This is a genomic window from Paenarthrobacter sp. NPDC056912, from assembly GCF_042786555.1.
In the GTDB taxonomy this organism is placed as follows: domain Bacteria; phylum Actinomycetota; class Actinomycetes; order Actinomycetales; family Micrococcaceae; genus Arthrobacter.
In genome coordinates, this window is sequence record NZ_JBHUCD010000003.1 from 114,079 (window position 1) to 171,749 (window position 57,671).

General features: G+C 63.0%; 50 protein-coding genes (2 of these 50 only partly in view). 9 read left to right on the forward strand and 41 right to left on the reverse strand.

All coding sequences use genetic code 11. From position 1 onward, the window contains the following. From holA to ACFRJ9_RS04595, 8 genes are all read right to left on the reverse strand, one after another. Positions 1-173 carry the 5' end (the start) of a DNA polymerase III subunit delta gene (holA, locus tag ACFRJ9_RS04560; RefSeq protein WP_377664892.1) on the reverse strand. 844 nt of this gene lie to the left of the window's left edge, so the window shows 173 of its 1,017 coding nt (coding positions 1-173); its start codon is at positions 171-173; its stop codon lies beyond the left edge, outside the window. Continuing rightward, a complete protein-coding gene (locus ACFRJ9_RS04565) occupies positions 127-1,824 on the reverse strand; it encodes a ComEC/Rec2 family competence protein (RefSeq protein WP_377664894.1) in 1,698 nt (565 codons plus the stop codon). Before ACFRJ9_RS04565 ends, holA begins: the two co-directional genes overlap by 47 nt. A 46-nt stretch (positions 1,825-1,870) precedes the next feature. Continuing rightward, positions 1,871-2,776 (reverse strand): ComEA family DNA-binding protein, encoded by a 906-nt coding sequence (locus tag ACFRJ9_RS04570; RefSeq protein ID WP_377664897.1) that lies wholly within the window; start codon positions 2,774-2,776, stop codon positions 1,871-1,873. Between the two features lie 75 nt (positions 2,777-2,851). Then, positions 2,852-3,835: a DegV family protein gene (locus ACFRJ9_RS04575; RefSeq protein ID WP_377664899.1), complete on the reverse strand. Its 984-nt coding sequence runs from the start codon at positions 3,833-3,835 to the stop codon at positions 2,852-2,854. 59 nt (positions 3,836-3,894) lie between these two features. Continuing rightward, complete coding sequence (gene leuS / locus ACFRJ9_RS04580) at positions 3,895-6,423, reverse strand: leucine--tRNA ligase (RefSeq protein ID WP_377664902.1); 2,529 nt, start codon at positions 6,421-6,423, stop codon at positions 3,895-3,897. 292 nt (positions 6,424-6,715) lie between these two features. Then, a complete protein-coding gene (gene glpK, locus ACFRJ9_RS04585; protein WP_377664904.1) occupies positions 6,716-8,230 on the reverse strand; it encodes a glycerol kinase GlpK in 1,515 nt (504 codons plus the stop codon). A gap of 64 nt (positions 8,231-8,294) precedes the next feature. Then, complete coding sequence (locus ACFRJ9_RS04590) at positions 8,295-9,047, reverse strand: MIP/aquaporin family protein (RefSeq protein ID WP_377664906.1); 753 nt, start codon at positions 9,045-9,047, stop codon at positions 8,295-8,297. 170 nt (positions 9,048-9,217) lie between these two features. Next, positions 9,218-11,002: a glycerol-3-phosphate dehydrogenase/oxidase gene (locus ACFRJ9_RS04595; protein WP_377664908.1), complete on the reverse strand. Its 1,785-nt coding sequence runs from the start codon at positions 11,000-11,002 to the stop codon at positions 9,218-9,220. Between the two features lie 122 nt (positions 11,003-11,124). Between ACFRJ9_RS04595 and ACFRJ9_RS04600 the strand changes: the two genes are divergently transcribed. From ACFRJ9_RS04600 to ACFRJ9_RS04615, 4 genes are read left to right on the forward strand one after another with little or no spacing between them, the layout of a single operon-like run. Further along, positions 11,125-12,087 (forward strand): sugar-binding transcriptional regulator, encoded by a 963-nt coding sequence (locus ACFRJ9_RS04600; RefSeq protein WP_377664910.1) that lies wholly within the window; start codon positions 11,125-11,127, stop codon positions 12,085-12,087. 34 nt (positions 12,088-12,121) lie between these two features. Further along, positions 12,122-13,009: an aldo/keto reductase gene (locus tag ACFRJ9_RS04605; RefSeq protein ID WP_377664912.1), complete on the forward strand. Its 888-nt coding sequence runs from the start codon at positions 12,122-12,124 to the stop codon at positions 13,007-13,009. 10 nt (positions 13,010-13,019) lie between these two features. Beyond that, positions 13,020-13,964, forward strand: coding sequence for an alpha/beta fold hydrolase (locus ACFRJ9_RS04610; protein WP_377664914.1), 945 nt, complete (start codon positions 13,020-13,022; stop codon positions 13,962-13,964). Then, positions 13,961-15,037, forward strand: a complete 1,077-nt coding sequence (locus ACFRJ9_RS04615) for a glycosyltransferase family 4 protein (RefSeq protein WP_377664916.1) — start codon at positions 13,961-13,963, stop codon at positions 15,035-15,037. The genes ACFRJ9_RS04610 and ACFRJ9_RS04615 overlap by 4 nt, the downstream gene beginning before the upstream one ends. Here the strand turns inward: ACFRJ9_RS04615 and ACFRJ9_RS04620 are convergent. The 13 genes from ACFRJ9_RS04620 to pyrR all read right to left on the reverse strand — a co-directional run bounded on the left by ACFRJ9_RS04620 (position 15,034) and on the right by pyrR (position 30,094). Next, entirely contained in the window at positions 15,034-17,133 is a 2,100-nt protein-coding gene (locus ACFRJ9_RS04620; protein ID WP_377664918.1) for a primosomal protein N', read from the reverse strand. The two genes, ACFRJ9_RS04615 and ACFRJ9_RS04620, sit on opposite strands and share 4 nt — an antisense overlap. Before the next feature lie 161 nt (positions 17,134-17,294). Next, positions 17,295-18,524 carry a methionine adenosyltransferase gene (metK, locus tag ACFRJ9_RS04625; protein WP_377664920.1) on the reverse strand — a complete coding sequence of 410 codons (1,230 nt, stop codon included), beginning with the start codon at positions 18,522-18,524 and terminating at the stop codon, positions 17,295-17,297. A 76-nt stretch (positions 18,525-18,600) separates the two neighbouring features. Beyond that, positions 18,601-19,857 carry a bifunctional phosphopantothenoylcysteine decarboxylase/phosphopantothenate--cysteine ligase CoaBC gene (gene coaBC, locus ACFRJ9_RS04630; RefSeq protein WP_377664922.1) on the reverse strand — a complete coding sequence of 419 codons (1,257 nt, stop codon included), beginning with the start codon at positions 19,855-19,857 and terminating at the stop codon, positions 18,601-18,603. Positions 19,858-19,884: 27 nt separating this feature from the next. Beyond that, positions 19,885-20,145 (reverse strand): DNA-directed RNA polymerase subunit omega, encoded by a 261-nt coding sequence (gene rpoZ / locus ACFRJ9_RS04635; protein WP_017197559.1) that lies wholly within the window; start codon positions 20,143-20,145, stop codon positions 19,885-19,887. 40 nt (positions 20,146-20,185) lie between these two features. Next, positions 20,186-20,758, reverse strand: a complete 573-nt coding sequence (gmk, locus tag ACFRJ9_RS04640; RefSeq protein WP_377664924.1) for a guanylate kinase — start codon at positions 20,756-20,758, stop codon at positions 20,186-20,188. 21 nt (positions 20,759-20,779) lie between these two features. After that, entirely contained in the window at positions 20,780-21,106 is a 327-nt protein-coding gene (gene mihF, locus ACFRJ9_RS04645) for an integration host factor, actinobacterial type (protein ID WP_377664926.1), read from the reverse strand. Between the two features lie 161 nt (positions 21,107-21,267). Next, the gene (gene pyrF, locus ACFRJ9_RS04650; RefSeq protein WP_377664928.1) at positions 21,268-22,131 is read right to left on the reverse strand and encodes an orotidine-5'-phosphate decarboxylase; all 864 of its coding nucleotides are present in this window, start codon (positions 22,129-22,131) and stop codon (positions 21,268-21,270) included. Then, positions 22,124-25,432 (reverse strand): carbamoyl-phosphate synthase large subunit, encoded by a 3,309-nt coding sequence (gene carB, locus ACFRJ9_RS04655; RefSeq protein WP_377664930.1) that lies wholly within the window; start codon positions 25,430-25,432, stop codon positions 22,124-22,126. The genes pyrF and carB overlap by 8 nt, the downstream gene beginning before the upstream one ends. After that, on the reverse strand, positions 25,432-26,673 hold the full coding sequence (gene carA, locus ACFRJ9_RS04660; protein WP_377664932.1) for a glutamine-hydrolyzing carbamoyl-phosphate synthase small subunit: 1,242 nt from the start codon (positions 26,671-26,673) through the stop codon (positions 25,432-25,434). Before carA ends, carB begins: the two co-directional genes overlap by 1 nt. Continuing rightward, complete coding sequence (locus ACFRJ9_RS04665) at positions 26,654-27,175, reverse strand: hypothetical protein (RefSeq protein ID WP_377664934.1); 522 nt, start codon at positions 27,173-27,175, stop codon at positions 26,654-26,656. Before ACFRJ9_RS04665 ends, carA begins: the two co-directional genes overlap by 20 nt. Further along, on the reverse strand, positions 27,175-28,500 hold the full coding sequence (locus tag ACFRJ9_RS04670; RefSeq protein ID WP_377664936.1) for a dihydroorotase: 1,326 nt from the start codon (positions 28,498-28,500) through the stop codon (positions 27,175-27,177). The genes ACFRJ9_RS04665 and ACFRJ9_RS04670 overlap by 1 nt, the downstream gene beginning before the upstream one ends. Next, a complete protein-coding gene (locus ACFRJ9_RS04675) occupies positions 28,500-29,513 on the reverse strand; it encodes an aspartate carbamoyltransferase catalytic subunit (RefSeq protein WP_377664938.1) in 1,014 nt (337 codons plus the stop codon). Before ACFRJ9_RS04675 ends, ACFRJ9_RS04670 begins: the two co-directional genes overlap by 1 nt. Continuing rightward, on the reverse strand, positions 29,510-30,094 hold the full coding sequence (pyrR, locus tag ACFRJ9_RS04680; protein WP_377664940.1) for a bifunctional pyr operon transcriptional regulator/uracil phosphoribosyltransferase PyrR: 585 nt from the start codon (positions 30,092-30,094) through the stop codon (positions 29,510-29,512). Before pyrR ends, ACFRJ9_RS04675 begins: the two co-directional genes overlap by 4 nt. Positions 30,095-30,250: 156 nt before the next feature. On the opposite strand from pyrR, the gene ACFRJ9_RS04685 reads away from it, so the two are divergent. Next, entirely contained in the window at positions 30,251-31,504 is a 1,254-nt protein-coding gene (locus ACFRJ9_RS04685) for a PrsW family glutamic-type intramembrane protease (protein WP_377664942.1), read from the forward strand. A gap of 84 nt (positions 31,505-31,588) precedes the next feature. On the opposite strand, the gene nusB is transcribed toward ACFRJ9_RS04685, so the two are convergent. The 14 genes from nusB to ACFRJ9_RS04755 form a co-directional block, all read right to left on the reverse strand. Further along, the gene (nusB, locus tag ACFRJ9_RS04690; RefSeq protein ID WP_377664944.1) at positions 31,589-31,999 is read right to left on the reverse strand and encodes a transcription antitermination factor NusB; all 411 of its coding nucleotides are present in this window, start codon (positions 31,997-31,999) and stop codon (positions 31,589-31,591) included. After that, complete coding sequence (efp, locus tag ACFRJ9_RS04695; RefSeq protein ID WP_377664946.1) at positions 31,999-32,562, reverse strand: elongation factor P; 564 nt, start codon at positions 32,560-32,562, stop codon at positions 31,999-32,001. Before efp ends, nusB begins: the two co-directional genes overlap by 1 nt. A gap of 155 nt (positions 32,563-32,717) precedes the next feature. Continuing rightward, entirely contained in the window at positions 32,718-33,239 is a 522-nt protein-coding gene (locus ACFRJ9_RS04700; protein WP_377664948.1) for a tetratricopeptide repeat protein, read from the reverse strand. Next, complete coding sequence (gene aroB, locus ACFRJ9_RS04705; RefSeq protein ID WP_377664950.1) at positions 33,236-34,327, reverse strand: 3-dehydroquinate synthase; 1,092 nt, start codon at positions 34,325-34,327, stop codon at positions 33,236-33,238. The genes ACFRJ9_RS04700 and aroB overlap by 4 nt, the downstream gene beginning before the upstream one ends. Next, entirely contained in the window at positions 34,324-34,890 is a 567-nt protein-coding gene (locus tag ACFRJ9_RS04710; protein WP_377664952.1) for a shikimate kinase, read from the reverse strand. Before ACFRJ9_RS04710 ends, aroB begins: the two co-directional genes overlap by 4 nt. Further along, positions 34,890-36,089, reverse strand: a complete 1,200-nt coding sequence (gene aroC / locus ACFRJ9_RS04715; RefSeq protein ID WP_377664954.1) for a chorismate synthase — start codon at positions 36,087-36,089, stop codon at positions 34,890-34,892. Before aroC ends, ACFRJ9_RS04710 begins: the two co-directional genes overlap by 1 nt. Before the next feature lie 26 nt (positions 36,090-36,115). Then, the gene (locus ACFRJ9_RS04720; protein WP_377664956.1) at positions 36,116-36,970 is read right to left on the reverse strand and encodes a shikimate dehydrogenase; all 855 of its coding nucleotides are present in this window, start codon (positions 36,968-36,970) and stop codon (positions 36,116-36,118) included. Further along, entirely contained in the window at positions 36,967-38,700 is a 1,734-nt protein-coding gene (gene mltG / locus ACFRJ9_RS04725) for an endolytic transglycosylase MltG (RefSeq protein WP_377664958.1), read from the reverse strand. The genes ACFRJ9_RS04720 and mltG overlap by 4 nt, the downstream gene beginning before the upstream one ends. Continuing rightward, entirely contained in the window at positions 38,697-39,287 is a 591-nt protein-coding gene (gene ruvX, locus ACFRJ9_RS04730) for a Holliday junction resolvase RuvX (RefSeq protein ID WP_377664960.1), read from the reverse strand. Before ruvX ends, mltG begins: the two co-directional genes overlap by 4 nt. Before the next feature lie 2 nt (positions 39,288-39,289). Next, positions 39,290-41,968, reverse strand: coding sequence for an alanine--tRNA ligase (gene alaS, locus ACFRJ9_RS04735; RefSeq protein ID WP_377664962.1), 2,679 nt, complete (start codon positions 41,966-41,968; stop codon positions 39,290-39,292). 114 nt (positions 41,969-42,082) lie between these two features. Continuing rightward, positions 42,083-42,313: a hypothetical protein gene (locus tag ACFRJ9_RS04740; protein WP_377664965.1), complete on the reverse strand. Its 231-nt coding sequence runs from the start codon at positions 42,311-42,313 to the stop codon at positions 42,083-42,085. 22 nt (positions 42,314-42,335) lie between these two features. Next, entirely contained in the window at positions 42,336-42,710 is a 375-nt protein-coding gene (locus tag ACFRJ9_RS04745; protein WP_377665233.1) for a DUF948 domain-containing protein, read from the reverse strand. Positions 42,711-42,867: 157 nt separating this feature from the next. Further along, positions 42,868-43,488, reverse strand: coding sequence for a 30S ribosomal protein S4 (gene rpsD / locus ACFRJ9_RS04750; RefSeq protein ID WP_377664967.1), 621 nt, complete (start codon positions 43,486-43,488; stop codon positions 42,868-42,870). A gap of 201 nt (positions 43,489-43,689) precedes the next feature. Further along, the gene (locus tag ACFRJ9_RS04755; protein WP_377664969.1) at positions 43,690-45,171 is read right to left on the reverse strand and encodes a replication-associated recombination protein A; all 1,482 of its coding nucleotides are present in this window, start codon (positions 45,169-45,171) and stop codon (positions 43,690-43,692) included. Positions 45,172-45,212: 41 nt separating this feature from the next. Between ACFRJ9_RS04755 and ACFRJ9_RS04760 the strand changes: the two genes are divergently transcribed. Continuing rightward, positions 45,213-45,821 (forward strand): Vms1/Ankzf1 family peptidyl-tRNA hydrolase, encoded by a 609-nt coding sequence (locus ACFRJ9_RS04760; protein WP_377664971.1) that lies wholly within the window; start codon positions 45,213-45,215, stop codon positions 45,819-45,821. A gap of 21 nt (positions 45,822-45,842) precedes the next feature. Here the strand turns inward: ACFRJ9_RS04760 and ACFRJ9_RS04765 are convergent, their stop codons facing one another. From ACFRJ9_RS04765 to hisS, 3 genes are all read right to left on the reverse strand, one after another. Beyond that, on the reverse strand, positions 45,843-46,637 hold the full coding sequence (locus tag ACFRJ9_RS04765; protein WP_377664972.1) for a GNAT family N-acetyltransferase: 795 nt from the start codon (positions 46,635-46,637) through the stop codon (positions 45,843-45,845). 70 nt (positions 46,638-46,707) lie between these two features. Continuing rightward, on the reverse strand, positions 46,708-48,501 hold the full coding sequence (gene aspS / locus ACFRJ9_RS04770; RefSeq protein ID WP_377664975.1) for an aspartate--tRNA ligase: 1,794 nt from the start codon (positions 48,499-48,501) through the stop codon (positions 46,708-46,710). 111 nt (positions 48,502-48,612) lie between these two features. After that, entirely contained in the window at positions 48,613-49,959 is a 1,347-nt protein-coding gene (gene hisS / locus ACFRJ9_RS04775; protein WP_377664979.1) for a histidine--tRNA ligase, read from the reverse strand. A 209-nt stretch (positions 49,960-50,168) separates the two neighbouring features. Here hisS and ACFRJ9_RS04780 point away from each other — a divergent pair, with 209 nt between their 5' ends. The 3 genes from ACFRJ9_RS04780 to ACFRJ9_RS04790 all read left to right on the forward strand — a co-directional run bounded on the left by ACFRJ9_RS04780 (position 50,169) and on the right by ACFRJ9_RS04790 (position 53,352). Then, positions 50,169-50,963: a peptidylprolyl isomerase gene (locus ACFRJ9_RS04780; protein WP_377664981.1), complete on the forward strand. Its 795-nt coding sequence runs from the start codon at positions 50,169-50,171 to the stop codon at positions 50,961-50,963. Positions 50,964-51,029: 66 nt separating this feature from the next. Further along, on the forward strand, positions 51,030-52,628 hold the full coding sequence (locus tag ACFRJ9_RS04785) for a DUF349 domain-containing protein (protein WP_377664983.1): 1,599 nt from the start codon (positions 51,030-51,032) through the stop codon (positions 52,626-52,628). Positions 52,629-52,740: 112 nt separating this feature from the next. Next, positions 52,741-53,352: a hypothetical protein gene (locus ACFRJ9_RS04790; RefSeq protein WP_377664985.1), complete on the forward strand. Its 612-nt coding sequence runs from the start codon at positions 52,741-52,743 to the stop codon at positions 53,350-53,352. Here the strand turns inward: ACFRJ9_RS04790 and ACFRJ9_RS04795 are convergent. The 3 genes from ACFRJ9_RS04795 to secD form a co-directional block, all read right to left on the reverse strand. After that, the gene (locus tag ACFRJ9_RS04795; RefSeq protein ID WP_377664987.1) at positions 53,349-55,739 is read right to left on the reverse strand and encodes a RelA/SpoT family protein; all 2,391 of its coding nucleotides are present in this window, start codon (positions 55,737-55,739) and stop codon (positions 53,349-53,351) included. The two genes, ACFRJ9_RS04790 and ACFRJ9_RS04795, sit on opposite strands and share 4 nt — an antisense overlap. Before the next feature lie 160 nt (positions 55,740-55,899). Beyond that, positions 55,900-56,889 (reverse strand): protein translocase subunit SecF, encoded by a 990-nt coding sequence (secF, locus tag ACFRJ9_RS04800; protein ID WP_377664989.1) that lies wholly within the window; start codon positions 56,887-56,889, stop codon positions 55,900-55,902. Continuing rightward, on the reverse strand, positions 56,889-57,671 hold the end of the coding sequence (gene secD / locus ACFRJ9_RS04805; RefSeq protein ID WP_377664992.1) for a protein translocase subunit SecD. The gene runs 969 nt beyond the window's last position; the window shows 783 of its 1,752 coding nt (coding positions 970-1,752); its start codon lies beyond the right edge, outside the window; it ends in the stop codon at positions 56,889-56,891. The genes secF and secD overlap by 1 nt, the downstream gene beginning before the upstream one ends.

Below are 57,671 nucleotides of genomic sequence, written 5' to 3' on the forward strand. Positions count from 1 at the left end.
AGCTCAACGTCCGGTGCCGCCGCACGTACCTGGGATCGGATGCGGTCCATGGCGCGAATACCCAGGTACTCCTCCGGCCCCACAATCAGGACGACTCCGGACGGCGCCGCATCCCGCCAACTGACGTTATTGGCGGGGACGCTCTTGGCCCGGGCGTTTTGGGCAGCAGCCACTGATGATTCCTTCCGGACGTTTCTTTGCAGTCTTCAAGTCTGCCATGAGTATGCGACGGCGGGCGGCGCCGGACACGTTCGGGCGGGCTTCTCCGCATCCTCCCTTGCGGGCATGCACCCGCTCCGCGCGCTCAAGAAGCACCGTCAGGACGTGGTGCACGGCCATGACACGGCTCACTACGCCTTCGGGGTGCAGAGCCATCCAGACCACCAAGACGGTGATGCCTGAAACAGCAACCATGGATGCCACCCCTGCCGGCCCATCAGCCCAAGGCAGGGCAGCACCCGGCAACGACGCGAAGAACCTCGCCAGGCCAGCGACAAGACCGGCGCTTGTCCCCGCAATGGCAATGGGAACCACCGCCAGCCAAGGATGGAACGCCGCAAGTGGCACAGCTATGGTGCCGAGGACGGTCACAGGAGCCACCAATGGTCCCGCCACCACATTGGCTGCAAGAGCATACGGAGTGAGCTGGGGCTGGAGCGCCACAATCACCGGCCCGCACAGAAGTTGCGCCGACAACGGCACTGCCATGCCGGCAGCCAACCAGCGGGGAATGCGTGCTGGTATCCACGATGCTATTCGCGCAGCCAACAGCACGATGCCCAAGGTGGCAAGGACGGATAGGAGGAATCCGACGTTCGACGCCATGGAGGGCTCAAGCAGCAAGAGCATCACCGCAGCGAGGCAAAGGAAAGTCAGGGACCTCCCGCGCAACCCTCCCGCCAGTGCCGTCAGTCCTACGGCTCCCATGACGGCGGCCCGCAAGACACTGGGATCCGGACCCACCATCAGGACAAAGGCGGACAGTCCACAAGCGGCGAACACTGCGGCCGCCGGCCGCGGCAACCGAAGGCATCGAGCCAACAGGATGAACCCACCCAGGATTAAGCTGCAATTCGCACCGCTGACCGCGGTCAAGTGGGTCATTCCGGTGGTCTTCATGTCCGTCTCAAGGCTTTCAGGCAGGGCGCTGGTGTCCCCGGTTACCATTCCGGGCAATAATCCTGCAGCGTCCGGGGGCAGCCAAGCTGCAGCGCTGAGGAACTGTTTCCGCAAGTGCGTGGCGGTTTGCCGCACGTCGTATCCTTCGCCCGTGATCACGGGCGGGGAAGCTGCGGATAGGAGTGCGGCATGGGATTGACCTACCCGTACCTCCTTAAGAGCTCCGGTGGTCCGTATTCGTTGCCCCGGCCGGACGTGCTGCCAACCGTCGCCGCCCACCACCACTACATCCGCGGAACCGCGCACCACCGTTCCTTCGGAGGTGAATTCCACCAAGCCCGCCGGAACCGTCCACCTGCTATCTCCCGAATGGCCCCGCGCGGGCACCTCAACGGGGCTGCCGGTGACCAGGAGATGGATAACAACTCCTCCACCGGTCTCCGCTGCCTGCGCAAGCGGCCCCTGCTCGCGCTTGCCAGCAGTCGCTGCACAATGAACAGCCACCACGGCTCCCAAGACACAGGCCAGTGCAAGGGTTGCCGAGATGGTTCTACCGCGTTCTTGTGAAGACTTCGGGTGGCGGCGCCGCGGCATCAGGAGTGCTCCCCCTGCCAATGCCATTACTCCCGCCAAAGCCAACGACCACGCGGCTTCAATAGCACCGCCAGCCAGCGCCACCACCCACACCAACACGACTGTGGGCACGAGCCTGAGATCCGCGCGTTTTTGCGCAGTTTGGTGAGGGGAGGCCTTACCCACCCTGTACCGTCACAAGGTTCTGCAGTGACTCCATGAGTTTCGGGCCTATGCCGTCAATCGCGTCCAACTCCTCCACTGACGCGAACGGGCCATGTTCTTTCCGCCAATCAACAATTCTCTGGGCCATCACAGGTCCCACCCGCGGCAGCGTACCGAGTTCTTCTACTGTGGCCGTGTTGATGTTTACCTTTGTTCCGCCAGCCCCGGACGGGCCGGCGGCTGTACCACTCCCACCTGAGAAGGCACCCGAAGCCGTCTCTTCAGCCATCGGAGCCTGGGGTCCCTCGCCAACTACTGGTACATGAATTTTGACGCCATCCCCGAGGACCGCTGCAAGGTTGAGCCCGTTGAGGTCAGCGTTGGCCGCCGCACCACCGGCTGCGTCAATAGCTTGGAAGATTCTGCTCCCCTCCGGAAGTGAAACGACCCCGGGCCTCTGCACGGCGCCAGCTACGTGCACCAACACGGTGCCCGCTGTCTCCAGGGCACCTGAGGCCGGGGTACCGGACGGAGGGCTCGAATCCGGCTGCTGCACAGGCTCCATTGCGGCCGCATCAGCGCCGGAGTCGCCACCGCCGCCAGCCGACATTGAGGCGCCCAGCGATTCCGACGTCAGTCGCCCGGCGGCAGACTGCCACAACTGCCACGCAATCAACGCTGCCCCGACAACCAGCAACAGGACAGCGACCCTCCATGGAGTGCGCCAACGGAGCCGCCCACCGGCGGTCACGGGGCCGGGTGCCTCCTCATCTGGCAATGGCTCAACGTCAGGCGAGTCCGGTGCCGACAATGGCAGCAGCGGGGAAGGCTGTGCGGCGCTAGCCAGATGGGAGGCAAAGCGTTGCCGGACTGCCGCCGATGCGGCATCTGGGGAAGCATCCCGGTTCCAGCGTGGCATGGGAAAAGCCTACGAAGGGCACCATCATTACGGCACGGATCATCTGGACTATGTGGATAAAGAGGCCACCCGGAACTAGTCCGCTGGCGTACTGCTCTCCCCCACGATCACCGCGAGGACTCCCAGACCCGCGTGTGCGGCCAAGACGGCTGGAAGAACACTGATTTGGGGAGGCGGGCAATCCTGGCATTTCTCGCTGAGCCGTGCCGCCAACGTTTCCGCCTCTGCAAGATTGCCGAAATGGTGAACCGCCAACCGTTGCTGGCCCGGGGGTCGTGACGCTACATCTGCTGCAACGATCTCCTCCAAGCGTGCCACCGCGCGCACAGCTGAACGCACCTTTTCGAGCGGAACTATCCTGCCGCCGTCGACCGCCAGGATGGGCTTGATGGCCAGGACCGTACCGAGCAGCGAGGCTGCGGCACCGATCCGTCCGCCGCGCCGCAACTGCTCCAGGCTCGGTACGTAGAAATACACTTTTGTCCGCGCCATGCGCTTCTCCGCGAACTCGCGGACCTCGGCTGCACCTTGACCTGTCGCGGCTGCCACCACGGCGCTCTGGACTCCCATGCCTTGGGCCATGCCCACTGTGCGGGAGTCCACCACTTCCACGGGGATAGTCACACGCTCGGAAGCCAATCGTGCTGCATCTGCGGTTCCGGACAATTCGGAGGAAAGGTGGATGGAGACCACAGCCTCGAAACCACGGCGCTGGGCGGCGAGGTAGGCCTGCTCGAACTGGCCGGGTGAGGGGCGGGACGTCTTCACCGACGCTCCCGAGGCCAAGGCGAGAGACAGGGTCTGTGTGATGTCGTCTTCGCCCTCGCCGTAAATTTCGTCCCCGACCATGACGGGCATGGGAACAACCGCCAGGCGTCCGTCGGCGGCAAAAGCCGCAACCCAGTCAGCCGGGAGTGCGGCCGCCGAATCGGTGACAATTGCTGTCCTGACGACGGCGGCCATCGGCTTGTCGGCGACGGGAACCGGCGAAGGCAATTGCCGGAGGCGGGACACTCTTTCTTTGAGCCATATCCATGCGGGTGGTTCTCGCTCAGGCACGCAACCTCCAAAGATGATGGCCGGCCGCCGGCACGATGCCGGCGGCCGTACTATCCCTGCTAGGCAGGGACGATGTTCACCAGTTTAGGTGCCCGCACGATCACCGTGCGGATGCCGCGGCCGTCCATAGCGCGCTGGACGTTTTCCGAGGCCAGTGCAAGATCCCGCAGGGCGTCCTCGGTGATGTCCGGCGAAACCTCCAAGCGGTCGCGCACCTTGCCTTGGACCTGGACCACGGCGGTCACTGTGTCCTGCACCAGCAATGCTTCGTCATGCTTGGGCCAACCCGCGTTGGCAACAGAAGCGGGGTGTCCCAGAGCGTTCCAAAGGTCTTCGGCAGTGTAGGGCGCAAAGAGGCTCAGGATGACCGCGACGGCCTCTACAGCTTCCCGAACAGCCGGGTCAGCGGCACCAGCACCTGAATCAATGGTCTTGCGTGTGGCATTGACCAATTCCATCAGGCGCGCTACCACTACGTTGAACTTGTTGTTGTCCAACAGTTCAGCGGCGTCGGCGATGGTCTTGTGGGTCACGGTGCGCAAGGCGCGGTCACCAGTGGCCGGGTCAACACCCGGCTCGCTACTGACGTCCTGACCGAGCCGCCACGCACGGGCCAGGAACTTTGCCGAACCCGACGGCGAAACGTCCGCCCAGTCGACGTCGTCCTCCGGCGGCGAGGCGAAGATCATGGTGAGGCGGACCGCGTCCACTCCAAACTTGTCCAGCTGCTCGCCGAGGTCCACACCGTTGCCCAAGGACTTGCTCATGGCTTTGCCGCCGTTGAGCACCTGCCCTTGGTTGAGCAGCGCAGAGAATGGTTCGTTGGCTTCGATCAGGCCGATGTCCTTGATGACCTTGGTAAAGAAGCGGGCGTAGAGCAAGTGCAGGATTGCGTGCTCGACGCCACCAACGTACTGTCCCACAGGCATCCAGTTGTTGATCTTCTCGGGGTCGAAAGGACCTTCGGTGTAGTCCGGTGATACGAAGCGCAGGAAGTACCAGGACGAGTCGACGAACGTATCCATGGTGTCGGTGTCCCTCTGGGCAGCACGGCCGCAGTTGGGGCATTCAACGTTGACCCACTCGACGGCGGCAGCCAGCGGCGAGGTCCCCTTCGGCGACAAAGCTTCACCGCGCAGGTCGTCGGGCAGCCTGACGGGCAGCTGGTCGTCAGGGACAGGCACTTCGCCGCATTCACCGCAGTGGATGATCGGGATGGGCGTACCCCAGAAGCGCTGGCGGCTCAGGAGCCAGTCGCGCAGCCGGAAGTTGACGAACTTCTCGCCGGTTCCGAGCTTCTCAAGGATCTCAATGGCTGCAGGAATACCTTCGGATTTGGACAGGCCGTCCAGCTCGCCGGAGTTTTTGAGAGTGCCCTCGCCTGCGGTAGCTACGCCGGTTTCCAGGGGGTCGTCGTCGCCGGTGTCCAAGACTGCCCTGACGGGCAGGTCGAAGGCCTTGGCGAAGTCGAGGTCACGCTGGTCGTGGGCGGGTACGGCCATAATGGCGCCCGTGCCGTAGTCGGCCAGAACGTAGTCCGCGGCCCAGACCGGGAGCTTTTCGCCGTTGAGAGGGTTGATGGCGTAGCGACCGGTGAATACGCCGGTCTTTTCGCGCTCTGTGGACTGACGCTCTATTTCGGAGAGTGCCTTGACCTTCTCGCGGTAGGCCATGAGTTCGTCATGCTGTTCCGGTGTCACCAAGTCCAGGGCCAGATGTGCGTCAGCAGCTACGACAAAGAACGTCGCACCATAGAGCGTGTCCGGGCGGGTGGTGAACACCGTGACTTCACGCTCGGCGCGGTCTTCGGTGGCTTCGATTGCGAAACGCACATGCGCGCCCTCCGACCGGCCGATCCAGTTGCGCTGCATGGCCAGGACGCGCTCAGGCCAGTGCCCCTGCAGCTGCTCCATGTCCTCAAGCAGGCGATCTGCGTAGTCGGTGATCTTGAAGTACCACTGGTTCAGGGACTTCTTGGTCACGGCCGTTCCGCAACGCTCGCAGGCGCCGTTGACGACCTGCTCGTTCGCGAGGACGGTGAGGTCCTTGGGGCACCAGTTGACCGGCGAGTCCTTGCGGTAAGCCAGGCCGCGCTCGTAGAAGCGCTTGAACAGCCACTGGGTCCAGCGGTAGTACTCAGGGTCTGAGGTGTGGAGGCGGCGTGACCAGTCCGCCGAGATGGCGTAGCGCTTGAAGGAGGCGGCCTGCGTGTCGATGTTGGCATACGTCCACTCGCTGGGGTGGGCGTTGCGCTTGATCGCCGCGTTTTCCGCCGGCAGGCCGAACGAGTCCCAGCCGATGGGATGCAGGACGTCAAAGCCCTTCTGACGCAGGAAACGCGCCACGACGTCGCCCATCGCAAAAGCTTCGGCGTGGCCCATGTGGAGGTCGCCGGAGGGGTACGGGAACATGTCCAGGACGTAGCGGCGTCCCCGCGAGCCGTCGTCGGCAGGCGTGAACACCTTAAGGTCTTCCCAAACCTGCGGCCACTTGGCTTCCATCGCAGCGAAGCTGTAGACGCCTTCTTCAGGCGCTTCAGCTGCGGCTGCCTGTGCTGTTCCGGTCTCTGTCTCCGGCTGAACGCTCACTGCTGCCCTCTTCTGTTCTTCGATGGCGGTCTTGACTCCTGCTGTGGCCCCGGAAAGCCCCGGACACACAAAAGCCCCTCGACAACGGAGGGGCGGCCGCACGGCTGTTGATTGCCGGGCGGCTAGCTAAGCAGAAGGATCGCACGCATACCAATACCTTACCCCACCAAACCCGTGGGCTGGGTGCAAGACGTGCGTACGCCGAAAGAGGTTCCGGGGACTCCCCGCCATGGTGTGGTGAGCACCGCGAAACGGGCGGGCGGGAGTCCCCGGAACCTCTGTCGAGGGAAGACTACTTCACATCTTCGTCGACCCAATCCATGGACTTGGTCACGGCCTTCTTCCAGAGTCGCAGCTGTCGCTCCTGCTCCTCGGCGGGCAGCTGCGGTTCCCAACGCTTGTCCTCACCCCAGTTGGCACTGAGCTCGCCGAGGTCCTTCCAGAACCCAACAGCCAAACCTGCTGCGTAGGCCGCACCGAGGGCTGTCGTTTCGACGACCTTCGGACGAACCACGGGCACGCCGAGGATGTCGGCCTGAAACTGCATGAGGGCTTCGTTGGCGACCATGCCGCCGTCGACCTTCAACTCCGTGAGCGGAACGCCCGAGTCGGCGTTGACGGCGTCAAGTACCTCGCGGGTCTGGAACGCCGTAGCTTCCAAGGCAGCACGTGCAATGTGGCCCTTGTTGGCAAAGCGGGTCAGTCCCACGATGGCTCCGCGAGCGTCAGCACGCCAGTACGGGGCGAACAGTCCGGAGAAAGCCGGGACAATGTAGACGCCGCCGTTGTCGTCGACGCCTGCGGCGAGTTCCTCGACCTCCGGAGCTGAACTGATCATCCCGAGGTTGTCACGGAGCCACTGGATCAGCGAACCAGTGACCGCGATTGAGCCTTCAAGGGCGTAGTGCGGAGCGTTATCGCCCAGCTTGTAGCCCAGGGTGGTGAGCAGTCCGTTCTTGGAATGGACAATCTCTTCGCCTGTATTGAAGATCAGGAAGCAGCCCGTGCCATAGGTGTTCTTCGCCTCGCCGGCTTGGAAGGCAGCCTGTCCGAACGTGGCTGCTTGCTGGTCGCCAAGGATGCCAGCCACGGGAACTTCGCGGAGCAACTGCGAGGTGTGAACGTGGCCGTAGACCTCCGAGGAGGACTTGATGCCGGGCATCATGGACGCCGGCACACCGAAGACGTCGAGAATCTCCTGGTCCCACTGGAGCGTCTCGAGGTCCATGAAGAGGGTGCGCGAAGCATTCGTGACGTCGGTGACGTGCACACCTCCGTCCACGCCGCCGGTCAGGTTCCACAGAACCCACGCATCGGTGTTGCCGAACAGGAGGTCGCCGGCTTCCGCACGCTCGCGGGCGCCTTCGACATTGTCCAGGATCCACTTGATCTTGGTGCCGGAGAAGTAGGTGGCAAGCGGCAGGCCGACCTTCTGCTTGAAGCGCTCCACCCCGCCATCCTTGGCCAGTTCATCGACGATCGGCTGCGTGCGCGTGTCTTGCCAGACGATGGCGTTGTAGACAGCTTCGCCCGTGTTCTTGTCCCAGACCACCGCAGTTTCGCGTTGGTTGGTGATACCCACGGCGGCAATGTCGTGGCGTGTCAGGTTCGCCTTGGACAACGCCGACGCAATGACCTCACGGGTGTTGTTCCAGATTTCGGCCGGGTTGTGCTCCACCCATCCTGCTTGCGGGAAGATCTGCTCATGTTCCATCTGGCCGGTGGAAACGATGTTCCCAGTGTGGTCGAAGACGATGGCACGCGAGCTGGTGGTGCCCTGGTCGATGGCGATGACGTATTGATTCATGGTGACGTCCTTGTCTTAGTGTTTTTGTGAGGTGTGCGGTTGCGTGCGTGCGATGAGTGCAGGATCAGCCGGCCAGGGCAGGCATGATGTCGGGTACCCAGGTGGCCACAAGGCCGGCAAGTGCACCACCGACCAAGGGTCCTACGACAGGAATCCAGGAGTAGGCCCAGTCGCTGGATCCTTTGCCCTTGATGGGCAGCAAGGCGTGGGCGATGCGCGGGCCGAGGTCACGTGCCGGGTTGATGGCGTATCCGGTGGGTCCACCCAGCGAAACGCCGATACCGACAACCAGCAGGGCAACAGCCAGCGGGCCAAGGCCCGAGGGGGTGCCACCGAATGTCAGGATGACGAAGACCAGGACGAACGTGCCGATGATTTCGGTGATGAGGTTCCAAGGCGTTGAACGGATGGCCGGTCCGGTGGAGAAGGTTCCCAGCTTGTTGGCTGCCAGGGGTTCTTCATCGAAGTGCTGCTTGTAGGCGAGCCAGCAAACAACCGCACCGAGGAAGGCACCGAGCAGTTCGCCGCCAAAGTACGTCAGGGTCGATCCAAACGTCACGGCGACGTCAGGGGCGAATTCCTTGCTGCCCTTGGCCAGGAGGCCCAAGGTGACAGCCGGGTTAAGGTGTGCACCGGACTTGGCGGCCACGAAAACGCCCGCGAAGACCGCAATTCCCCAGCCCCACGTCACCATCAAGAATCCACCGTTGTTGCCCTTGGTGCCTTTGAGCGCAACGTTGGCCACAACGCCGCAACCCAGAAGGGTCAGCATCATGGTTCCGAATACTTCGGAAAGGAAAACAATTCCAAGAGACATCTTTGACTCCTCATTTTTCTGTTGTCAGCCTCCTCGCGGGTTGAGGAGGCCGTTGGACGGCCCTGTTGTCCGGAACCGTCCCGGTGTGGTCTGCCCCTGAAGGGCCTACCTACCCCTTTTCCGCCCCTTACCGCACGCTGGGACGGTCAAGCCTTTAGTGCTGTTTGCTGTCAGGCTACGAGACTGTGCACGTCAACCTTGTGGAACCGCTGAAGTACTTCCTGGGCGTGGCGGATTTCGGATTCACGGACCGCGGCATCCCAGCCAAGGGGCCCGGCAAGCGCGGCGGCCATCTCATTGAGCAGTTCCCCCGTGACCAGTCCACGGAACGCCAGCGACGTCCTGCGGATCAGAACATCAACCAGGTGTCCGATCTGCTCGTTTTCCGCCATGAAGGCCAGCTCGCGAACACTCAGTTCACGGGTGGACCGCAGTGGCGTGTCGTGTCCTGCGTTCAGGTACTCGATAACGGCTTCGGCCCGTGTTCCATACCGGGTCAGCAGGCCGGCAACGCGATCTGCGTCCAGCCCCGGTCCCATGTGCTTCTTGATCCATTCCTGTTCGCCCTGGGGCGTTGCGGGGAAGCCTGCACCGCCACCGATGGCGAGTTTCGCCGTCGAGACTTTCCGTTCGATGCCAAGCTCGCCCAGGACGTCGTTGGTCATGTGCTCGGCCAGAGCGCGGAAAGTGGTCCACTTGCCGCCCACCAGGCTGAGAACGACGGCGGCCTTGCCGCCGGGCGTTGTCGCGGCACCCTCGCCGGAGTGGACACTGCGCTCGATGCGGTAATCACGTGAGACGAAGCCGGGCTGGGTGGCATCGTGGCGTGGCAGGGGCCTGACACCGGCGAAGCTGTAAACGATCTGGTTCCGGTCCACGGTGATGGTGGGGAACACATGACCCACCAGGTCGAAGAAGTAGTCGATCTCGTCTTCGGTGCACACGGCGTCTTCGGACATGTCCGCGTCCACGTCGGTGGTTCCTACCAGTACACGGTCCCCCATGGGGTAGATCAGGACGATGCGGCCGTCCGTGTGCTCGAAGAAGATCTCCCGGCCGTTGCACGCGGCAAGCAGTTCCGGGTGGTCGAGGACGATGTGCGAGCCCTTGGTACCACCCATGAACTTGCTGGCGGCACCCATGGCCTGGTTGGTGAGGTCCACCCAGGCGCCCGTGGTGTTGACGATGACGTCCGCTTGGAAATCGAATTCCTTGCCGGTCAGTTCGTCACGAAGCCGCACGCCGTCGGTACCCATGGACACGAGGGAGACGTAGTTGCTGGCCCGGGCGCTTCCACCGGGAAGCCCGCCACCACGGCCTGCTTTCTCGCCGTCCTGCAGGACGTCGAGGGTCAAGCGCTCCGGGTTGTGAACGGATGCATCAAAGTAGGTTGCTGCGTATTTGATTCCGGAGTGCAGCTTGGGGAGCTCTGCAAGGGCCCTGGTCCGGCCACGGAACTGGTGCCTGGGGACGCTTCCACCGTCACGCGAGAAGAAGTCGTACATGCTCAGGCCCACCTTGATGAGGAAGGCGCCGCGCTCCTTGGGCTTGCCCTGCTTGTGGGTGAGGAAGCGCATAGGTGCGGAGAGAATGCCGGAGAAGGTGCTGAAAATCGGGATGGTGGTCTGCAGCGGCTTAACGTAGTGCGGTGCGATGCGCAGCAGCCTGTTGCGCTCGACGACCGATTCCTGCACAAGGCGGAATTCGCCGTTCTCGAGGTACCGGATACCGCCGTGGATCATGTGGGAAGAAGCACCGCTGGCGCCCTGGCAGTAGTCGCCGCGCTCAACCAGTGCCACGTCTACGCCTTGAAGCGCCAGATCACGGAATGTTCCCACGCCGTTGATGCCACCGCCGATGATGAGCACCTTTGCCGAGGGCCGTTCCTGCAATGCGACCACCGCCTCACGCTGCTGTGCGTGATGCGAAGTACCGGAAATCCTGTTCTGTCCCAAAACTGCTCCCTTGGGCTTGGTTCGTGCGCCGCGCCGCTCGCTGCTGCACCGTTCACCACTAATCTTGCGAAGGTGGAAAATGGAGTCAAGCTATTTGCACAAACGTGCAGTAAGGAAATGAGATGGCACGATCACGTCACTCGGATGCGCTCCGGGCTGCACAGATGTATTACCTGCAAGACCTGACCATGGACGCCATCGCCCGGGAGCTCCGGACGTCCAGGTCAACGGTGTCCCGGCTGCTCTCCTCAGCCCGGGAAACCGGCCTGGTTCAGGTCCAGATTCGAAGCCCGTTCGATACCGGTCCGGAGTTGGAAAGCCAGATCAGAAACCAGTTCGGCGTTGACGTCCACGTGGTTCCAGTCCTTGACACTCTCAACGAGGCCGAAACCCTGGACCGCGTGGCTATGCAGGCAGCCCGGACGATCGGGCCCCTGGTTGACTCGAACGCCATCATCGGCGTTGCCTGGGGCGCCACCCTCAGCGCGGTCAGCCGTCACCTGACCCGGAAGGTGACACACGACAGCATCGTGGTCCAGCTCAACGGCGCCGGCAACATGCAGACCACGGGCATCACCTACGCAAGCGACATCATGCGCCGCTTCGGCAGCGCCTACGGGGCCAGGGTGGAACAATTTCCCGTCCCGGCTTTTTTTGATCACGCAGCAACCAAGACGGCCATGTGGAATGAGCGCAGCGTTCAACGCATTCTTGATTTGCAGTCCCGGATGAGCATCGCCATCTTCGGTGTCGGATCCGTGGACTCGGATTACCCGAGCCACGTGTATGCCGGCGGATACCTCGATGAGCACGACCTCACCGTGCTGGCGGCCGACGATGTGGTGGGGGACGTCGCCACGGTCTTCTTCAGGAGCGACGGATCCTCGCACGGCATCACCCTGAACGAACGGTCCACAGGGCCCAGCCATGAGCAGCTCAGGCAGGTCAGGCGCCGGATCTGTGTTGTGTCCGGGGCTTCCAAGATCAACGGGCTGCAGGGGGCTTTGGCGGCAGGGCTTGCCACGGACCTGATTCTCGACGAGGCCTCGGCCCGGCGCCTGGTCAGTTTCAACGGCCAGCCCTAAAGCTTTCGAGCGAGGAATGGGTAGAGTCTTTGCTATGAGATCCCCTGCCCGGCTGGCATTGAACAATGGCGTACAGATGGAGGCCCTGGGGTTCGGGCTTTACAAAGTGCCGCCCCAGGACGCTGACGCCCTAGTGGCCACGGCTTTGGGCGAAGGATACCGGCGCTTCGACACCGCGGCGATGTACGGGAACGAAGTTGGCGTGGGCCGAGGGATTGGTGGCGCTATTGGAGACGCCGCGGAAGCCAACACCGGGACCGGCGCGGGTGGCTCGGGCGAATCCGTGCACACTCTTTCACGCGAGGACGTATTCGTCACTACCAAGGTCTGGAACGACGACCAGGGCTACGACACAACGCTGCGCGCGTTCGACACGTCGATCTCCAACCTCGGACTGGACTACGTGGACCTGTACCTCATCCACTGGCCATGCGCCGGCCGGGGACTCTTCGTGGAAACATACAAGGCCATGGAAACCCTCTACCGGGAGGGCAAGGTGCGGGCCATCGGCGTTTCCAATTTCCAGCCTGCCCATCTTGAGGAACTCATGCAGAAGGCAGAGGTTGTCCCTGCCGTCAACCAGATCGAACTGCACCCCTGGCTGCAGCAAACCAGGCTGCGCACGTTGCACGAACAGCTCGGAATCCGCACCGAAGCATGGAGCCCCTTGGGCCGCGGACACGTACTGGCAGATCCCGCCATCCTGGCGTTGTCGGAAAAGTACGACAGGACTCCGGCGCAGATCATCCTCCGGTGGCACCTCCAGCTGGGAAACCTGGTCATCCCCAAGGCCAGCTCGGCCGGACGGATCAAGGAGAACATCGCTGTCTTTGACTTTGTCCTGGATGACGCCGACATGGACGGCATCGCTGGACTCGAACGCCATCATCGAACCGGGTCCCACCCCGACAACGTGAACTAGGAACAGCCGCATGGAAAAAGTGGACACCGCGCATACGCCCGACGGAGCGCAGGCCCCCAACCAGTTCTTCAGCAAGTCGTTGCCAGGCCGTACGGTCGCCTCCGACGTGGAAGTGGACGGCAGCAGCGTCGCCTACTGGACCTACGAACCCGTGTCCACAACGCGGGCGACACGGACCATCCTGGTCATCCATGGTTTCCGGGGCGATCACCATGGATTGCTTCGCGTGGCGGACCAACTGCCTGAAATGCGGATCATCATGCCGGACTTGCCGGCGTTCGGAAGCTCGGAACCCTTCCTGGAAGACGAACACACCGTTGAACGGTACGGCCAGTTCATCGCCGGCTTCATGGATGCCCTCGGCCTGGGTCCCAAGACCGTCCTGCTGGGCCACTCTTTTGGATCCATTGTGGCCAGCCACTTCGCCGCCTCGCATCCAGGCGCCGTTTACCCGTTGATCCTGGTCAACCCCATAGCCGCGCCGGCACTGGAGGGTCCCAAGGGGATCATGACCAAGCTCGCGGTCCTGTACTACCAGGCGTCCGCCAAGCTGCCACGGCGTATCGGACTGGCAGTCCTCCGGAACCGCGCGATTGTCCGGGTCATGAGTATCACTATGGCCAAAACCAAGGACAAGAGCCTGCGCCGGTTCATCCATGGGCAGCACGACGCCTACTTCAGTGCGTTCGCCGACCGGAAAAGCCTCTTGGAATCGTTCAAAGCCTCGGTCTCGGGCACCGTGGCCGACGTTGCCGAACAACTGAGCCTGCCCGTGCTGCTCGTGGCCGGCGAAAAGGACGAAATCGCCACGCTGCCCAACCAGCACAAACTGATGGAACGCCTGCCGGACGCAAGGCTGGAAGTGATTCCCGGCGTCGGGCATCTCATCCACTATGAGACGCCGGTCCCGGCGGCAGCAGCCATCCGCAGCTTCCTGGAGGAACATTCCGCGTGAAAATTGTCATCGACGCCCGCTTTACCAGGACAGACCACCACGATGGCATCAGCCGATACGGTTCAAGCCTGATAGCAGCAACATCCAAGCTCGCGGATGTCACCATGCTGATCAACGACAAGCGCCAACTGGCCCTGCTGCCGGACGTCCCTTACGTCATGGTGAACAGCCCGTTGTCCCCGCTGGAACTGTTCGTTGCGCGCAAGGTCAACCCCTTGGGCGCCGACGTCGTTGTGTGCCCAATGCAAACCATGGGTACGTTGGGCCGCCGCTACGGCCTGGTCCTCACGCTCCATGACCTCATCTACTACGAACACCCCACTCCCCCTGGCTTCCTCCCCGCACCCGTGCGACTGCTGTGGAGGCTCTATCACAAGGCTTATTGGCCACAACGGCTCCTGCTCAACCGCGCGGACATAGTGGCAACCATCAGCCGCACCACTGAGTCACTCATAGCCAAGTACAAGCTGACCAAGAAGCCTGTGCGGATAGTCGGAAACGCGCCCCAGCCTGGCCAGACACCGCGCAATCCCACTGACGGCGCTGACAAGACCCTCCTCTATATGGGGTCGTTCATGCCGTACAAGAATGTGGAAACCATGATCCGCGGCATGGCCGGGCTGCACGATTACAGCCTGCATTTGCTCAGCCGAATCACACCGCAACGCCGGACGGAATTGGAAGCCCTTGTTCCTGCGGGCGCTACGGTCCATTTCCATAACGGTGTGACCGACGCCGAATACGAGGAACTTCTGGCGCGGGCTACTGCGCTCATCAGCCTTTCGCGGGCTGAAGGATACGGTTTGCCGCTGGTTGAAGCCATGGCCTTGGGGACCCCGGTCATCGCCAGCGACATTCCGATCTTCCGCGAAGTCGGCGCTGACGCAGTCAGCTACGTGGACCCGGAGTCGCCCGCTGCCTTCGCTTCCGCCGTGGCGGAGCTGGGCGATGACACGTTGTGGCAGCAGCGCTCCCACAGGTCCGTGGAACGGGCGGCTGAGTTCAATTGGGACGAATCCGCCAGGCAGTTGTTGGCCGCGGCCGAAGAGGTCGTGGCCCTCCGCAAGCGCTAGAGGACGTCAACGCCGTCGAGCCGTAGCTGAACCGGTCCCGATATGCGCTTGGCTGCGCTTGCTGCCTTCACGGCGCGCATGGCACGGGTTGCCTCAGCAGCATCCCCATAGGGAATGAAGTAGAGCGTGCGGACGTCGGGTTCCGTGTCTCCGGGCGAATCCTGGGAGGCGCTGCCGAACAACTGAACGGGCGCCGGACCGGCACTGCGGAGTTTGCTGCCCGACGGCACGTGGATGGTGGCTTCCAGGGCGTCGGAAAAATGTACGACGTCGGCCCTGGAGCCGGTCACGGAGGCCACCCGAACTGCCGGTGGCAGCTGCAGTTCCTTTCGAAGGGCAAGCTCGCGGGAAGCGTAACCGGGAGCATCCCACCGCAACAATGCCCCCGTGGCGGCGGTGTCATCTGCGGTGATTACGACGAGGCCACCTTGCCGGGCCGGCCGAACCAGGGCCGCAGCATTGAACCAGCGACGGACCGTGTCCTCCCCTGCCCTCAGGTTTTCACGGCGGAGCAGCGAATTGCCGTCCAGCAAAACAGCAGCTGAGTACCCGTGCGGTGCCACCGGTTCCGCACCTACGGTGGCCACTACCAACGCGGCCGAATCGGGCACGGTTGCCTTGATGTGTTCGCCGGAGGAGGTCACCACGGCTTTCCCTGGGAAAGCCCGGCCCAATTCCTCGGCCGTTCTCATGACGCCAGCGGCTCCCCTGCGCAACTTGGTTCCGCTGCAATGGTTGCAACGCCACTGCGGGGCCGGTGATGAACACCATCGGCATGCAGGGAGGGCGGAGTTGCTTGAGACAGCCAAAGGCCCTTGGCATGCGCTGCAGCGGGCGAGCTCCCGACAGGCCTCGCACACCAGCGACGGAGCGTAGCCTGCACGGGCCACCTGCACCAAGACCGGGCCCCGTTCCAGGCCCTCCTTGGCCGCACGCCAGGCCGCGCCCGGCAAACGGGCAATGCGCGCCAGCGGGTCACGTTCCTGTTCAAAGCTGTCGGCCGTGTTGAGGACCCGGGGCACCGTAGAGCGGACGACGGTGCGCGGCGCTTCAATAGGCACCGCCCATTGCATTTCCACCAGGCGCTGAAGCTCGGTGCTTCGGCTGTGGGAGGCCATGAGACAGGCAGCGTTTTCCTGCTCAGCCCGAAGGAGCAGGACTTCGCGCGTGTGTGCGTAGGGAGCGCGCTGCTCGATGTGGAGGTCATCGCCGTCGTCCCAGCACACCACCAGCCCAAGGTCACGCACAGGTGCGTAGGCAGCCGAGCGGGTGCCGATGGCCACACCGGCCGCGCCGCTGAGAAGCCGAAGGAAGTTCCTATAGCGCGGCGTCTGGCCGTCATCGGCCGTCAGCCGGGCAATGTCTGATGGTGCCAGGACCTTGGAGAGTGCGGCTTCAAGTTGATCGAGGTCCCGGTAGTCAGGCACCACTACCACCGCGCCGCGACCTGAAGAACGGACGGCAGCAACTGCCGATGCAACCAAGGCGGGCCAGCCGTCGGAGCCGTAGCCCTGCAGTGCGGTGAGCACGGCTTTAGGAGAACCACCGCCTGCCAGGTGGTGCACAAAAGGCGCACCATTGGAGTACATACCCCATGCGTGGGCGTCCAGCACACCATCCGGCGTGGCGTGCTCCAACAGCAGGTCTCCGGACAACAGCTCCTTCTCCACCTTGGCAACCCGCGGCGGAACAGCAGTCCGGAGGACATCGCTCAGGGTTCCGGAGTAGCGGGCCGCGATCGAGCCCGCCAGCTCAGCGATCGCCGGAGTCAGGACTGCCACAGGCGAGACCACTTTGTGAAGCGTCGTCAGCGGGTGGGCCGCATCCGACGACTCGCGCCGCTCAATGACGTAACCGTTCAGTTCCTGTCCGTTGAACTTGACCTTCACACGGACGCCGGGTACCGCTGACTCAGCGAGTTCGGCAGGCACGCTGTAGTCAAAGGGCCTGTCCAAATGGGGCAGGGAGGACTCGAGCACCACCCGGGCAACAGGATTCTCGGCGGCCAGCCGGGGGCCGGTGACCGGCGCCCGGTCGGGGAATCCTTGCAACAACGAGGGCTGAAGCAGCGACGGCTGGGTCTCTTTTCCGGCCATGCTCTTCACCTCCAACTCGTCGCTCGGGAACATCTGAACACCAACAATGACGAATGCCCGCAGCGGGATTGACCCGCTGCGGGCATCTCTCTGGCTCCAGCCAATCACGGGCCACTGACAAAGTAGTAACCACTGGCTGGAGCCCGCCAGGATCGGAAGGATCAGGCGTTGAAGTATTCCTTCAGGTCAGCAACCCGGTCCAGGCGCTCCCAGGTGAAATCGGGATCATCGCGGCCGAAGTGGCCATGTGCAGCCGTCTTTGCGTAGATGGGCCGCTTGAGGTCGAGTGCGTCGATGATGGCGCGGGGACGGAGGTCAAAGAGTTCGTCGATGGCCTCGCTGATGCGGGCAGGATCAACAGTCTCCGTGCCGAACGTTTCGACATAGGTTCCAACAGGGCGTGCCTGGCCAATGGCGTAAGCGATCTGGATCTCGGCACGCTTGGCAAGTCCGGCAGCCACAACGTTCTTGGCAACCCACCGCATGGCATAGGCAGCCGAACGGTCCACCTTGGACGGATCCTTGCCGGAGAAAGCTCCGCCGCCGTGGCGGGAGAATCCACCGTACGTATCCACGATGATCTTGCGGCCGGTGAGACCGGCGTCGCCCACCGGACCGCCGATGACGAAGGCACCTGCGGGGTTCAGGATGTTCGCTGTCCGCGCGATGTCAAGGTTGGACGCTGACAGGACGGGGTCGATCACGTAGCTGGCCAGATCCGCACGCAGCTGCTCAAGGCTCGCTTCCTCTGCGTGCTGGCTGGAGATGACTACCGTTTCGACGGAAATCGGCTTGTCGCCGTCGTATCCCACGGTCACCTGGGTCTTGCCGTCGGGACGAAGATACGCGAGCTCGCCGTTCTTGCGGACCTCGGTGAGTCGCTCGGACAAACGGTGCGCAAGCCAAATGGGAGTAGGCATGTACGACGCCGTTTCATCGCTGGCGTAGCCGAACATGATGCCTTGGTCCCCTGCACCCTGGAGGTCGTAGTCATCCTCCTGGCGGCCTTCACGGGCCTCCAGCGAGTTGAAGACGCCACCGGCGATGTCATTGGACTGCTGGCCGATGGACACGGAAACACCACAGCGGGCGCCGTCAAAGCCGTTGGCGGAGGAGTCATAGCCAATGCCGAGGATCGTCTCACGGACAATCTGCGGAATCTCGACATAGGCGTCGGTGGTGACCTCACCAGCCACGTGGACCAGGCCAGTGGTGGCCATGGTCTCGACAGCCACACGGGATTCAGGATCCGCGGCCAGCAGCGCATCCAGGATGGCGTCGCTGATTTGGTCGCAGATCTTATCAGGGTGCCCTTCAGTGACCGACTCGGAGGTGAAGAGCCGGAGCTTGGACGGGGTGCCATGGTGTTCATGGTGCAGCGGTAAAGTCACTCGACCACCTTACTGGGTTGCGGGACGGCGGCATCTTCCGTGTGTCCCTGTGCTAAGAATTCGGGTGTGGGTTCCGTTACAAAGCCGGGAAGACCCGCGTGAGCTCGGCGCCCACCCGATCTACAACGGCAGCGGCAACGTCAGCCTTGGAGCCAGCGGCCGACTGCGGTTCCGCACCATGGCCGGAAAGGATCACCACGGAGTTGTCATCCTGTCCGAAGACCCGGCCAACGCCCACCTGGTTAACCACCAGGAGGTCACAGCCCTTGCGCTTGAGCTTGGCCGTGGCGTGCTCCAGGACATCCCCCTGGGCGTCGCCCGTTTCGGCGGCGAATCCGACAATGAGTTGCTGGCCGCCTTCGGCGTTTCGCCGCTCAACCAGCTCATGCAGGATGTCCGGGTTCCGGACCAGCCGCACCAAGGGCGCGTCCTCGCCGTCGACCTTCTTGATTTTGGTGTCCGACACCTCTGCCGGACGGAAGTCCGCTACTGCAGCGGCCATGATGACGACGTCGGAATCCACTGCCGCTTTCAGCGCTGCCTCGCGTAGTTCCAAGGCAGACTCAACGCGTACAAGCTCGACGCCGGCAGGCGGCTCAACGTCCATGTGTGCGGCAAGGAACCGGACCGTTGCCCCGGCAGCCAAGGCTGCCGCGGCCAGCGCTGCACCCTGCTTGCCCGAGGAACGATTACCAAGGAATCGGACGGGATCGAGGGCTTCCCTGGTCCCGCCAGCGGAAATCGTGACGACACGGCCAGCCAAGGACGTGTGTGCGGCCGGCGATGCCTTCGCTTCAACACCTGCGGCAGCATCGGCCAATGCCATGGCCGCGGCGAAGATGGCTTCGGGCTCGGGCAAGCGCCCGGGTCCTGAATCGGCGCCCGTCAGGCGACCGGAGGCAGGCTCAAGCACCGTCACCCCGCGGTTGCGCAACGTCTCGACGTTGGCCTGCGTGGCGGCGTGCTGCCACATTTCCGTGTGCATCGCCGGGGCGAAAAGCACCGGGCCGTGGGCCATGAGGAGCGTGTTGGTGAGGAGGTCGCCCGCTTGCCCCGTTGCTGCCTTGGCCAGGAGGTCTGCCGTGGCTGGAGCAACAACGATCAGCTCCGCCTCATGCCCCAATCGGACATGGTTGACCTTCTCGACGTCGTCGAAGACGCTGTTGCTGACCGGGTTTCCGGAGAGGGCCTCCCACGTGGCCACCCCGACGAATCGGGTAGCCGCTTCGGTGGGGATGACAGTCACCTTGTGACCGGCTTCAGTAAAAAGCCGGAGGAGCGATGCAACCTTGTAGGCTGCAATCCCTCCCCCGACTCCGAGGACTATGCGCACGTGACCTCCGTCAACAGGCAGTCAGTTTTATTCTGCGGGCTCGATCGGCGTGGAAACCAGCAGGCCTTCGTTGATCTCGCGCAGGGCGATGGAGAGCGACTTTTCGTTCAGCTTGGTGTCAACCAACGGACCGACGTACTCGAACAGGCCCTCGTGCAGCTGGGCGTAGTAGGCGTTGATCTGGCGGGCGCGCTTGGCGCCGAAGATGACCAGGCCGTACTTGGAATCGGCAGCCTCAAGCAGCGAATCGATCGGCGGGTTGATGATGCCTTCAAGGTTCGTGGACACGAATTCTCCAAATTCTAGCGGGCCAACAAGTGCAAGCGCTTTAGCGCCCGTGCGGGGTAAGCCCCATGAGTGAAACAAGCTCGTCCGCTGCCCGGCGAACGTCGTCATTGATGACGGTGTGGTCAAACTCCGGTTCAGCAGCAAGTTCCAGTTTAGCGGTTTCCAGCCTGCGCTGCTGTTCCTCGGCAGTTTCGGTGCCCCGGCCCACCAAGCGGCGCACCATTTCGTCCCAGCTGGGCGGGGCCAGGAACACAAAGTTGGCGTCCGGGACGGCAGCCTTGACTTGCCGTGCACCCTGGAGGTCGATCTCCAGCAGGACCGACTTTCCGTCGGCAATGGCGGCATCCACCGTGCTGCGCAAAGTGCCATAGCGGTTCTGGCCGTGGACAACGGCCCACTCCAGAAGTTCGCCCTTGGCTACCAGCGAGTCGAACTCCTCAGCTGACTTAAAGAAGTAGTGCACGCCATCCGTTTCGCCGGGACGGGCACTGCGGGTGGTTGCCGAGACCGACAACCAAACCTCCGGATAATTGTCCCTGATGTACGTGGATACGGTCCCCTTGCCAACGGCAGTGGGGCCTGCAAGGACAGTCAGTCCGGGTTTCTTGCTCACGGATTCCTTCGGGAAGATGCGTTAGACGCTTTGCTGGGTATCCATAAAATCTACCAGCGCCCGGGCCTGGTGAATTCCCAGGCCCCTGATACGGCGGGATTCCGCGATTCCGATCTCGGCCATGATGCCTGCCGCCCTGACAGGCCCGATGCCTGGCAACGCTTCGAGCAACTCCACCACCCGCATGCGCGCGATCGCCTCATCTGTGGTGCCCCACGAGATCAACTCGGCGATGGTGGCTTCACCCCGCTTGAGCTTTTCCTTGGCTGCGGCACGCACGGCGCGCGCCTTGGCAGCCTTTTCCAGTGCGTCGGAACGCTCCTGCGGTGTCAGCTCTTTAAGGCCCACTGCCAAACCCCTGTCAGATCGAGATTGTGATCCAGGTCACGCGCGCTGATCCTGAACCTACCGGCAGGGGCCCGGTTGCGCAATGAGCTCAAACAACGCAGGGTCACTCATGGCCGGTCGGGATGCCCCGAACGGCCATGAGTGACCCCGTGTGTGGCCTTTCAGGAAACCAGGCCGTCCAACGTCTGCAGGGTTGCCGCATGCAGTGCCGCAGCCGTGGGGCCGGCGGCAAGGATCCCCCGGCTGGAGGTTGCCAGCACCGCAGGATAGGCATCCCCGAAGGTTAAACGGAGATCCGCGGGCGTAGCGCCCTGTGCACCCAGGCCCGGCGCGAGGATTGCCCCGCGGACAGGGCCCAGATCGATCTCCAGATCCTTCAGCGCCGAACCGATGGTGGCCCCAACAACCAGGCCAACGGAACCCAAGGCACTGTCGTAGCGCTGGTTCTCCGCGGCGGCCGCAGCTACGATCCGGCGCGCCACGGAATCACTTCCACCCACGTGCTGGACCGACTTGCCTTCCGGGTTCGAAGTCAACGCAAGAACGAACACTCCCCTGCCATGCTGGGCAGCAAGGTCCAGGGCCGGGCGCAGCGATTCGAAACCCAGGTACGGGCTCAACGTCACGGAGTCCGCAGCCAGGGAAGAACCGTCGCGCAGCCAAGCATCGGCGTAAGCAGCCATGGTGGAACCGATGTCCCCACGTTTGGCGTCGGCGATGCTGAGCACAGCAGCGTCCGCAGCAGCAGCCAGAGTCCGCTCCAGGACAGCAATTCCGGCAGAACCGTGGCGCTCATACAGCGCCACCTGCGGCTTTACGGCGGCAGCGAGGGAAGCCACGGCCTCCACTACTGTCAGCGAGAAGCGCTCAAGGCCAGCGACGTCGTCGTTAAGTCCCCAGTCAGCCAATAGCTGCGGGTGCGGGTCGATACCGACGCAAAGGGGCCCGCGGGCAGCCATGGCCGCAGCCAGCCGGGAACCAAACGCCTCCCGGACCGGCTGCTGCGCGTCAGTGGACTCAGGCATTGACAGCTGCCTGGGCGGCTGACAGGTTGGCGGCGTGCTCCTGCAGGCTGGTGACCGACCACTCATAAGTGCGAAGTGCTTCGATCGCCTGCACCGCGGCGTTGAACTCCGCCACGGTGGTGATGCAGGGAATGCCGATGGATGTTGCCGCCGCACGGAGCTCGTAACCATCGCTGCGGGCTTCGCCACCGGAAGGCGTGTTGAAGACCATGTCGATCTCGCCCGCGATGACGAGGTCGGCGATGGTGCCTTCGCCTTCGGCGCTGCTGCCTTCAGCCACCTTGCGGACCGGAGTCGCCTGGATGCCATTGCGGCGCAGGACATCGGCGGTGCCACCGGTGGAGACGATCTCGAAGCCGAGGTCCGAGAGACGCTTGACGCCCATGATCACCGAGCGCTTGTCCCGGTTGGCCACGGAAACGAAGATCTTGCCCTCGGTGGGCAGTGCGTTGTTGGCTGCGGCCTGGCTCTTGGCGAAGGCGGTGTCGAAGTGCTTGTCGATGCCCATGACCTCACCGGTGGAGCGCATTTCCGGGCCGAGCAGGGAGTCCACAACCTTGCCTTCCGGCGTCCGGAAACGACTGAACGGCAGGACAGCTTCCTTCACGGCAACAGGGGCATCCAAAGGCAGTGTGGAGCCATCACCGGTCTCCGGCAGCATCTTGTAGGCGCCGCGGAGCTGGTTGATGGTGACGCCCGTGCCGATGAGGGCTGCCGCCTTGGCCATCTGCACGCCCGTTGCCTTGGAAACGAACGGAACCGTACGGGAGGCACGCGGGTTGGCTTCCAGGACGTACAGGACGTCGGAGGCCAGCGCGAACTGGATGTTGATGAGGCCGCGGACGCCCACGCCTTCGGCAATGGCACGGGTTGCCGTGCGTACGCGCTCGATGACGTTGTTGCCAAGGGTGATGGGAGGCAGGACGCACGCGGAGTCACCGGAGTGGATGCCGGCCTCTTCGATGTGCTCCATGATGCCGCCGAGGTACATGTCCGTGCCGTCGAAGAGGGCATCGACGTCGATTTCGACAGCGTCTTCGAGGAACCGGTCAATCAGCACCGGGTGGTCCGGGGTGATCTCTGTGGCGTTGGCGATGTAGCGGGAGAGGTTGGCTTCGTCATAGACGATCTCCATGCCGCGGCCACCCAGGACATAGGACGGGCGGACCAGGACCGGGTAGCCGATCTCGTCGGCGATCTTCTTGGCGTCCTCGAAGGAAACGGCGGTGCCGTTCTTCGGGGAGGTCAGGCCGGCTTCATCCAGGACCCGGGCAAAGGCGCCGCGGTGCTCCGCGAGGTCAATCGCCTCCGGCGACGTACCCAGAATGGGAACACCGGCGTCGGCGAGCTGCTGGGCCAGCTTCAGCGGAGTCTGGCCGCCGAGCTGCACGAACACGCCCATGACGCCACCGGTGCGCTCTTCCGCGGCGATGACCTCGAGGACGTCCTCCAGGGTCAGCGGCTCGAAGTAGAGGCGCGTGGAGACGTCATAGTCCGTGGAGACGGTCTCGGGGTTGCAGTTGACCATGACGGTCTCGTAACCGGCCTTGCGCAACGCCATGGAGGCGTGGACGCAGGAGTAGTCGAACTCGATGCCCTGGCCGATGCGGTTCGGGCCGGAACCGAGGATGATGACGGAAGGCTTGGAGTGCAGGCCAACCTCGTCTTCCTCGTCGTAAGAGGAGTAGTGGTACGGCGTGTAGGCGGCGAACTCAGCAGCGCAGGTGTCAACGGTCTTGTAGACCGGGCGAATGCCCAAGGCCTGGCGAACGCCGCGCACAACAGCCTCGTTGTTGTGCGTCAGGGCACCAATCTGCTCGTCGGAGAAGCCGTGGCGCTTGGCGTTGCGCAGCATTTCCTCGGTGAGCACGCCGGCCTTGCGAATCTCCTGCGCGGTCTCATTGAGCAGCTGCAGCTGGTCCAGGAACCAAGGATCGATCTTGGTGGCCTCGAAAAGGTCCTCCACTGTTGCGCCACCCAGGAGGGCGCGCTGCACCTGGTGCAAGCGGTCTGTGGTGGGACGCTTGGCCTTCTCGATGAGCTCGGCGACTTCGTATTCCGGCACGGAAGTGAAGTCCAGCTGCGAACCCTTCTGCTCCAGGGAGCGCAGGGCCTTCTGCAGGGCTTCTGTGAAGTTGCGGCCCATGGCCATGGCTTCACCGACGGACTTCATGGTGGTGGTCAGCGTGTTGTCTGCTGCCGGGAACTTCTCGAACGCGAAACGCGGAACCTTGACCACTACATAGTCCAGCGTCGGCTCGAAGGAAGCCGGCGTCTTCTGCGTGATGTCGTTAGGGATCTCGTCCAGCGTGTAGCCGAGGGAGAGTTTCGTGGCGATCTTGGCGATGGCGAAGCCGGTTGCCTTGGACGCAAGTGCCGAAGAACGGGAAACACGCGGGTTCATCTCGATGACCACAACACGGCCTGTAGCGGGGTCGATGGCGAACTGGATGTTGCAGCCACCGGTATCCACGCCAACTTCACGGATGACCGCAATGGAGACGTCGCGCAGCTTCTGGTACTCGCGGTCCGTGAGGGTCAGCGCCGGGGCAACGGTGATGGAGTCGCCGGTGTGGACACCTACGGGATCGAAGTTCTCGATGGAACAGACAACAACGACGTTGTCGTTCTTGTCGCGCATCATCTCGAGCTCGTATTCCTTCCAGCCGAGGATGCTCTCTTCGAGCAGCACCTCGGTGGTGGGGCTGTACTGGAGGCCCTGGCCGACGATGCGGCGGAGGTCGTCCTCGTTGTACGCCAGGCCGGAGCCCAAGCCACCCATGGTGAAGGAAGGACGGACCACCATCGGGTAGCCCAGGTCCTCTGCAGCGGCGAAGGCCTCGTCCATGGTGTGGATGATGTGGCTGCGGGCAGACTCTGCGCCACAGCGCTCTACTACGCCCTTGAACTTCTCGCGGTCTTCGCCGAGTTCAATGGCCGCGATGTTCGCGCCAATGAGTTCCACGTTGTACTTTTCCAGCACACCGTTCTTGTCCAGTGCGATGGCAGTGTTCAAGGCAGTCTGGCCACCCAGGGTGGGCAGGATCGCGTCCGGCCTCTCCTTGGCGATGATCTTCTCCACCACCTCCGGGGTGATGGGCTCAACGTAGGTGGCATCGGCGAACTCGGGGTCCGTCATGATGGTGGCCGGGTTGGAGTTCACGAGGATGACCCGCAGGCCCTCCTCCTTGAGGACCCGGAGGGCCTGGGTGCCGGAATAGTCGAACTCGGCCGCCTGGCCGATGACGATGGGGCCGGAACCGATGACAAGGACGCTCTTGAGATCTGTACGCTTGGGCATTACTTCTTGTCCTCAGTCTTGGAGTCGGTGGAGTTGGCGGCGCCGGACTTCGTCTCAGCCATGAGATCGATGAAGCGGTCGAAGAGGTAGGCGGCATCGTGCGGGCCGGCTGCGGCTTCCGGGTGGTACTGGACCGAGAACGCCGGGATGTCGAGGCACGCGAGTCCCTCAACGACGTCGTCATTCAACGAAACGTGGCTGACTTCAACTCGGCCGTAGCGCTCTTCCGGAGCAACCGTCGCGCCGTTCATCGGTGCGTCCACTGCGAAGCCGTGGTTCTGTGAGGTGATTTCAACCTTGCCTGTGCGACGGTCCATGACCGGCTGGTTGATGCCGCGGTGGCCGTAGCGGAGCTTGTAGGTACCAAAGCCCAGGGCCCGGCCCAGGATCTGGTTGCCGAAGCAAATGCCGAAGTAGGGCAGCTTCTCGTCGAGCACCGAGCGCAAAAGCGATACCTGGCGATCCGCGGTTGCGGGGTCACCGGGTCCGTTGGACATGAAGAAACCGTCCGGGTTGACGGCGTTGACGTCCTCGAGCGTGGAGGTGGCCGGCAGGACGTGCACGCGCACGCCGCGCTCGGCGAATCGGACAGGTGTCATCGCCTTGATGCCGAGGTCGATGGCGGCAATGCTGAACCTCGGCTCGCCGTCCCAGCCGTGGTCCTTGGGCTCAACGACGTACGCTTCGTCGATGCTGACCTCTTCGGCGAGGCTGGCGCCTTCCATGGGTGCGCTGGCCAGGACTGCGTCGAGCAGTTCCTTGTCCGAGGCGTTGGCGGCCTCACCGGAGAAGATGCCGGCACGCATGGTCTTGTGTTCGCGCAGGTGGCGCGTGATGGCACGCGTGTCCACGCCCTGGATGCCAACGATTCCCTGATCAACCAATTCCTCATCGAGGCTGCGCTCGGAACGCCAGTTGGACGGGCGGCGGGCGGCATCGCGGACGATGTACCCGGCAACCCAGATGCGGCGGGACTCAGCGTCTTCGCTGTTGACGCCCGTGTTGCCGATGTGCGGCGCGGTCTGCACCACCAGCTGGCGTGCGTAGGAGGGATCAGTGATGGTCTCCTGGTAGCCGGTCATGCCGGTGGCGAAAACGGCCTCACCGAGCGTGGTTCCCTGGGCGCCATAACTGCGGCCGCGGAACATGCGGCCGTCTTCGAGCACCAGCACTGCTGCTGAGGGGGTGGTTGTGGTGGCTGCTTTACTATCCGTCACTTTATTACTTTCCACTATCGGCATCTGCCTGAGGGGCTGCGGAGATCAATTCCTGGAGGGCTTCGAGGAGGAGCTGCTTGTCGGCTGCGTGCCTGGACCGGAATCCAGTGTCCAGTTCACGGCCGCCGAGATTCCAACTGATGACCAGGAGTCCGTCCTTCTCGACGAACTTTCCTGCCATTCCGCTGGACTCGCGGCTGTCCGCCAAGGCGGAGCGCGGGATGAACACGGGGGCTGCGCCGGAGCGGTCGAACAGCACGCCTTCGGCATGGATGCTCAATTCCGCGTTGGTCCGGATGCCCAGGCCTTGAACGGCAATGCGGTCCAACCAGTCACCTGCCGTGGTGGTGGCAACGTACTGGCCGTCCGCGACCACGGTGGCCGGCGTCAGCTGCGTCGGCACCTCGGGAAGGCGTTCGACGTCGGCTTGCCGCCTGAGGCGGTTCCGCCACCCCAGCCAGATCATCGCCAGTACGACGACGATCAACGGCACCGTGATCAACACGGTAAGAGTTTGGTTGTCCATTAGTTGCTGCTGACTGCCGGGTACCTGTACGGCGTGTTGAGCTGGCCGTTGAGGACTGTGGGGTGGCCCTTGAAGAACGTTGCCACCACGGATCCGGGCAGCTCTTTGCCCTTGAACGGTGAATTGCGGCCCATGGTAGCCATTTTATGGGGGTCAACGGTCCAACGCGCAGCCGGGTCCACCAGGATGACGTTGGCGGGTTCGCCAACTTCCATCGGCCGGCCCTGGTCAGCAACGCGGCCGATCAGCGCCGGAGTGAAGGAAGTCACCCTCGCGAAGTCGGCCCAGCCCATGAGGCCGGTCTCGATCATGGTTGCCTGAACAACCGAGAGAGCAGTTTCAAGGCCGGTCATGCCCATGGCCGCTTGCGCCCATTCGCATTCCTTGTGTTCGCTGGGGTGCGGGGCGTGGTCAGTTCCCACGACGTCGATGGTGCCATCCGCCAGGCCTTCCCGGAGTGCCTGGACATCGGCATCCGTGCGCAGCGGCGGGTTGACCTTGTACACGGGGTCGTAGCTGCGGACCAGTTCATCCGTAAGGAGCAAGTGGTGCGGAGTGACCTCGGCCGTGACGTTGATGCCACGCGCTTTGGCCCAGCGGACAATTTCCACGGACCCCGCGGTTGATACGTGGCAGACATGGAGGCGGGAGCCCACGTGCTGAGCCAGCAGGACATCGCGGGCAATGATGCTCTCCTCAGCGACGGCCGGCCAGCCTGTGAGGCCAAGGACGGCAGAAACGGTGCCCTCGTTCATCTGTGCCCCGGCGGTGAGGCGAGGTTCCTGCGCGTGTTGGGCCACAACGCCGTCGAACGCTTTCACGTACTCCAGCGCGCGGCGCATCAGGACGGGATCATGGACGCAGATGCCGTCGTCGGAGAACATCCGCACTTGGGCGCGGGAGTCTGCCATGGCGCCGAGCTCGGCGAGCTGTTCGCCGGCCAGGCCCACGGTGACCGCTCCCACCGGCCGCACATCCACCCAACCAGCCGCACGGCCCAGGCTATGGACCTGTTCCACGACGCCCGCGGTGTCGGCAACAGGGTTGCTGTTGGCCATGGCGTGGACCGCAGTGAAGCCACCCAACGCTGCAGCGCGGGTGCCGGTCTCTACCGTTTCGGCGTCCTCGCGGCCCGGTTCACGCAAGTGGGTGTGGACGTCCACCATTCCGGGCAGGGCAACCAAGCCTTCAGCGTCGATGACGGTGGCACCCTCATCTGAGAGGCCCTTGCCGCGGGCGGCAATGACGCCGTCGCGGATCAGCAGGTCTTCGGCTTCGCCGCCAAGAATGGCGGCCCCACGGATCAGGTAGGTGTTCTCGGCCATCAGTTGCTCTCCTTGGTGGGCTGGTTTGCAGCATTCGTGGTGGCTGCTTCGCGGGTATCCCCGGAGAGCAGCAGGTACAGGGCAGCCATGCGGACCGACACGCCGTTGCGCACCTGCGCAAGCACGGTGGAACGGGGCGAATCCGCGGCAGCCGAGGAAATTTCAAGTCCCCGGTTCATGGGTCCGGGGTGCATGATGATGGTGTCCTTGAGCCCCAGGTCATCCAGTGCCCGGAGCCGGGCGTCATCGAAGCCCCAACGACGCGAGTACTCACGGGTGGAAGGGAAGAACGAGGCATTCATGCGCTCACCCTGGACGCGAAGCATCATCATGGCGTCCACCCCGGCTTCCAGGGTCTGGTCCAGGTTGTAGCTCACCTTGCAGGGCCAATGCTCGACGCCGATCGGCAGCAGAGTGGGCGGTGCCACCAGTGTGACGTCCGCGCCCAGCGTGCGCAGCAGCCAGACGTTTGAGCGGGCGACGCGGGAGTGGAGGACGTCGCCGGCGATCGCCACGCGCATACCCCGCAAATCCGATCCGGTGGACGCAACCCCGTTCAGCTGCGACCAGTGGCGGCGCATGGTGAACGCATCCAGCAGGGCCTGCGTGGGGTGCTCATGGGTGCCGTCGCCGGCGTTGATCACGGCCGCGTCGATCCAGTCCGTGGCAGCGAGCCGATGCGGAGCACCGGATGCCCAGTGGCGGATGACGACGGCATCGGCGCCCATGGCTGCCAAGGTCTGCGCAGTGTCCTTGAGGGACTCGCCCTTGGACACTGAAGAGCCTTTGGCAGCGAAGTTGATGACGTCCGCAGACAAGCGCTTGGCCGCAGCTTCGAAGGATATCCGAGTACGGGTGGAGTCTTCGAAGAAGAGGTTCACGACTGTACGGCCACGCAAGGCCGGGAGCTTCTTGACCTCTCGGTCACCGACGGCGGACATTTCCTCCGCCGTGTCCAGGACGCGGATGGCGTCAAATGAGCTGAGGTTTTCGGTGGAGAGCAGGTGCTTCACTTGCCGGCCTCGATAACTACTTCGTTGACGGGCACGCCATCCACGGAGTCGATCTCCTCAAGGTGCACCCTGACTTTTTCGGCGGACGACGTGGGCAGGTTCTTGCCAACATGGTCTGCACGGATAGGCAGCTCGCGGTGGCCGCGGTCCACCAGGACGGCAAGGCGGACAATCCGGGGACGGCCGAGGTCTACCAAGGCGTCCAAAGCCGCGCGGATTGTTCGGCCGGAGTACAGGACGTCGTCGATCAGGACAACAACCTTGTTGTCGATGCCGGACAACGGGAGCCGCGTGTGGTGCGGGGGCCGAGTGGGATGGTGTGAGAGATCGTCACGAAACATGGTGACATCCAGCTGGCCAACAATGGCTTCGGCATTGACGGCTGGATCTGCGGCGGCAATCTTGTTGGCGAGCCGCACGGCCAAAGGATAACCGCGGCTGGGAATACCCAACAGAACCAGGTCCTGGGAGCCTTTGTTGGCTTCGAGGATCTCGTGGGCGATACGAGTGAGCGCACGATCAATGTCCGCCTGGTTGAGAACAACCCGCGACGGCACCTGCGCTGAAGTGACTTCAGTCATCGCTCGTCTCCCCTTTCCCCGCCTCACGGGACGGAATTAAAAAAGGAATATTTGCCTTTCAAAACTACCACAGCGGGCACTCGAGACCCCACGTTGGACGGCTGCGGACAGTGAGCTTAAGCTCACACCCGGATGCAGTGGAATAGGCTCGTTGCCATGACGACGAACCACCCCGGAGATGGCAGCGGCAACCAGCCGTATCCGCGGCCCTACGTGGAGCCTTCAGCCAACCCAACGTGGATCGGCCGGGTCCAGCCAGCGAACTATCAACCCGCCCCTGGAAATCCCTCCCACCTCCCGCAGGGAGGTTGGGCCGGTTCCCAGCTTCCGCCTGCTCGCCGGGCGCCTGGCACGCTCCCCTTGCTGATCGCAGGCGGCATACTCGCAATGGGCAGCTTGCTGCTGGTGGTCCCCTTCCTTCTGGGCAACACCGGTGTCACGGGATTCGTCATTGGCTTCATCGCCTCACTCATCCCGTTGTCGATAGTGCTGCTCGCGGTCCGCCTCATCGACAGATGGGAACCGGAACCCAAACGGCTGCTCTGGTTTGCGTTCACCTGGGGCGCAGCCGTGTCCATTGCAGGCACACTCCTCATCCAGCCCCTGTTTGCCGGGGCGGCACCAACCTCCAGCGAAGAAGCCTTCACCTATTTCATGGCCACAGTCCAAGCGCCGATAGTGGAGGAATTCACCAAGTCCCTTGGACTTTTGGTGCTCATCCTGGCCGCTCGGAAATACTTCGACGGACCTGTGGACGGTGTGGTGTTCGCCTTCACGATCGCCGCGGGCTTCGCCTTCACCGAGAACATCCTCTACTTCGGCCGCGAAATCGCTTCCTCCACGGACCCGGGCACGGACCTGGTCAGGATCTTCATCCTCCGCGGCGTCATGTCTCCCTTTGCGCATGCGTTGTTTACCGGCACAACGGGCCTGATCATGGGTTTCGCCGCCCGGAAATGGCATACGGGCTACGCGGTCCTGGCATTCTTTGTTGGCCTGCTACCCGCGATGTTCCTGCACAACCGATGGAACAGCATGGGACAGGACTTCCTGGTGGACTACTTCGTCATCCAGGTGCCCATATTCCTGATCTCTGCCCTGGGCATTGTCTTCCTGCGCCTTGCGGAAGGGAAGCTCACCCGGCAACGACTGCTTGAATATGCGCGGGCCGGGTGGTTTACCTCCGCCGAGGTGGAGATGCTCGCCACCTCACGTGGCAGCCGGCAAGCGGTTCGATGGGCCGCTTCACGGGGACGCAAGGCACAGATGCGGGCCTTCATCAAAGGTGCGACGGCGCTGGCGTTCACTCGCCAGAGAATCCTCAGCGGCCGCGACGTCACCGTTCACCAACAGGATGAACGCGACTACCTCCGCGCCATCCCGGCGCTCCGGACGGCGGTTCTGCAGTAGTATGCCTTTCCAGCAAAAAGACCCGCTTCCACAGTTTCCTGTGTCAGCGGGTCTTTCACGTAAACGTCCGGCAGAGGCGAATGCCTAGGCGAGAAGGGAAGGCTTGAGCTTCTGCAGCCGGCCAAGCAGTCCGTTGATGAAGGCCGGGGATTCGTCCGTGGACATCGTCTTGGCGAGAGCCACGGCTTCGCTGACTGCCACGCCGTCCGGGACTTCGTCGTTGTAGAGCAATTCCCATGCGCCGATCCGAAGGATAATGCGGTCCACCGACGGCATCCGCTCCAGTGTCCAGCCTTGGGCGTAGGTCTCCAGGAACTCATCGATGGTTGGTTGCATCGACACAACACCTTCCACGATTTCCACCGTGTAGGGGTTGATGATGAGGTCAGTCTTCTCCCGGCGCGCTTTCATAGCGTCGAAAGCCGAAACAGAGCGTTGCTCCGCTTCGAAGAGTACTTCCAGTGCCCTGCTACGGGCTTTACCGCGTGCGCTCACTAGTCGTTGACCCGGCCCAAGTAGCTGCCGTCGCGGGTGTCGACCTTGACCTTGGTGCCCTGCTCCACGAAGAGCGGTACCTGGATCTCGTAACCGGTCTCAACCGTGGCCGGCTTGGTGCCTGCCGAGGAGCGGTCGCCCTGAAGACCGGGTTCCGTATAGGTGATTTCGAGGACAACGCTCGGCGGGAGTTCGATGTAGAGCGGGTTGCCTTCGTGGATGGCGATGTTGACCATCTGGTTCTCGAGCATGAAGTTGGTGGCGTCGCCTACCGTGGCACCGGAAACGGTGATTTGGTCGTAGTCCTGGGTGTCCATGAAGACGAAGTCTTCGCCATCCTGGTACAGGTACTGGTAGTCGCGACGGTCAACCGTAGCGGTTTCGATCTTGAGGCCGGCGTTGAAGGTCTTGTCGACCACCTTGCCGGACATGACGTTGCGCATCTTGGTGCGAACGAAAGCGCCACCCTTGCCCGGCTTGACGTGCTGGAACTCAATGATGTTCCAGAGCTGGCCCTCGAGCTTCAGTACGGTCCCGTTCTTGATGTCGTTTGTGGTTGCCACTCGTATCCTCTGGTTTCTCTCACTGGTTCTAGCTGCCAGCTGTCTATGCCAAGCAGGCATGCCAAACGGCCCGCCAGCGCGTATTTATCAAAAATCCAAGAACCATTCTACCGGCAAATGAGCCGAGGGCTTGCGAAGGGTGCTGAGGGTGGATGTCAGGAAGCGAGTTCCAACACGTTCCGGGCCCTCTGAAGAGCTACCGCGGAGGAGTAAATCAGCGCCGCATCCGCGGCCATAGCCACCCGGAGATCCAGTGCTTTGGAGAACTCCTCAGAAGCCGCGAGGGCATTGCCGCTGACAAAATACGTCCGGCCAAGGTACTGGTGGACGATTGCTTCCTTGGAACTCCCCTGGACCTCGTGCAGCAGCTGCCGGAACAGCTGAACCGCACGGTCCATTCGATTGGTGGCCCGATGGACTTCTGCTTCAAAGATCCGGAGCCGGAAGGACTCCGGGTCTTTGTAGCGCGCCTCAGCCAGAAGCTCGGCTGCTTCCTTGGGCTGGTTCTCCAACAACAACGCCATGATCCGGTCAGACGGGTCTTTCGAGTCTGCCAGCGCGGACTCCATGGCGTCTTCGTTGACGATCACGGGAAGAAGGGTGTCCGGGTTCATGCGGACACCCGGGAAACCGGCCGTTGGCCAGTCGCTGACGCCTTCGCCAACGGCGATGGTCATGATGCGATCTCCTGGTAGGCGGCAAACAACAGTGAGGTGTCCGGTACGTCAAGGATGCCCGGCTTGGCAACGCCGTCAAGGACCACGAAACGCAGGAGGTCGCCACGGGACTTCTTGTCACGACGCATGCCATCCAAGAGGCCCTGCCACCGGTCCCGGCGGTACGTAATGGGCAGTCCGAGGCTTTCCAGGATGGTTCGGTGCCGATCGGCGTCGACGTCGGACAGCCGACCGACGCTGCGGGACAATTCAGCAGCGAACATCATGCCCACCGAAACAGCAGCACCGTGCCGCCACGAGTAGCGTTCCACAAGCTCAATGGCGTGCCCCAAGGTATGCCCGTAGTTGAGAATCTCGCGGAGGCCCGATTCTTTCAGGTCCTCGGATACGACGTTGGCCTTCACCGTGATTGCCCGCTCGATGAGTTCGCGGACAACGTCCGAACCCGCGTCCATCACGGCGTCCGTGTTCTTCTCCACGAGGTCGAGGATCACAGGATCCGCGATGAAGCCACACTTGATGACTTCCGCCATACCGGAAATCAGCTCGTTCTTGGGCAGGGTCAGGAGTGTATCCAAGTCAGCCAGCACAGCCGCGGGCGGGTGGAAGGAACCAACGAGGTTCTTCCCCTCAGCAGTGTTGATCCCGGTCTTGCCGCCCACCGAGGCGTCCACCATGCCCAACAGGCTGGTGGGCATGTGGATAACCTTGACCCCGCGGAGCCACGTGGCTGCGACAAACCCGGCGAGGTCGGTCACGGCACCGCCGCCGACGGCGACAATCGCGTCCGAACGGGTGAAATCGTTCTGCCCCAGAACCTGCCAGCAGAAAGCGGCAACCTGGATGTGCTTGCCCTCCTCGGCGTCCGGGATTTCGGCAGTCAGGGCCGTGAAACCAGCGGCTTCGAGCTCGTCGCGGACGGTATCACCGGTGAGGCGGAGGGCACGGGGGTGGATGACCAGGACGCGCCGCACCCGTTCACCAAGTTTGGAAGGAAGGGTCTCCAAAAGCCCCCGGCCCACCACCACGTCATAGTTCTCGTTAACGGATTGGCCGGTCACCTTGATGACAGTTGCTTCGTTGCTCACTTTTCAACTTCCTCTTTCAAGGCTGCATGCTGGCGCAGCCGCTCCTCCACATGGAGGCCGATTTCCGCCACGGATCCTGAACGGACATCGACGACGATGTCCGCCAACCGCTCATAGACAGGACGCCTGGTGGCGAACAACGCCTCCCAGCGGCTCATGGCATCGCCCTGCAGCAAAGGGCGGCCCGTATTACGGGCAATGCGGTCCGCGACAGTCTCTGCGTCGCATTCCAAATAAACTACGGTGCACTCCCCCAGCAATTGCTGGGTTCCGGAGTCCAGGACTGCTCCCCCACCGAGCGAGATGACCGCCGGCTGCACTTTGGCGGCCTCGATCGCCTTGGCAACAGCACGGGCTTCGATCTCACGGAATGCGTGTTCACCCCGGCCTGCGAAGATATCGGCGATGCTTCCGTGCGCAGCGACGACAACGGCGTCGGTATCCACGAAAGTGACATCGAGTTGCTGTGCCAATTGCTGGCCGATGGCTGATTTTCCAACGGCCATCGGACCCACCAGGACAACGGGACGGCCGGGGCAGCCGTCCAGGATTGCGCGGACCACTACCGGCCGACCGAGTCCAGGGTGGCCGGGATGTTGTCAAGGTAGCTCTGGAGGTTCCGCTTGGTCTCGGCAACGGAGTCGCCGCCGAACTTCTCGGCGACAGCTTCGGCCAGAACCAGGGCCACCATGGCTTCGGCTACGACGCCGGCCGCAGGAACTGCACAGACGTCAGATCGCTGATGGTGGGCCTTGGCCGGCTCCCCCGTGCTGACATCGATGGTGCGCAATGCGCGCGGAACCGTGGCAATTGGTTTCATGGCGGCGCGAACCCGCAAGACTTCCCCGATGCTCATGCCACCTTCGATGCCACCGGCACGGTTGGTCTGGCGAACGATCTTGCCGTTCTCATCCTTGAGGATTTCGTCGTGGGCAGCAGAGCCACGGCGGGCAGCGGTCAGGAAGCCGTCACCGACCTCGACACCCTTGATGGCTTGAATACCCATAAGCGCAGCGGCCAGACGGGAGTCCAGGCGACGGTCCCAATGAACGTAGCTTCCCAGTCCGGGCGGCAGCCCGTAGGCCAGGACTTCAACGACGCCACCCAGGGTTTCGCCTTCCTTGTGGGCTGCGTCAACCTCAGCCACCATGGCGTCCGAAGTTTCACGATCGAAGCAGCGGAGAGGATCGGCATCAAGGGCAAGGACATCGTGGGGCAACGGCAGCGGCCTGCCCTCAGGAACGGTGACGCTGGCAATCGAAACCGTGTGGCTGACCAGTTCGACGCCCAGCTGCTTCAGGAACTGCGCAGCGACGGTGCCAAGGGCAACGCGCGTGGCGGTCTCACGCGCACTTGCACGCTCAAGCACAGGGCGGGCTTCGTCGAATCCGTACTTTTGCATGCCTGTGAAATCGGCGTGGCCAGGACGCGGCCGCGTCAAAGGCGCATTGCGTGCTTGGTCGGCCAGAATCTCGGGATCAACGGGGTCCGCAGACATGATCTGCTCCCACTTGGGCCACTCAGTGTTGCCGACCTGGATGGCCACGGGGCCGCCCTGGGTCAGTCCATGACGGACACCACCCATGATGGTGACTTCGTCCTGCTCAAACTTCATGCGGGCACCACGTCCGTAGCCCAGGCGCCGACGCGCCAACGCGTCACGAATTTGCCCGCTGGTGAGTTCAACACCGGCAGGCACGCCTTCAACAATTCCGATCAGAGCCGGACCGTGGGATTCACCGGCAGTCAACCAACGCAACATATAACCAATCCTGCCATGTAAGGCCTCTAGAACACTCGCCGGGGTAGCCCGACTGAGTCGCACATCACATCTATGACGGCGGCGTCCACGTCACAGCCGCTGAAGCGCCTGATCTGCTCTGCCGCCTGGTACATCAGCATTTCCAGGCCCGGTACAACCGCTCCCCCGTGGCCCTGCCATACCTCTGCGAGGCGGCTTGGCCAGGGATCATAGGCCACGTCCAACAGGACCCCGGCTCCGGTACCGGGCAGGGAGGACAGTTCATCTGCCAGGGAGTCCCCTGCACGCGGCGGGAACGTCGAGATCACCAGATCCGTGCCCGCCACGGCGGTAGCAGCTTCGGTCAACGGACGGACCGTCACTGCGATTCCGACGGCGGCAGCAGCGGCTTCCGCGTCACCGGCACGCCCGGCATCGCGGACGAAGACGTCAACCTGGCGGGCGCCGAGCTCCTGCACGGCAGCTACCGCTGCCGCCGCAGTACCCCCACCACCAAGGATCGCGGCGTGGGGAGTGGAGACCACACCGGCGTACCGGACGGCTTCCACGATTCCCCCAACATCGGTGTTGTAGCCGACGCGACGCACCAACCCGCCGTCGTACTCGAATACGACAGTGTTGATGACGCCCAGGTGGGCGCCAGCGCCGCGGATCTCGTCCACTTCCTGGACCATGGCCGACTTCAAGGGCATGGTCACGGAGAGGCCGCACCACGAGTCATCGCCGTGGAGAGAGGCCATGAACGAAGGAAGACTGTCCACAGTGACGTCGATCGCCGAGTACTCGATGTCAACGCCAAGTTTCGCGTATGCCGCCGCATGCAGGGCCGGGGACTTCGAATGTGAGATCGGGTGGCCCAGGACCGCGGCGCGACGACTCACACGCACCGTCCTGCATTGGCCTGGCACCATGCGTTGTACTGCTCAACGTAGGTGCTGTGCTCTGCCAGCGTCTTGGAGAACTTGGTCTCTTTGGTGTCCAGGTTGATGGTCACCCAGTAGAGGTAGTCATTCTGGGTCGGCTTGGCCGCGGCATCGATTGCGGTCTTGCCCGGAGAGCCAATGGGTCCGGCAGGAAGCCCGGCGTTGGCGTACGTGTTGTAGGCGTTGGACTTGTCGGCCTTCTCTTCCTCCGTGAGGTGGAAGGACTTCTTGCCAAGACCGTACGTCACCGTGGCGTCCGACTGGATGAGGCCGTTGGTCTCAGTGTTGTTCGGTTTGAGCCGGTTGTAGATTGCGCCAGCAACGTTTCCATAATCGGCCTGGCCGCCTTCGGCCTGGACGATGCTCGCGATGGTCACGGTGTCGTATTGCTGGCCGGGATCGGTGATTCCCTGCGACTTCAGCTCATCCAGGGTGGTGGTCACCAGCTTCTGGATGATGTCCTTGCCGGACGTGCCCAGCTCGAACCGGTACTCACCCGGGGCCAGGAAACCTTCAAGGTTCTTGGCCTTGGCAGGCACGCCGAACTGGGCAGGTGCCGAGTTGAAGGCGTTGAGTTGCTGCATGGGAATTCCGGACCCCTTGGAAATGGCTTCCAAGGATTCGTTGATACGCAGGCCTGCACTCAGGGCGAAGTAAATGACCTTAGACGCGTCCTTGTTGGCCAGGACCGCCACAGCATCCGAATTCTTCATCTCCGTACGGAACGTGAACTCTCCCGGTGATAGTGAACCGCCGTCGCCGATGAACGCCTTTACGAACGTATCGGCATCTGCTACGACCTTGCTGGCAACGAGTTCAGCGGCCACCTGCTTGGGTCCTGCGCCTTCGGGAACGGTGATGGTCACGGAACCTGTTCCGGGTCCCGGATAGTCCGTGACTTTATCCATTCCAAGGAGCGGCTTCAGGAATTGGGCGCCGATGGCAATTGCCGCAACGAAGACGCCCAGCGTGATCAGGAGAGCAAGGACACGGCGACGCCGGCGCGCCTTCTTGGCGACGGACTTGGGAACCGTTGATTCGACAGGAGCGATGAGATCGTGCGGATGCTCATCATGAAGATCCTCGTGAACGTCCCCGTGGGCATCGTAGTAATGGCCATCATGGCCGTGCCCGTCAGCGTGTTCTGCGTGGTCATGGTGACTGTAGTCGTGGTGGTAGCTTTCCTCACCGTGGGCATCGACCGTCACGTCATGATGCTGCTGGAGTCCATCGGCCTGAGTTTCATCGGCGTGGACTGCGTGGTAGTCCGTCTGGTCAACGTGCGCCTCTTCAGAGTCAACGTCATCAGCGTGAGGCGTTTCCTGCGGGATTTCCGATTCCGGCTGGGCCACGGCTTCCGGTTGAGACACGACTTCCGATTGAGCCACAGGTTCGGGCTGGGCAACAGGTTCGGGCCGGGCCGCGACCGCCGGCTGTGCCGGAGGTGTTGGTGGAGCCAAGGGCACTGGCGGTGCCACGGGAGCCTGCGGGACCGCCGGGACTGGTCGCGGCAGCTCGGGCTCAACATTGGTGGAGGAGGACGGCTCCCCCGGTGTCGCTTCGGGAACGGGTACGACGTTGTGGTTCTGCGTGGCGAGGAATCGTTCCCGCGCCCGCAGCTCTTTGCGGGTCAGCGGCATGCCGCCACCGGCGGTACCGCTTGAGGGGTCATTGTTGACCGGGCTCACAGTTGCAGTCCCCTCGTAGAAGAATCGGGTTCACTGCCGGAGGCAGCCTGCAGCGTTGGGGCACTGCTCGGCTTTTCGGACTGCGCCGGTACCTGCACTCGGCGGCCAACGTCCGTTCCTCTGGCTTTTTGCATATCGATCGCGTGCTGAAGTATTCCAGCAGCAGCAACCTGATCAACCACTTTACGGTGATTCTTGCTGCTCATGCCAGCTTCGTGCAGGTTGCGGTGTGCCGTCACGGTGGAGAGCCGCTCATCCACGAGGTTCACTGGAACATCCAAACCGGCGCGCAGCAGCTCTGCTGCAAGGACATCCGCGTACTGTGTGGCCATCTGTGCCGAGCTCCGCTCTTCGCCCTTCATGGTGCGGGGAAGGCCAACAAAAATCTGCACGGCGGACAATTCAGCGGCAAGCTTCACCACCACGCGGACATCTGAATTCTTCTTGGCGTCGCGCCCGACCGTCTTGAAGGGTGTGGCAAGAATTGCGTCGGGGTCACAAATGGCGACTCCCACCCTGACGGTCCCGACGTCCACCCCCAGCTTGATGCCCTGGGGGTAGACGCCGCTGTTCGTACTGGAATCCACCGTCAGCGCTTGGCTATCGCATCCACCACCGCTGTGAGGGCCTCAGAGACCTTCCCAGCGTCGGTGCCGCCGCCTTGGGCGACATCGTCCTTGCCGCCACCGCCGCCGCCGAGGATACCAGCGGCCAGGCGGACAAGTGCTCCGGCCTTCACGCCGGCTTCGCGGGCGGCTTCATTGGTGGCAATGAGGACCACGGGACGATCGTTGCTGACACCGGCAACGGCGACAGCCGCCGCTTCCGATCCCAGACGGGTGCGAAGGTCCAGGGCAAGGTTCCGAAGGTCGTCGGCTCCGCCTACCTGACCGGCGTCGTGGGCAATCACGCGCACGCCTGCAGCATCGCGTGCCGTGCCCACCAAGTTGGCTGCGGCCGCGGTGAGCTGTTCCTTGCGGAGGCGATCAAGTTCCTTCTCCGTGGCCTTGAGCTTGCTCAGGGTGCTGGAGATACGGTCTGCGAGTTGTCCGGACGGTACCTTCAAGAGTTCAGTGAGTTCCGTGACCAGCGCACGTTCGGCGGCCAGGTGGCGGAACGCGTCCAAGCCAACGAAGGCCTCAACGCGGCGGTTTCCTGACCCCACGGACTGTTCGCCCAGCAGCGAAAGGCTTCCAATAAGCGAAGTGTTGGACACGTGGGTGCCACCACACAGTTCACGGGACCACGCGCCGTCGATCTCCACAACGCGGACTTCGCTGCCGTAGTTCTCGCCGAAGAGGGCCATGGCACCCAGTGCCTTGGCCTCAGCCAACCCCATCACCTTGGTATCCACGCGGTAATTGTTGCGGATAGCAATGTTGGAGACCTCTTCGATCTCGGACCGGGTGGCTGTGCTCAGGCCTTCGCCCCAGGCGAAGTCGAAACGAAGGTAGCCAGCCTTGTTGTACGAACCGCGCTGTGTGGCTTCCGGCCCCAGGATCTGGTGCAGGGCGGCATGGACAATGTGCGTACCGGTGTGGGCTTGCTCCGCGGCGTGCCGACGTTCACGGTCGACGGCGGCGCGCACCAGGGCGTCAGAGCCGATCTCGCCTTCGCGGACAATCGCCTTGTGCACACTGAGGCCCTTGATGGGCCGCTGGACATCCAGCACCTCCACGACGAAGCCGTCGCCGGTGATCAGGCCGGTATCAGCGGACTGGCCGCCTGCTTCTGCATAGAAGGGCGTTTCGTTGAGGACCAGCTCAATTTCGTCGCCCGTTGAGGCGTGCGCCACTGACCGGCCCCCGCTGACAATGCCGCGGACTGTCGATTCGCCCTCAAGTTCGTCGTAGCCCGTGAAGACCGTTTCGCCCTTGCCGAGAAGCTCCTGGTAGGCGCTGAGGTCGGCGTGGCCGCCCTTCTTGCCCTTGGCGTCGGCCTGCGCCCGCTGCCGCTGCTCAAGCATGAGTGAACGGAAACCTGCCTCGTCTACCTTGAGGCCTGCTTCTTCCGCCATTTCCAGGGTGAGGTCAATAGGGAATCCATAGGTGTCATGCAACGCAAAAGCATCGGCGCCGGACAACGGAACACCTGCAGCCTTGGACTCAGCCACGGCATCTTCCAAGCGTGCCGTGCCCGAAGCGATGGTGCGCAGGAATGCTTTTTCTTCCGCGTAGGCGATGCGGCTGATACGGGCGAAGTCCGTCTCCACCACCGGGTAGACGCCCTTCATGGCGTCGCGTGAAGCCGGCAGGAGGTCCGGGAGGCAGGCCTTTTCGACGCCGAGCAGGCGCATGGCGCGGACAGCACGGCGGATCAGGCGGCGCAGCACGTAGCCGCGTCCTTCGTTGGAGGGTGCCACGCCATCGGCGATCAGCATCAGGGCCGAACGGATGTGGTCGCCCACCACGCGCATGCGGACGTCGTCCGTGTGGTGAGGATCGTCGGAGGACTCGGCCGAGGTGTACTCGCGGCCCGACAATTCAGCAGCTTTGTCGATGACCGGACGGACCTGGTCGGTCTCGTACATGTTCTCGACGCCCTGGAGGATCATCGCAAGGCGCTCCATGCCGAGGCCGGTGTCGATGTTCTTTTGCGGCAGTTCGCCGACGATATCGAAGTCCACCTTGGAGCGGACGTTGTCGATCTGGTACTGCATGAACACGAGGTTCCAGATTTCGATGTACCGGGTCTCGTCAGCGAGGGGGCCGCCCTCGATGCCGTAGGCAGGGCCTCGGTCGTAGTAGATCTCCGAGCAGGGGCCGGCAGGGCCGGGCTGGCCGGTGGACCAGTAGTTGTCAGCCTTGCCCATGCGCTGGATGCGCTCGGCGGGGATGCCGGTGTTCTTCAGCCACAGTTCCTTGGCTTCGTCATCTTCTTCGTAGACGGTCACCCAGAGGCGCTCGGCAGGAAGGCCGTAGCCGCCGTCGTCAACGCTCTTGGTGAGCAGTTCGAAGGCGAACTTGATGGCATCTTCCTTGAAGTAGTCACCAAAGGAGAAGTTCCCGCACATCTGGAAGAAGGTGCCGTGGCGGGCCGTCTTTCCGACTTCCTCGATGTCGCCGGTGCGGATGCACTTCTGGACGCTCGTGGCACGGCTGTAGGGAGGCTCTTCGCGCGCGGTCAGGTAAGGAATAAAAGGCACCATTCCGGCCACAGTGAAAAGAAGTGACGGGTCGCTGGAAACGAGCGACGCGGAGGGAACGGCGGTGTGGCCCTTGCTGACAAAAAAGTCCACCCAGCGCTTGGTGATCTCCTGCGACTTCATTAGCTGATTACTTACCCTTCTCAATTCACTGCACACGATGTGCGCGGGACCGGCTGGTGCCGTTCCGCAGCTTTCCATTCTGCCCTGTTGCGGGCTCCGGGGCGAACCGCTCCCCTACCGCCGGCCTGTTCCTGCGTCGTCAATCCCCAAGGCCGCCCGCAGATCCTCTTCCCGTTGGTGCATCCCGGAACGCACGGCATCGGCAAAATCGAACAATCCATCAGCCATGCGGCCAACGGCGCGGTTAAGGCCGTCCGGCCCGATGTTGGCCTGCGCCTCAGTGATCTTGCGGAAGGCGATGACGCCGATCGCCACGCCAATGCCCATCCAAACAATTCTCTTCATGGGTTTCTTGTCTCCCGTTGGTTTAGCGGCTGCGGCGGCCGGAGGAAGGTACGCGGCGTCCGGCGAAAGCCGAACGGACTCCATAGCTGAAGGCCGCGACCTTGATCAACGGTGAACCCACTGTGGCAGCCACAAGCGAGGACAACGCCGAGATATTGGCGGATGCATCAGAGACGTTCGAAGCGATGCCATCCACCTTCTTCAACTGCTGGTTGGTGGTGGAGACGGTCGCGGTCACTTCGTCCATCAGCGGCGTAGCGCCGTCGCTGATGGTGCGGATCGACGTACGGACCTCGTCAAAGACGCCGCCGAGCTTCAAGATAGGCACGGCCAACAGCAGCACAAGGAGCGCGAACACTCCTGCTGCGATCAGGCCGGCGATGTCGCCACCAGACATAGAACTCATCTCCTAGGGTTGTTGCGCTGCCTTGCACCAGCCGAATTCGGTGTTGGCCAAGGCCTCCCCCAGTACCTTACCTACAAAGGAGGAGGCCCATACATACAAAGAAGCCCGCGGCGTGTGCCACGGGCTTCTTTGTATGCGCTGCTTGAATTTAGCGAGCGTAGAATTCGACGACGAGCTGCTCTTCGCAGATCACGGGGACCTCGGAGCGCTTGGGGCGACGAACCAGGCGTGCCTGCAGGGCGTCGATCTTGACGTCCAGGTATGCCGGCACGTTGGTGAGGGCGTGGGCACCAGCTGCTGCGACCTGGAACGGAGCCATGACCTCAGAGCGGCTGTGAACGTGGATGAGCTGGCCTTCGCCAACGCGGAAGGACGGGCGGTCCACGCGGATGCCGTCAACCATGATGTGGCGGTGGACAACCAGCTGGCGGGCCTGTGCAATGGTGCGGGCAAAGCCAGCACGCAGCACGAGGGCATCCAGGCGCATTTCGAGCAGTTCCACCAGGTTTTCACCGGTGAGGCCCTTGGTGCGGCGTGCTTCTTCGAAGGCACGGGTCATCTGGGCTTCGCGGATACCGTACTGGGCGCGCAGACGCTGCTTTTCGCGCAGACGTACGGCGTAGTCGGAGTCCTGCTTCTTGCGGGCACGGCCATGCTCACCGGGGCCGTACGGGCGGCGCTCCATGTACTTGGCGGCCTTGGGGGTCAGAGCGATGCCGAGTGCACGCGAGAGGCGTGCGGTACGGCGAGCACGAGTGTTGTTAGCCACTTGTGTCCTTCCAATTACTGCGGTGTGTCAGTGTTACTGGCCTCCATCAGGGAGAGCATCGGCCAACCGCTGCCTTTTGCTACTGGTCCGAGGCACAGCACCATGGAAGGAATCTTCTAGGGATTGTGCGTCGGGTCATGCCAGACAAGGATCAATCCTACCACGCGGACGTGGGCCCGCAGCCTCGCCCGCCGCTCCCGGCTACAGCCCCCGTACGATCTTGCGAAGCCGCTCCAGCCGGGCGGCGATGTCACGTTCGGCACCGTTCCCTGTGGGCTCGTAGTAGTCCTTCCCCACCAAGTCATCCGGCGGGTATTGCTGGGTAGCCACACCATGGGGTTCGTCATGGGCGTATTTGTAGCTCGTCCCATGGCCCAGTTGTTTGGCCCCGGGATAGTGGGCATCACGCAAGTGCATGGGTATGCCACCCCCGAAACCGGCACGGACATCAGCCACCGCCTTGTTCAGGCCCATGTAGGCGGCATTGGACTTGGGTGCCGTTGCCAGGTGGACCACCGCTTCGGCCAGGACAATGCGTCCTTCCGGCATGCCGATCAGCTGAACGGCCTGGGCTGCGGCCACTGCGGTTTGCAGCGCCGTGGGATCGGCCATCCCGATGTCCTCGGCTGCGGAAATGACGATGCGCCGGGCCACGAAGCGCGGATCCTCGCCGGCTTCCAGCATCCTGGCCAGGTAATGCAGGGCTGCGTCCACATCCGAACCCCTGATGGACTTGATGAAGGCGCTGGCCACATCGTAGTGCTGGTCCCCGGCACGGTCGTAGCGAACGGCCGCAGCATCCAGCGCCCGCTCGGTGTGGCGCAGTTCCACCAGCACCGGAGCGTCAGGCGCGCCGTCGTTGGCGAGTCCCGCTTCGCCGTCGCCGCTGTCCTCTGCCGCGTCTGCGGAGTCGATCCCGACGGCGGCGGAGTCACCGAACGCGACGCCCGCCGCAGCCTCCAGTGCGGTCAGCGCCCTACGGGCATCGCCACCGGACAACCGCACCAAATGGTCCAGCGCCTCCGGAGCGAGCTCCACGCGCCCGGCGAGGCCGCGGGCATCAACAACAGCCCTTTGCAGCAAACCGGCGATGTCGTCGTCCGTTAGCGGCTTCAATGTCAGAAGGAGCGAACGGGACAGCAGGGGCGAAACCACCGAGAACGAGGGGTTTTCGGTGGTGGCGGCAACCAGCACCACCCAGCGGTTCTCCACGCCGGGCAGCAGCGCATCCTGCTGCGCCTTGTTGAAGCGATGGATCTCGTCGAGGAACAATACTGTGGTCTTTTTGTACAGGTCCCGGGCGGTCAGTGCTTCGTCCATGACGCGTCGGACGTCCTTGACGCCTGCGGTGATGGCGGACAGCTCCACGAACTTTCGCCCTGGGCCCCGGGCGATGACGTGGGCCAGGGTGGTCTTGCCGGTACCGGGCGGGCCCCACAGGATCACCGAGCTTGGCCCCGCAGGACCGGCCGCCTCAGCCCCGGCAGCAAGTTGCCGAAGCGGCGAGCCATGGCCCAGCAAATGCTGCTGTCCCACCACATCATCCAAAGTCCGTGGCCGCATCCTTACTGCCAGGGGACTGCGTTGGGACGCCATCCAGTTGGCGTCGGACGGGCCCCCGATGGCAGGCAAATCCTCCGACTCGTCGTCGTCGACTGCACCGGCACCAAAGAGATCTTCCACATGGATAGGCTACTCATAGTTCCAACAAAGGAGACATCGACGTGGACCGCCCCGCATCCACCCCGCACCCACAGCAGCACGGCATTGCCCGCCGGACCGCCCTGGTGCCGGCAGTTCGGCTTAACGGATGGGTGGACCGATTCACCGCCAGCCATGGTGCGGTGACGGTGGATTTCAGCGACGACGGCTTGCTGCTGACCGCGGCCGACGGCGGGACCGCCTTGGTACATGCGCCGTGGCCGGCTGATGGACGCCCCGGTCGCGGAGCTACTGAACTGGACCGCCTGGCTTCGCTTGCCAACCAGGAGCGCGGCCTCGGCTTGCTGTTGGTGCGCAAGGGCGGTTACGCCGTGGCCGCTGCCAGTGGTTCAACGATCCTCGCTTCAAAAAGCGGCAACCGCTTTGTCGATGCCAGGGCAACTGCCGAACACGCCGCCCGCATCTTCAAGGACCACCGCATCGAGTACTTAGTCCCGGGCGGCGACCGTGCCTTGGTGGATCAAGTGCTTGCGCAGCCGTCGCTCAAAGCCGTGGCAGGGCGCACCCGCTTGGCCTTCCTGGATATTCAGGAACCCAAGAGCGCGGCATTGACCAAGGCTGCCGTGGACGCATGCTCCTTACGGATCGCCGTGACCGATCCCTTGGTCTAGCGGCCGCTGACGATCAGCCGCTCAGCAGCCGCCCGGCGCCCGCTTCAAGGGAGCCTGCCGGTACAGATAGCTGCCATAGTCAGTGAAACCTGACTGCGAGTAAAGAGCCTGGGCGCCCTTGTTGGCGTCAGTAACGAGCAACCAGAAACCCTCCAGGCGACGAGCGGTGCCTTCGTTGAGCAACCCGGCAAGTACCGTGCTGGCGTAACCGCGCCGCCGGTGGGCTTCAGTGGTGGCCATGCTGTAGATGCCGCCCCAGCCATCCACCAAGGCGAGACGCCCGACGGCGGCTGGTACGCCGTCGTCGTCCCGCACCAGTGCGTACACGGACTGGCAGCCCATGAGGATCTTGCGGGCCGTTGACAATGCGGCGTCGCCGCCGCGACCGTCAACGGACCACCACACCTGGAGCCACTCCTCCGAAGGCTGTTCGGAGAGCTCCACGGCGTGCTGTGTTGGAACAACGGACCGGCCATCCACGCCACGAATCATGATTCGCGTTACGGATTGCCTCGAAAAGCGCTGCTCGTCCAACACGGCGTTGAGGGCCGAACTACGGTGATCATCGAATACCTGGAAAATGGCCGGGAGCCGGCGCTTCCTGTACCAGTCGGAGGCTGACCGAACCGCGTCCACAAGCGCTGAACGTCCGGCAACAGTATGGCCATCTTCGCCAGGCAGCTTCTTTGGCCACACCGAATTCGCCCGCTGCGTCACGCCGTCCGAAGCGCGAAGGACCCACTCACCCGTGTCCTTACGCTCACAGGCAGGCCAGGCCTTGTCCATGACGGATTCAATGAACTTCTGCTCCAACAATGTGAGGCACCCTTCCTTGGCAGGAACACCAAAGGCTCCCCACCGCGGTGGAGAGCCTTTGGCAAGTGTATTACTCGGACTTGGTTTCGGCCTTGGCTACAGGCTTGGACTCGGGCTTGAAGTCAACGCCCGCCTCCTTGCGCTGCTGCGCCGTGATCGGAGCCGGTGCAGCGGTCAGGGGGTCGTAGCCGCCACCGGACTTCGGGAATGCGATGACGTCGCGGATGGACTCCACACCTGCCAGCAAAGCCACAACACGGTCCCAGCCAAGTGCCATTCCGCCGTGCGGAGGTGCGCCGTACTTGAAACCCTCAAGCAGGAAGCCGAACTTGGTCTCAGCGTCCTCCTTGTCCAGGCCCATGAGCTGGAAGACGCGCTCCTGCACTTCGCGATCGTGGATACGGATGGAACCGCCGCCGATTTCGTTGCCGTTGCATACGATGTCGTAGGCGTAGGACAGCGCCGACTCAGGATCCTTGTCAAAGGTGTCCAGGAACTCCGGCTTGGGCGAGGTGAAGGCGTGGTGAACGGCGGTCCACTGACCTGCGCCCACTGCGACGTCGCCCGAGGCTACAGCAGCAGCGGCGGGTTCGAACATGGGAGCGTCCACAATCCAGACGAAGGCCCAGTCTTTCGGATCGATGAGGCCGGTGCGGTGCCCGATCTCCACACGCGCCGCACCAAGCAGTGCACGTGACGGAGACTTTTCTCCTGCGGCGAAGAAGATGCAGTCGCCCGGCTTGGCACCGACGGCGTCGGCCAGGCCGGCGCGCTCTTCTTCGGTGAGGTTCTTGGCAACGGGACCGGCAAGTTCGCCGTCCTCTTTGTAAAGAACGTATGCCAGGCCCTTGGCGCCACGCTGCTTGGCCCATTCCTGCCAGGCATCCAAGGCGCGACGCGCCTGGGAAGCACCTCCGGGCATGACCACTGCGCCGACGTACGGTGCCTTGAAGACACCGAAGTTGGTGTCCTTGAAGAATTCGGTCAATTCCGTGAGCTCTAGGCCGAACCGGAGATCGGGCTTGTCCGAACCGTACCTGGCCATGGCGTCCAGGTAGGTCATGCGGCGGATCGGGGTGGGAATCTCGACGTCGATCAGCTGCCACAGCGCCTTGACCACTGCTTCGCCGAGCTCAATGACATCGTCCTGGTCCACGAAGCTTGCTTCGATGTCCAGCTGCGTGAATTCCGGCTGGCGGTCCGCGCGGAAGTCCTCATCGCGGTAGCAACGGGCGATCTGGTAATACTTCTCGAAACCGCCAACCTGCAGCAACTGCTTGAAAAGCTGCGGCGACTGCGGAAGTGCATACCAGGAACCCGGGGCAAGACGAGCCGGGACAACGAAGTCACGGGCGCCTTCCGGCGTCGAACGCGTCAAAGTGGGCGTCTCGATCTCAACGTAACCGCGCTGGTGCAGCAATTCGCGGGCAACACGGTTGGCCTCGGAGCGCAGACGCAGGTTGCGGGCAGGGCCGGGACGGCGCAAGTCAAGGTAGCGGTGCTTGAGGCGCGCTTCCTCGCCGACCTCGACGTGTTCGTCGATCTGGAACGGCAGCGGGTCCGAGGTGTTCAGGATGACGACCTTTTCGGCCATGACCTCAATCTCCCCTGTTGCCAGGGCAGGGTTCTCGTTGCCTTCAGGACGCTTGTTGACGGTACCCGTCACCTGCAGGACGTACTCGTTCCGCAGCCCGTGGAAGACCTCTTCCTCACGGACAACCACCTGGGCCACACCGGACGCGTCACGCAGGTCAACGAATGCAACGCCACCGTGATCACGGCGGCGGCCCACCCAGCCGGCCAGGGTAACGGTTTGTCCAATGTGCTCGGAGCGAAGAGATCCGAGGTCATGTGTGCGCAGCACAGCATTCCTTTCAGCATGAAATTTAGAGGGACCGCTGCAAAGCGGTCCCGTCCGAGTTTACCCGCCCCGGCCGCGGCTCCCGCCACGAGGACGGAACGAAGGGGGCGGGAATCAGGCGGTGGTGACCCGGACGTGCAAGTCCTCGGCCGAGGGGGTCCAGCTCGCCGGATCCGCGTCCACCTGCTCGCCGGAGCGGATGTCCTTGACCTGGTGCTTGCCGTCGTCGTCGGTGAACCATACAAAGGGGATGCCTCGGCGGTCGGCGAACTTGATCTGTTTGCCGAATTTCTCGGCCTTCGCCGCAACTTCGGTGGCGATGCCCCGGGCACGCAGCTGGGCCGCGATGTCCTGGGCGGCCGACCAACTATCGTCCGTGTTCAGGGCGACCAGCACTGCGGTGGGCACGGAACGTGACGCCGTGGCCAGCTCCTGGCTGAGGATGCGGGAAACGAGCCGGGTCACGCCGATGGAAAGGCCGACGCCGGGAAACTTCCGATTGCCCTTGCTCGCCAAAGCGTCATAGCGTCCGCCGGAGCAAATAGAACCAAGCTGCTCATGGCCTACCAGGACTGTCTCGACAACAGTCCCGGTGTAGTAGTCCAGGCCACGGGCAATGCTGAGATCGGCAACAACCTTGCCGGGGGCCCGCAGGACGGCGGCCTGGATGACCTGTTCGAGTTCGTTCAGGCCTTCCTCCAGGAGTTCGTCGCTAACACCCAAAGCGCGTACTTGCTGGACGAACGAGGTGTCTTCCGTGCGGATACCCGCGAGCTTCAGGGCCAATGCGGCCTGCTCCTCCGTCGCGCCCAGCTCGCTCTTCAACAGCTCAGCGACCTTGCCGGCGCCGATCTTCTCCAGTTTGTCGATGCTGCGCAGAACGCCCGCAGTGTCCGTCAAGCCAATGCCCCGGTAGAAGCCTTCGGCGAGTTTCCGGTTGTTGATGCGAAGCCGGAAGTCCGGAATCGGCAGGGCACTGAGGGCTTCTGCGATGACCAACGCAATCTCGACGTCGTAGCGGAAGGGCAACTCGCCGTCGCCTACAACATCGATGTCAGCCTGGGTGAACTCGCGTGCCCGGCCCTCTTGCGGCCTCTCGCCCCGCCAGACCTTCTGGATCTGGTAGCGGCGGAAGGGGAACGCGAGGTAGCCGGCGTTCTCCACCACGTAGCGGGCAAAGGGCACGGTGAGGTCGAAGTGCAGGGCAAGCGCGTTGGGATCGGCCTTGTCCGACTTGGCGGCCTCGCCCTCATCGTCCTGGAGGCGGCTCAGGCCGTAGACCTCTTTGTCGATCTCGCCTTTGCGGAGCAGTTGCCCCACCGTCTCAACAGCGCGGGTCTCAATGGAGGAAAAACCGTGGAGTTCGAACGTTTTCCGAAGCGTATCCAGGACGTGGAGCTCCACCAACCGCTCCTCGGGAAGCCACTCGGGGAATCCGGACAGGGAGGCGGTACGTGCCATGGGGAAATGTCTCCTCGAAGAAAGCTGACGCAGGAATCAACACCGCAGCTTTTAAACGCCACTTCGGCGTTTAATGGGCGGGCGTCCAGCCTGTCATGCATAAACTATGTGCGGCAGCCAGTTTATGCTTTCCGCGCGTGCACATCTAATGCAGCATGCCTGGGGTTCCTGTCGGCAGCCATCGAAAGTGAACACAATCAGGAGGACTCTTGGCAACAAGGTCGCGGGATGACCGCGAAGCGAAACGGCGCATCAGGCAGATGGAAGCCAAGCGTGCCCTGCGGCAGGAACAGGGCAAGCGGCGTAAACGCGACAACACCATTGCCATCGGCGCGGGTGCCGCAGCAGTGATCCTGGCCGTGGTTTTGCAGTTGACGGTCTTCAGTTCAAACCCTACCGAAGCAGAATTCGCCGCCGCCGAAGCCGGGCTCCGTTCGCCCTCCGCTTCACCTGCCGCTTCCAATAGTGCCGACATTCCGAGCCCGGACACCGCGGCAGGCAAGACCTTTACCGGCGAGCTTTCCCTCAATGGCGGGGTGCTCGGCGTGGAACTCAACGGAACTGCAGCACCGCAGGCGGCCGCGGTCTTCAAATCACTGAGCGACGCCGGTTATTACAGTGGAGCGTTCTGCCACCGCCTCACGACGTCCGAGACGTTTGGCCTGCTTCAGTGCGGCACGAAGACCGACGACGGTGCCGACGACCCCAACTACCGCTGGGGTCCGCTGGAAAACACTCCGGCAGACAACAAATACCCTGCAGGAACCATCGCCGTTGCCCGTACCGGAAATGACGCAAACGGAAATGGTCATCAGTTCTTTATCGTGTACAAGGACACCACGATCCCGGCTGACACTGCCGGCGGGTACACGATTGTAGGCAAGGTAACCAGTGGCTTGGACGTTGTCACCAAGATCGCCGCAGCAGGCCTCAAAGCTGGCGAAAGCACCAGTGACGGCGCCCCTGTGGCACCTGTCACGATAGACTCGTTTTCTCTGAAGTAACCAACTCCAGGCCCCGGCCCGGGGTGCATTACCTTAGCAGTCCCTCCAAGCGAAAGACTTTTAGCGGTGACAGACAGTCAGAAATCCGACGAAACAGCAGTAGCGGCCAACGAAGAAACGGTCGAGGCGATCGACACAAGCGCCATCGAGGCGCCTGCGGCAGAGCCTGCAGCCGCCGAGGCCCCGGCCCCTGCCGAGCCCGCGAGTGAGGGATCCGCGGCCGAACAGCCAGCCGCTGAAGAAGCTGCCCCTGAAGCTGGTGAAACAGCCGAAGCCGAGGCGTCCGCAGAGACTGCCGCGCCGGCCGCACCTCGCCCCGCACCTTCTGCAGCGCCCTCCCCGGCGGCATTCGCCGCCCGACCAAAAGCTCCCGCCGCCGTCATTCCGGCTGCTCCGGCCGTTTCCGCCGCCTCGCTGGCGGAAGCGGCCAAGTGGGGTCGCGCCGAGGGCGACGGCCACGTCTTCCTGACGCTGGACGGTGAAGAGGTCGCTGTGGGCCAGTACCCGGGCGTCAGCCCCGACGAGGCCCTGGGCTACTTTGCCCGGAAATTCGACGACATCATTGCCCAAGTAGTGCTCTTGGAACACCGCGTTGAGTCGAAGGCACCGGCCACGGATATGCAGAAGACCGTCACACATCTGCGCGAGCAACTGGCCGAGCGCACGATGGTGGGCGACATCCGTTCTGCCGAAGCACGCCTGGACGCTCTCTCCGCGCAGGTTGTTGAACTGGAGAAATCCGAAAAGGCCGTCCACGACGCCGTTCGTGCCACCGAACTTGCCGCACGCGAAGCAATTGTGGCCGAAGCCGAATCAATTGCCGGCCAGGATCCCGCACAGATCCAGTGGAAGACCTCCAGCGCCCGCATGAACGAGCTGTTCGAGACCTGGAAGGCCGCTCAGAAGAGTGGAGTCCGCCTCGGCCGCAGCAACGAGGACGCCCTCTGGAAGCGGTTCCGTTCGGCACGCACGGTCTTCGATCGTCACCGCCGCGCCTACTTCTCCCAGCTGGACAGCAACAACTCTGCGGCAAAGTCCGCCAAGGAGGCGCTCATCGCGGAAGCAGAGGCACTCTCCTCCTCCACCGACTGGGGTTTTGCAGCCGGCGAGTACCGCAGGCTCATGGATCAGTGGAAGGCTACACCTCGTGCCAGCCGCAAGGACGACGACGCCCTTTGGGGCAGGTTCCGCGCTGCCCAGGATGTCTTCTTCAGCAACCGCCAGTCCGCCAATGACCAGATCGACCAGGAATACACGGCGAACCTCGCGGTCAAGGAGCAGTTGGTAGCTGAAGCCCAGGCATTGCTTCCGATCAATGACCTCAATGCGGCCAAAAAGGTGCTCCAGTCCATCAGGGACCGCTGGGAAGATGCCGGCAAGGTTCCGCGCGCAGACATGGGCCGCATTGAAGCCGGTCTTCGCAAGGTGGAGGACGCTGTCCGCGACGCCGAAGAAGACAAGTGGCGCCGGAGCAACCCGGAAACCAAAGCGCGCACCAACAGTGCCTTGTCGCAGCTCGAAACCGCCATCGCAGGCCTCAAGGACGACCTTGAGAAGGCGGAGAAGGCAGGCGACCAGCGCCGCATCAAGGCCGCCCGTGAAGCCTTGGAAGCACGCCAGGCATGGCTGGACCAGATCCAGCGTTCGGCCAGCGACCTCGCATAGCCTTACCCGGGTCCCTTAACGATCCCCGGCTTTCTGCAGGCTCCGTCCCGGTTATCCACATAACCGGGACGGAGCCTGTACTCGTTGGGGCGCCTCACGAAATGATCGGTGGATGGTCCACGCTGTCGCCGCCCCACCCTTAGTGGAGCCCGCAATTCATGAGCTCTACTCCCCCGGCCGAATCTTTACGTGGCCCGAGCTCCAAAGCATGGCTTACGACGGCATCCTGCTGCCCCTCTACGGGAAGAGCTACGCCGCCCCGGGCATTGCAGTCACCGCACGCCTCCGGGCCCGTGCGGCGGCCCTCACCGTCCCGGACAAGATCCGAACAAAAGTGGTGGCCGGGAGACTCACGGCGGCCTGGATTTATGGCTGCGCCCAACCACCGGAGCAGATGTCACTCTTGGTTGACGCCAAACATCGCATCTCAAGCCTGCGAAGCACCAAGGGGTGCAGCCTCCACGAAGTCCGGCTTGGCCAACTTGATGTGGTGAGCCTTGGAGGCATGCTTGTTAGCAGCCCCTTGCGGACGGCTGCGGATATCGCCTTGCACGTTGAATCTGATCGCGCCCTGCCCGCGCTGAAGCACCTCCTGGACCGCAAGGATCTCGGCATCAGGCTTCGGCTCCTCACACTGGCCGTAGAGGCTGCACCGCGTGTCCCTCACAAGAAACGCGCCTTGGCAACCTTGGCACAACTAGCTCCCCCAGCCGGCACGAGCTAGCTGCGGCGCCTGTTGCCAGTGGTGCGATAGACGTCAAAGACCCCGTCAATGCGGCGAACAGCGTTCAGGACATGGTGCAGATACTTCGGATCCCCCATTTCGAAGGCGAACTTCGAAATCGCGACGCGATCGCTCGAGGTGTGGACCGACGCTGCGAGGATATTGACGTGGTTTTCGGACAGTACCCGCGTCACATCCGATAGCAGCGACTTCCGGTCGAGGGCTTCCACCTGGATCTCCACTAGGAACACGCTCGACTGTGTGGGGGCCCACTCAACGTCAACGATCCTGTCCGGCTGGTCGCGGAGTCCTGAGACGTTGGTACAGTCGGTTCTGTGCACAGACACGCCCGAACCCCGCGTCACGAAGCCCAGGATGGGATCCGGCGGTACCGGCGTACAGCAGCGAGCCAACTTGACCCAGACGTCGCCCACGCCGCGAACAACAACCCCGGAATCGGAAAATTTCGATTTCGCTACCTGGGTTGGAATGCTGACTTCGTCGAGGTCCTCGTCCGGCGTCTCATGGCCACCCAAGCGTTCCATGAGCTTTTCCATGACGGACTGTGCGGACGTGTGCCCGTCACCTACGCCCGCGTAAAGACCTGAAATATCTACATAGTGGAAATCCTCAGCCACGGTAGACAAGGCATCGTGGGTCATGAGCCGTTGGAGGGGAAGGTTCTGCTTCCGCATGGCGCGGGTCAGCATGTCCTTGCCGCGGTCAATCGCTTCCTCGCGACGTTCCTTGGTGAACCACTGGCGGATCTTGTTGCGGGCACGCGCGGATTTGACGAAATGTTGCCAATCCTGGCTGGGGCCGGCTCCTTCGGCCTTGGATGTGAAGATCTCCACCCAGTCGCCGTGGTTAAGCTCGCTGTTGAGCGGAACAAGTTTTCCGTTCACCCGGGCACCGATGGTCCGATGACCCACTTCCGTGTGCACCGCATAAGCGAAGTCCACCGGCGTGGAACCAGCCGGGAGGGCCATCACTTCGCCCTTGGGAGTGAAGACGAAGACCTCACGGGCATTGATTTCGTAGCGCAGGGAATCCAGGAACTCGCCGGGATCGGAGGTTTCCTGCTGCCAGTCCACAAGGGATCTCAGCCACCCCATGTCGCCGTCCCGGGGGCTGCCCGGACCAACCGCTGTACGGTTCGGCTGGTCCTTGTACTTCCAGTGGGCGGCCACACCGTACTCTGCCCGGCGATGCATCTCGTGGGTGCGGATCTGGATCTCCACGGGCTTTCCACCCGGACCGATCACCGTAGTATGCAGCGATTGGTACATGTTGAACTTCGGCATGGCGATATAGTCTTTGAACCGCCCGGGCAGGGGGTTCCACCGCGAATGGAGCGTGCCAAGCGCTGCGTAACAGTCGCGAACCGAATCAACCAGGACACGAACGCCCATGAGGTCGTTGATGTCGTCGAAATCCTTATCCCGGACGATCATCTTCTGGTAGATCGAGTAGTAATGCTTAGGCCGGCCGGTAATGGTCGCCTTGATCCGGGCCGTCCGGAGGTCATCCGCAATCTGGTTCCGGATGACGCTGAGGCTCTTTTCACGCTCCGGAGTGCGGTCGCCCACCATCCGGACGATTTCCTCGTACACCTTGGGGTAAAGGGCCGCAAAGGACAGGTCTTCGAGCTCCCACTTGATGGTGTTCATGCCCAGGCGGTGCGCCAGGGGCGCGAAGATCTCAAGGGTTTCGCGGGCCTTGCGCGATGAAGACTCCGCAGAGACAAAACGCCAGGTACGGGCGTTGTGGAGGCGGTCTGCCAGCTTGATCATGAGGACGCGGATGTCCTTGGCCATGGCCACGACCATCTTGCGGACAGTCTCGGACTGGGCAGCTTCACCGAAACTCACCTTGTCCAGCTTGGTGACGCCATCCACCAACATGGCTACCTCAGGACCAAAGTCCCGGGTCAGGTCAGTCAGCGTGTAGGGCGTGTCTTCCACGGTGTCGTGAAGGAGCGCAGCTGCCAGGGTGGTGCCGGTCATACCGAGTTCGGCGAGAATCGTGGCCACTGCGACGGGGTGGGTGATGTAGGGATCACCGCTCTTGCGCTTCTGGCCTTGGTGGCTCCGCTCAGCTACCTCGAAAGCGCGCTGGATCAGATCAAAGTCTTCTTTGGGGTTGTTGGCGCGGACTGTCCGCAGCAGCGGCTCCAGGATGGGTGAGTACGGTGCTACCCCGCGACCGGTCAGCCGGGCAAGACGGGAACGTGTGCGCTCCCTCCTCCCGGGGAAGGTGGGACGCACGCCGGGAGTGTCGACCGGGACACCGACAGCACGCCCGGTCCCGCTCGTTACCGGAACAGCCACAGCGTTGTGGCCGTCTTCCCCGCCCGCCGGTGGTGCCGACGTCGCACGTTCTTCCACAGAAGTACCCCTCACAACCGATTTAATTCTCCCAGTCTATTCCCGCAACTGAATGCTTCTGCAACCGGGCAGCACATGACGAGAACTCCGGCAAGTCAAAGAGCCGGCCCCCGCGATAGTGCGGGGCCGGCTCTCGGGCAAAACATGGTGCGAAAACGGTCTAGGCAGTGGCCTCGGACCGGCGGTGTGCTACTTTCTTGGCCTGCTTCACGAGGTCAGGTTCACCCTGACGCAGCATTGCGTACAGCGGCGCTGAAATGAAGATCGTGGCCGCGGTTCCGATGAGGATACCCACGAACAGGGCCAGGGAAAGGTCACGCAGCGTGCCGGCACCCAGCAGGCCGGCGCCGATGAAGAGAATCGCCGCCACCGGGAGGATGGCAACCACCATGGTGTTGATGGAACGCACCAGGGTTTGGTTGACGGCGAGGTTCACCTCTTCAGCGAATGTCCGCCGAGAGGAGGTGGCGATGTCCGAGGTGTTTTCACGGATCTTGTCGAAAACAACCACAGTGTCATAGAGCGAGTAGCTGAGGACCGTCAGGAAGCCGATAATTGCCGACGGCGTGACCTCGAAGTCACTCAAGGCGTAAACACCCGCAGTGGTGAACATGGTGACCAGCATGCCGACAAGCGCCGACAACGACATTTTCCACGTTCTGAAGTACAGCGCCATGAGGATGGCAGCCAATCCGACAAAGACCACCAGGCCAATGAGTGCCTGCCGCGTCACGTCCTGACCCCAGGTTGGACCCACGAAGTTGGACGTTACTTCGTTGTCCGTGACGCCGTAAGCGCTGGTAAGGCCTTCCTTGATGCGGTTCGTTTCGTCGTCGGTGAGCTGATCCGTCTGGATGCGCATGGTGTTTCCGGCGACATTCGCAACGCGGGGAATTGCCCCGGGAACGACGTCGTGGACAGCCTGCTCGCCGAGGCTGGCATCCGTGGTCTTGACGTTGGACACCGTGAACTCGGAACCGCCACGGAACTCGATGCCAAGGTTGAACCCGCCTTTGAGGACGGGAATCAGGATGGAGAGGGCCACGGCGACGGCTGCAATGGTGAACCAGATCTTCCTGGACTCAACAAAGTTGTACGAGCGCTTGCCCGTGTAGAGCTCGTTGCCGAACGTTGCGAAGCTCGTCGTCATTACTTGTCCTCCTTGGTGCCGTTCGAAGTGCCGGTCAACTGGCCCTTCTCGGCAAGGCGCCGCTCGGCAATGGTCATGCGTCGTTCCGCTTCGGCTACCGCACCGGTGTTGCGCGCACGCACAGCAGTTGGCTTTTCAGCCGGCGTGCGGAGGCGGCCGGCACCCCTGTACAGCGGTATGGCACCCAAACGATCAGGGGAAAGCCCCGAGAAGCGGTGTCCTTCGCCGAAGAACTTGGTACGTGCAAGGAGCTGCAGGACCGGGTGCGTGAACATGAACACGACAATGAGGTCGGCGATTGCGGTCAGGCCCAGGGTGAACGCGAAACCACGGACGTTGCCAACGGCCACGAAGTAGAGAACAACGGCTGCCAGGAGGTTGACCGCCTTTGACGCAAGCACAGTGCGCTTTGCGCGCTTCCAGCCGTTTTCGACGGCGGACACAAGGCCGCGGCCTTCGCGCAGTTCATCGCGTATACGTTCGAAGTAGACGATGAACGAGTCAGCGGTCTGGCCGATAGCCACGATCAAACCCGCCACACCGGCGAGGGAGAGCCGGTAGTTTTCCGTCCATCCAAGGATCGCAATTGCCAGGTAGGTCAAACCACCCGCCACCACGAGCGAGGCGATGGTCACGAAGCCCAGGGCGCGGTATTGGAAGAGTGAATACACCACAACCAGGAGGAGCCCGATAATGCCTGCCAAGAGGCCGAGCCGGAGCTGGTCGCCACCAAGCGTGGCAGAAATCTGCTCCTGGGACTGGATCTCGAAACTGATCGGCAA

Coding starts and splice junctions, on each gene's coding strand:
- alaS (WP_377664962.1), bottom strand. CDS start 41,968: ATGAAGTCGCAGGAGATCACCAAGCGCTGGGTGGACTTTTTTGTCAGC.
- carA (WP_377664932.1), bottom strand. CDS start 26,673: ATGCCGATAGTGGAAAGTAATAAAGTGACGGATAGTAAAGCAGCCACC.
- ACFRJ9_RS04670 (WP_377664936.1), bottom strand. CDS start 28,500: ATGGCCGAGAACACCTACCTGATCCGTGGGGCCGCCATTCTTGGCGGC.
- ACFRJ9_RS04570 (WP_377664897.1), bottom strand. CDS start 2,776: ATGCCACGCTGGAACCGGGATGCTTCCCCAGATGCCGCATCGGCGGCA.
- ACFRJ9_RS04685 (WP_377664942.1), top strand. CDS start 30,251: ATGACGACGAACCACCCCGGAGATGGCAGCGGCAACCAGCCGTATCCG.
- ACFRJ9_RS04590 (WP_377664906.1), bottom strand. CDS start 9,047: ATGTCTCTTGGAATTGTTTTCCTTTCCGAAGTATTCGGAACCATGATG.
- glpK (WP_377664904.1), bottom strand. CDS start 8,230: ATGAATCAATACGTCATCGCCATCGACCAGGGCACCACCAGCTCGCGT.
- ACFRJ9_RS04665 (WP_377664934.1), bottom strand. CDS start 27,175: ATGGACAACCAAACTCTTACCGTGTTGATCACGGTGCCGTTGATCGTC.
- pyrF (WP_377664928.1), bottom strand. CDS start 22,131: ATGCCTGAGTCCACTGACGCGCAGCAGCCGGTCCGGGAGGCGTTTGGT.
- hisS (WP_377664979.1), bottom strand. CDS start 49,959: ATGGCACGTACCGCCTCCCTGTCCGGATTCCCCGAGTGGCTTCCCGAG.
- ACFRJ9_RS04610 (WP_377664914.1), top strand. CDS start 13,020: ATGGAAAAAGTGGACACCGCGCATACGCCCGACGGAGCGCAGGCCCCC.
- ACFRJ9_RS04790 (WP_377664985.1), top strand. CDS start 52,741: ATGGTCCACGCTGTCGCCGCCCCACCCTTAGTGGAGCCCGCAATTCAT.
- ACFRJ9_RS04740 (WP_377664965.1), bottom strand. CDS start 42,313: ATGAAGAGAATTGTTTGGATGGGCATTGGCGTGGCGATCGGCGTCATC.
- secF (WP_377664989.1), bottom strand. CDS start 56,889: ATGACGACGAGCTTCGCAACGTTCGGCAACGAGCTCTACACGGGCAAG.
- carB (WP_377664930.1), bottom strand. CDS start 25,432: ATGCCCAAGCGTACAGATCTCAAGAGCGTCCTTGTCATCGGTTCCGGC.
- ACFRJ9_RS04745 (WP_377665233.1), bottom strand. CDS start 42,710: ATGTCTGGTGGCGACATCGCCGGCCTGATCGCAGCAGGAGTGTTCGCG.
- ACFRJ9_RS04605 (WP_377664912.1), top strand. CDS start 12,122: ATGAGATCCCCTGCCCGGCTGGCATTGAACAATGGCGTACAGATGGAG.
- ACFRJ9_RS04620 (WP_377664918.1), bottom strand. CDS start 17,133: ATGGCCGGAAAAGAGACCCAGCCGTCGCTGCTTCAGCCCTCGTTGTTG.
- pyrR (WP_377664940.1), bottom strand. CDS start 30,094: ATGACTGAAGTCACTTCAGCGCAGGTGCCGTCGCGGGTTGTTCTCAAC.
- ACFRJ9_RS04600 (WP_377664910.1), top strand. CDS start 11,125: ATGGCACGATCACGTCACTCGGATGCGCTCCGGGCTGCACAGATGTAT.
- ACFRJ9_RS04700 (WP_377664948.1), bottom strand. CDS start 33,239: ATGACCATCGCCGTTGGCGAAGGCGTCAGCGACTGGCCAACGGCCGGT.
- aroC (WP_377664954.1), bottom strand. CDS start 36,089: ATGTTGCGTTGGTTGACTGCCGGTGAATCCCACGGTCCGGCTCTGATC.